This is a genomic window from Hyphomicrobium facile (assembly GCF_900116175.1).
Taxonomy (GTDB): domain Bacteria; phylum Pseudomonadota; class Alphaproteobacteria; order Rhizobiales; family Hyphomicrobiaceae; genus Hyphomicrobium_B; species Hyphomicrobium_B facile.
This window is the reverse complement of record NZ_FPCH01000003.1, coordinates 1-56,902: the sequence shown is the minus strand read 5'-3', so window position 1 is coordinate 56,902 and position 56,902 is coordinate 1. Positions and strand designations below refer to the sequence as shown.

Genomic DNA, 56,902 nt, shown 5'->3' with positions numbered 1-56,902 from the left:
ACAACTTTTCGAGCCCGGCGACACCCTGTTCGTCGACACCGGAACGACGACATTGCTGTTTGCGGAAGAGCTCGCGATGGCAAGCGGTCTGACCGTCATTACCAATTCCGCAGCGATCGCGGCGCTGGCGGCGCGCGGCACCTCCAACTCCACATTCCTGATCGGCGGCGAGTACCGCGCTGAAAGCACCGAGAACCTGGGCCCGATCGCCATTGAGCAGATCAACCAGTTTCATGCCATCCACGCCGTGCTTGCCGTCGGCTCGATCGAGACGGTGGGCATCCTCGATTTCGATTTGAGAGAAGCGGATGTCGCGCGCGCGATGATCACGCAATCGCGTTCCGTCACGGTGCTTGCCGATGCGTCGAAATTCGGCCGTGGCGGCCTCATCAAGGTCGCGCCGCTGGAAGCAGTGCATCGTGTCGTCACCGAATCCGAGCCGCCTCAGGCGATCGCCGATGCCCTCGAAGATGCGGGCGTTTCGGTGATCAAGGCCGGCTGAGAGCCAAGGACGAGAGCGCGCGCGCAACTACTCGTGCTTTGCCTTCCAGCTCTGGATTGCAGCCAGCGTATTTTTTACATGGTCTGATGGATCGAGCGATGTGTACTCATACGAGATCCGCCCATCCGGCGTGACGACGTACGATGTGCGGTTTGCGTACGGCAAGATGCCCATCATCACGGAATCGTAGGCCGTCATGATCCGCTGATCCTTATCAGCCGCGACCGGAAACTTGCTACGGCATTCCGATGTCGAAAACTTATTGAGCGTCGCGATGTCGTCGTTGCTGACGCCAATGACCGACGCGCCGAGGGCGTTGAATTTCACCATCGCCTCCGCGAATTCGTGCGCTTCGATGGTGCAGCCCGACGTGAAGGCCTGGGGATAGAAATAGACGACCACCGGTCCCTTTTTCAGCGCCTCGGCAAGCGAGAACGTGAATTCCTTGCCGCCTTGTGAGGCATGCGCTTTGAACATCGGCGCCTTATCGCCAGGCTTCAGCGCCGCCGAAGCCGGTTCGGTGCCGCAAGCGAAGAGCATGGCAACGACCAAGATATATCGGGTCAGCATGTTGGTTCCCCCTTTTGGCGGACCTTAGTTGAACTTGAATTTTATACCGCCGTAAGCAGTGATTGGCGGAGCCGGTACAATCGTGCGCGGATTCGTAAATGTTATGCTGCCGAGCGCCGCGCCGCTATCGTTGGTTTCCTCAACATCGAAAAAGGTTCCGTAAGCTCCGTAGTGCCGGTCAAAGAGATTGTCCACGAGCCCGTAGATCTGAATGTTGTTGGTCACATCGTAGGAGGTATGCAGGTTGACCTTTGCATAACCGCCAAGCGGCTCATTCTGATTGGATGCATCGCCAAAGAAGATCTGGTTGCTCGCAGCGATCAAATCAGCTCCCGCTCTCCAGCGTGGCGTCAAGCCATAGTCGAAACCAGCTTTGAACTTGTGGGCCGGCACGCCCGGAATGCGATCTCCGGGATGGACGAAGATATTTCCATCCGCATCGGCGGCAGGGTTGAAGGGTGAGGGAAGGGTTAGATCGTTCTGAAATGTAGCGTCGACAAAATTGTATCCCATATAGGTGAAAAGCCGTCCCGACCAATAGTTCACCTGTGCCTCGAGGCCCTGCCGCAGCGTTTCCCCGGCGTTGGCGAACGAACTGCGGCCGATGATGGATGATGCGACCTCGGTGATGTCGTCATTGTTCGTTGTGCGGAAATAGCCCAGACTCCAGCTCACCTTTTCGTGCGTCAGAATATTTGTGTTCTCGCCTCTGAAGCCCGCCTCCCACGTATTCGAGACGACCTGCTTCAACGGCGGATCCGAAGTCAAGAAGCTCGGCAGAAGACAGGGTTGGTTGGGATCTGCACAGGCGAGTTCTGCTGGAACCGGAGCGCGATTGGCTTCCGAATAGCCGGCGTAAACCGAAATCCCGTCGAAGAGCTTATATGTGCCACCCGCCACCGGATTGAAGTGCGTATAGGTGGGCGAACTGTTGAGGGCCGGGGCCAAACCGGTTTCATCATGGATCCGGAGGTCGGCGATATTAAATCGGCCGCCGACCGTTAGAGCCAATCGGTCCGTCGCGTCGAAGGTGTCGAGGAAGAAAATGCCGTAGTACGTGTTGGTCGTCGAAATATTGACGGGCCGAATGTCGGATAACGCGGTCGTTCCATTCGGGGTGCATCCGTCGGCCGGGTCTCCAGATGCTGTGAGATCGCATCCCTGCGCGAAAGGTCCGACAAATCCGCCGCCGCCGCTCACGATGAAATTCGGTTGGAAAAAGCCAAGCTCAGCGGAGGATCGAAACGAAACGTTGCCGTGATCGATGCTCGCTCCCACCAAGAATTGGTTGTGGCGATCAAAGAGTCTTTCCTTGTCCACCGCCTGAAGCGAAACGCCGAAGCTGTTTGCATCGATGGAAGTCCGGTCAATTTCGCCGAGACCCGTGAGGTCATTCGGCAATAGGATTGTATTGCCGTTGGTATCGCTCAGCAGGATGTTGGTGCCATCGAGGTTCTGAAAGCATGCGCCGGTCTGTGTGCTGGACGGCAAGATGGGACAAGGGCTCGCATTGGAAATGTTTCCGTCCACATGCTGCTGATTGAAGTGGCGATAGTAGGCGACGCCGGCGAGGTCCCAGGTGTCCGAAGCTTTCACCTTACCGTTGACGGACACCATCTCCATTTGGTTGGTTGTCGATTGCGGGGATGTAAAGATCTTGCTCCAGCGTTCATCCAACAACTCGATAGGCGACGCAGCAGCCGCGCCAAAGGTATTGTCGGCGCCGGTAAAGTTGATATGAAACTCGGAGCCATCGCCTCTCACTCCGAGATCGGCATACATCCGGCGAATATCCGACGTTCCGAAATCGCGGTATCCATCGTCGTGAATATCTTCGAGCGCGATGTAGGTCGCCCAGTTGCCAAATCGCATGCCGTCCTGAATGGAGCCCTGCGCCCGGCCGAAGGATCCGAAGCGCGCATCCGTCTCCAAACCCTGATAGGTGAATCCGTCTTTCATATCGATCGTCAGCGCGCCGCCGATTGCATTCAAACCGTAGACCGGGTTGCCGCTCAGGATCGCCATGTGGTTGATGGCGACGGCCGGAAGAAAGTCGTAATTGACCGTATCTCCGAAGGCTTCGTTGATGCGGACGCCATTCTGGTAGACGGCAAGTCCTTGCGGCACGCCATCAACTGGCGATGAAGTGAAGCCTCGGTAGTCGACGTTGTTCTGGAAGACGTTTCCTTGGACGTCACTGAGGATCACGCCGGGCACATAGTGCGCAAGGGCGTCTGGCACATAATCCGCCTTAAGCCGTGCGATCTCGCCCGCGGAAATGGTGCTGACGCTACCAGGCACTTTCTCGATCGGAATTTCGCTACCGCTGATCGGGGACATCTTGACGGTGCTCGGACCCGGAGCAACCTCATACGTCACGCCCTGCGATACGCCTTCAGTATCGGATTCGACAGCCGGTGGCGGCGCGACTGCCGGTGGGACAGCCGCCGGTGGCGCAACGGCAGCCGCGGCTGCAACCGGAGCCGGCTTTTTAACGGGCGGTTTGCTCACTTGCTCAACCGGGCTCGGCTTCGCCTTCTTTGGCGCTTTGGTCACGTGTTTGGATGGGCCCGGCTTCGGCTTCTTTTGCTGGATGACTTGGACTTCAGGAAGATTAGTGCTCGGCGTTGCGGCGCCCCCGGAAGGCGCCGGCGTGGATGGCGCGGATGTGGATGGAGCTGGCGTGGATGTCGAAGGTGCCGGCGCAGATGTCGGCGGCGCTGCCCCTCCCGCATCTTGCGCTATCGCCGGCCCCGTGATTTCCGCCGTCGCGCATAACGCGACTGCAGTCGCCAAAGCGAAAGCGGGATGCTTCATGCCGTCCCCCATACCGTCTGCTTTCATGTTCTTCCGAATAGGAGAACATCGCGCAGAAGCGCCTACCGATTCTGCTCTTTGCCTTCCCCAGTTTGTGGCAAACGAGAATCGACAATTCAGCTAGATCAGTTTGGCAAACACGACGAACCTGATGGCAGTGGAAATTTTTCCCGATTTCCGTTCGGGACAGATGCGGTTGCGGGGGAGCAACTGAATGCTCAGCGTAATGATTTGTTCGCATCTCGGTCGGATGCATATCCGATGCTGTATCGATTGCATTGCGCATCCTGAACGCGTTCCGATCCGCCGACATCGGACCTGACGCTCGGGTCGCCATTTGCGACATCGCTAATGACGCCGAGAAATCGAAGCACCTGCGCGTGTCGCATCACGATGCAAGTAAATTTGGTAAATCTTTTAGCTTCGGCCCAGAGTTCAGCTCAGAGAGAGATTGGCGATGTAAGCACCGGGACAATTTCAGATGCGCTCTGAAGAACCGCGATCTGCTCGTCATGCATTCACGATCTGGAGCAACGATATCGGCTCCGAAACGAACGAGGGGAGGGAACCGGCCTCTGATGTGCAAGTTGGATTGCGCGGCAGCCGCAGCCAGGTAGTGGTTCGAACATTGGCGAGGTGAGTGATGGTTTGCAGAGGCTTCCGAGTCCGGTGTCTCGACGCGCCTTGCCATCCGAACAAATCGCATTGATGCACGTAGGAGGTTTCCTATGATTGGCAATCGTATGAGCAACATCGCTTTGTTGGCTGCTTCCGCAATTATCTGTTCGGCTCCGCCCGCAACTGCAGCCCGGTACGATGGATATTGGAACATGGTCGCCGAGACGACCAACGGCCATTGCGGCTACATCGAGATTGGGCTTGAGATAACCGGCGGCCGAATTTACTCGACGAGTGGATCTTTCGCTTTCTACCCAATTCAATTGGGCGGCCGCGTTTCGGGCTCCGGGCAAGCCCGTATGAATGCAGTGGCTGGCCCGCGCATCGCCTATGGAACCGGACGGTTCGGCGAATTTAGCGCCGGCGGCACTTGGAGGGGCAGCGGTCCCTCGGGTCTGTGCTCCGGCGTTTGGAGCGCCGAGCGATCCTAATGCAGCGCGCCATTGCCGACTGTCGTAACCCGATCGGAAGTGTCGCGCGAGCGTGCGCGCGAAAATGAGCGCACCGACTCCGGGACCGGCCCGCCGGCTGAAGCCGAAAGGCTCTTCGCGATCGCATCGTAATGATAGTGCATCGCCGTTTTCACCGCGTAGGTGAAGAGTAACTGCGGCTCGAACTTGCGGGCTCGAAAGGCGCGGAGAAGCTGCGCACGGTAGCGGTGTGCCAAGCCTCTGTCTTCGACCCGAAGAACGAGACGGGTCGCGAGTACAAGGAACATCACATAGTTCTCAAAGCAGCTTTTTGCCCAGGCTAGCCGATGGTTCCGCCAGTACGGGAGTCGGTGCGCGGCGAACTTGAAGCCACCGTCGACGAATAGGGCATCAAGACGCTGGAAGTAGGCATCCGCGGAATAGGAATTTTCCGTCACTCTGGTCAAACCGTCTCGCAACATGCCTGGCGACATGCCGAGCGGAATGACGTTCGTGCCAAAATTCTCGCTGCCTGCCGCGTCATTCAATCGGCCCTCGGCTTTCAGGCGATCGAAGAGCGGCGTAGTCGGTATAGCGTGCAGCAAGCCGATAAGGGCGTTCGCGATCCTCGCTTCGGCCAGAAATCCCGGAAGAACATCGAAAGCCGCCGGCTTGTCGTTGTCGAATCCGACGATCATCCCGCACCAGACGTCAATCCCGCTGTCTTGAATGCGTTTGACGCGTTCAACGAGCGTGCCCGCTCTTTCACGCACGTTCTGAAGTTTCTTCGTTTCTCTGAGGGACGCCTCGTCCGGACTTTCAATGCCGATGAACACGCTTTGAAAGCCGGCCTTCCCCATCAGGCTCATCAGCTCGTCGTCTTCCGCAAGATCCAACGATGCCTCGGTGAAGAGGGTGAGCGCGTAGGCATGGTCTTCCTGCCATTTTGCGATCTCGCGTAACGTCGGCTTGATGGCCTTCTTATTGCCGATCAAGTTGTCGTCGACGACGAAGACGATTCTAATGCCTTCGCGATAGTAGGCGTCGAGTTCCGCCAGCACTTGCTGAGTGGATTTTAAACGCGGCTTTCGCCCGAAAGTGACGATGATGTCGCAAAACTCGCAGGTGAACGGACACCCACGTGAGATCTGCATGCTCCCGAACATGTAACGTTGTGATTTGAGGAGATCGAGCCGCGGCGGTGGCAAGGTCGTCATGTCGGTCTTGTCGTGTTGCTCGTAACGGCAAGCGTGCCGGCCTGCTTCCCACTCATTGATGAACTGCGGCCACGTTAAGTCAGCTTCGCCGACGAAGATGACATCCGCAAGATCCTCGAGTTCTTCCGGTTCGACAGTGGCCATCGGTCCGCCGACGACAGTGAAGGCACCGCGAGCCCGAACCTCCTTTAGAATTTCCCGCATTCGTGTTCCCTGGACAGTCATGCCCGTGACGCACACCATGTCGGCCCGTCCGAGACGAGCGAAGTCGATGTCTTCGATGTTCTCGTCGACAATGGTCACGTCATGGTGCTTTGGGACGAGAGCCGCGAGCAACGGCAGGCAGGCGACAGGGAGATTGGCTCGCTTGCCAAGAAGTCCCATACATCTTTCCATGCCCCAGAAAGATGTGTTGAAGCGCGGATTGACGATTACAATATCAGCCATCGCTCACCCTCAACTATAAAATCGCCGAGACTTAGTCTTTCGCTTCAAACGAGATCTTATCAAGGCCGCTGGGCGACCGTTATTTTGTCTTCTTCACATCGCGGTTGGTGAAGCGCGCATTGCCGAGGCCCGTTCCGATCGTCAGAACCGCCCAACTCTTGCGATCTTGCATATGGGGTAATTCGCTCAACCCCTGAACGACGGCATCGTTATGCATGACGATCATCGCTTCAGATCCGCCGATCTCTCCAATCTTTTCCTTAATGCCACCAGGAAGATGGAAGCTGCTGCTTTCCCAATTGCCGGGAAGATTCTGGCCGCCGCGATCAATAGAGCCATCCTCACGGATGATCCCCGGACAGCCAATCCCGATAACGGGCGCCAACGCGAGCTTCTCTTTGCCGTTCCAGCGAATTTGGTCTTCGAGCATCTTCACCAGTCGGGCGACCGCGCCCGACCGGTCAGTCTCGTCCTTCGCATGGCACCAGATCTCTGAGTTCGCTACTTTGCTTTTGATGAGGTCCCGCGATTTCCCGATGTTCAATTCCACCGTGCCGACGCGTATGTTGGTGCCGCCGATATCAACGGCGAGCATCGTATCGTGTCCCTTGAGCATCCAGGGCGGTAGCAAGTGGGCGGCGCCGATAAGACCGGCGTCGTCAGGGTCGTTGTGTATCATTTCGAGGTCGACCTTGATTTTCTCGGCCTTGAGAATGAGCCCTGTCCGGCCCGCCACAAGTTCTCCCAGTCTACTGCCGCGAAACCCGCCACCAATGACGATTGCTTCGGTATCTCGCCATTCCTTGGTCCGCAAAAAGCGCCGGATGACATGGGCGAATTGCTGAGAAAATTCTTCGACCGCACTTTGTACGACGCCGGCAGCTTCCGGATCACCCTTTTCCAATTCGTCGACCAGCTGCTTCTTCGACAGGTCTTCCGTGGCCGTCTTTCCAAACGGGTCTTCGCCAGCCTTCCGCAGCGCCTTACGCCATTTCTCGACGATGTCCCAAAATGCGCCCTTGCTCGCTTTGTCGCCGATGAACCCGTCGTCGTCGCGCACCTCGATATTGTAACTATCGACCGTCACGCTGGGCAAAGTAGCGGCCCCATGCGTGGGCAGTTCTAACGACGGGGATGGCTTGTCCATGACTGTCACTGCCGCCTGCTTTCCAAGTTGTCGCGTGAATGGATGTTTTGGCTCGTGCCCGCATAGGCGACGCTGCCATCCTCGCTATATGGCCGGGATTGCAACGCACATCCCTGGCAATCGGTTGCGCGGCTGAGCGAATCCGTTGCACGCCGGCGATTGACTAGTGAAAGACTGTGCGAGCGAGCATCAGCATCGCTCATGAGCGGCCCGGAGACCGGCATACGGACAAGGTTCGCTTTGACCGCCGGAGCTCGGGAAGAGTCCGTACCCAAAAGCGCTATAAATCCTGCCGACGGGGAGCGCTCACGCCGGCAGGTTCGCGGCCACCTTTGTATGGCGTTTCTACGCCATGATCAGCCTGAGAGTTTGGCCGCGAGAACATCCACCTGCTCGATTTTTGGTGCGACCGCGAGGAGCTCGTCAACTTTGGACATGAGCGCGGCAGCAATCGGACCGTTGAGGTGAGCTTGGCGGCCTTCTTCCGTCTCAAACGCGTCGAATATTCCAAATGTGCTTGGACCGAAACGCAGTGCAAACCAGACCGGCGTGTCCGGCTCGTTGACGGCGAGCGGAAGCGCACTCTCCAAAAACTGCTGAAGAGCAGTCTCTTTTCCGGGCTTTGCTTCGAGACGAACGTAGAGTGCAAGCTTGGCCATTGGGTCTTTCCTCCTGTTGCGACTGGGCGCTCGAGCCGCGAGGGCGGATACGCCAGTCGTGGCGCGTTGCTTCGTCAGCGGCGTTCGCTGATCGTCATGCAATACGAGGCGGAACCGCTGGGTTCCGCCTCGCTGATTTAGAAGTGTTGAAGCGCTAGACTTAGACCGTTTCCGGGACCTTCGTGACGTCCGAGAACTTTGACGCGATCGTTTTGCTGGCAACGCTCTCTTTGCCAACATAAGCAGTCCGGTACTGAGCAGCCGGATGCGTGCTCTCGACGTTGCCATCCTTCGTGCCGATGAGCTTTTCGCGCATCGTGCCTTCCTTGTACGACGTTTGCACGCGGCCGCGCTTGCGCAGTTCGGGCACAACAAAGTCGATGAAGTCGGTCGTCGTTCCGGGCGTCACCGCATAGGCGAGGTTGAAGCCATCGACTCCGCCTTCGTCGACCCAACGCTCCAGTTCGTCCGCAACCTTTTGCGGTCCACCAACGAGCACAGGTCCGAGGCCGCCGATGCAGCGGTTCTTGATGACGTCCCGAACCGTCCACGCCTTGTCGCTGCCGCTCGTGAGCGACTCGAGTGTCGTGCGAAGGCTGTCGTTGTCCATAGCCTTGAGTGGCTCGTCCGGATCAAGCTTGGAGAAGTCCATGCCCGTCCAGCCGCCAAAGAGCGCGAGCATGCCCTCCGGGCTCGCGTACGAAAGATATTCCTCGTACTTCCGCTGAGCAGCTTCGTCTGTCGGACCGGTGATGACGGTCAACAGCATGAAGATCTTCACTGAGTCGCGAGAACGGCCCTGTGCTTCGGTTTGATTGCGGATGTCGTCCGTCATCTTTCGCGCCTGCTGGACGTTCGTCGTCAGGATGAACATGCCCTCGGCATGCTTGGACGCGAATTGGCGGCCGCGGCCCGATGCGCCAGCCTGGAAAATCACCGGAGTGCGCTGCGGAGACGGTTCGCACAAGTGGAAGCCGGGGACCTTGAAGTATTTTCCTTGGTGCTGAATCGGATGGACCTTGCTGCCATCCGTAAAGACTCCCGTTTCCTTGTTGCGCTGAACGGCGCCGTCTTCCCACGAGCCTTCCCAGAGCTTGTACATCACCTCGAGGTATTCTTCGGCGATGTCGTAGCGCTCGTCGTGAGCGATTTGCTTATCCATACCGATATTGAGGGCGGCGCTGTTCAAATAAGAAGACACCACGTTCCAAGCGATGCGGCCCTTGGTCAGATGATCCAAGGTCGAAAGCCTGCGTGCGAGAAGGTACGGCGGTTCGAACGTCACGGCTGCAGTAACGCCGAAGCCGACGTGGCTGGTAACCGCCGCCATTGCCGAGATCGCAGCGAACGGGTCGTTGACAGGAACCTGAGCGGCATCCTTGAGGGCCATTTCCGCCGAGTTGCGATAGACGTCATAGACACCGACGACGTCAGCGATAAACAGAGTGTCGAAGCATCCTCGTTCAAGCTCCCGCGCCATGTTCGTCCAGTAATCAAGATCATTGTATTTCGAAGCTTGACTGGATGGGTGACGCCACGTGCCCGCCGATTGGTGGCTAACGCACGTCATATCGAAAGCGTTGAGGATGATCCTCGGTTTCATTGCGTTTCCTCGTTCGTATTTTTCACGGTTACAATCACTTCTCGTCGGGCTCGCCGGTTTTAAAGCGGACATTTTTCAGGTTTATCTTTCCCGCTCTCCGATAGGGTCCCGGCCGTGAATTGCGGTGCGAATGCAATTCGTGAGCCTCGACATCGCTGATCAATCAGAACCTTCCTGAGAAACCTGGGCGCAGGCTTTCCTGTTGCTTCGTAAGTTTTTTGAAGCCGCGAGTTACCTTGACCGCGCGTTCCAAAAAGCAAACCAACGAAGCCCCCGATACCAATTGTTCGTTACGTACCTATCGGTCACTTGGGAGTGTACCGACCGGTCCACATAATCGGATTTTGCGGGGAAACGCAAGCGCAACTCGTTATTCCAATCAATTGCCGATCTCATTGTCTCAGCGCGGCTAAAAAATTCCGATGCGTGATGAAGGCGCAATCTTTGCCCGCCGCGCCGCCGTAATGGGCTGACAATGATCAGGATTCCCCGATCAAGCGAATGGGTCGAGCGCCGTCTCCCACACACCCGTTCAAAACTGTACCTATCGGTCGGTTTTCAATTTAGTTGTACCATTCGGTCGGTCTGTTTAGGTTCTGCGCTGTCGATTCGAATGGGGGAAGTGATGAAAATTCAGAAGAAGACACGAAAAGCGGCTCTTTTCGCGCCGGCTTTTTTGGGTCTCATTGGTGTTTCGGGGGCGTCGGCTGCAGATCTTGGCGGCAATTGCTGTGCCGATCTCGAAGAGCGCATTGCCGAGCTCGAGGCGTCCGCGGCTGTTAAAGGCAACAGAAAAGTTTCGCTGACGGTGTCAGGCTGGGTTGCTGAGCAAGTCGTTTACTGGGACGACGGCGTTGAATCCAACACGTACGTCTCCGGGCTTGGAACCGCATTCGCGAGCAACGTGAATTTCACGGGAACGGCTAAGATCAACAAGGATTGGTCGGCCGGCTACGTACTGCATCTCGAAGCTATCGATAGCGACGTTTACACGACAAACCAGAACACGCCTGTAGGTCCTGCTGCGTTGACCGGCACTAAGAACAGCGTGCAGGTGCTCTATTCATACTGGTTCCTGAAGAGCGAGCAGCTCGGCAAGTTCAGCGTCGGCAAGGTTTCACCGGCTGACGACAACGCGATCGTATCGCTCGATAGCTCGGGAACGCTGGCGGCGGCTTATTGGGTCGCCTATGACGTGTTTGGCTTCAACGTTCGCGGCAACTTTGCTCCGGGTCAATCGATGATCTGGGGTAACGCATCTTCGTGCCGGGGATACGGCGGCGGTCCGGGCGATTGCGATGGCCTTCCACGGAATGCGGTCAGGTACGATACGCCCGCGTATAAAGGTTTCTCTGCCACCGCGTCGTGGGGTGAAGATGACGATTGGGCGCTTGCGGGTTGGTACGCAAATACCCTCGGCAATTTCAAGATTGCGGGCGCTTTGACATATGCTGAGACAACGGACTCGAACCTCGGCGCGCCGCCCGACGGAAAGTTGAAGTACACGCAGGCTGGCCTCTACGTTCAGCATCTTCCCTCGGGCTGGTTTGGTACAGCGGGCTGGGGGCATCTGACTGAGCAGGGCGGGCTGGTCGATAATCCGGCGACAGATACTTGGTATATGAAGAGTGGTGTCCGTCTGAAGCTCAATCCGCTCGGGGCGACGATTCCCTATGGCGAATACCTCGGAGCCAACAACAGCGCGATGATCGTCAGTGATGGCGGTTCGCCCGGCGACGCTTCCGACGATACATCCCAGGTCATCAAGGGGTCATCGACACGCTTCTGGGGCTTCGGCGCAGTTCAGGAAATAGATGCCGCCGCTATGTCGGTTTGGCTTCGCTATAGAAACCACGAAGTGGATGTTCCCGGTGTCAACACGAAAGACATGTCCACGATCGTGTTTGGCAGCATGATAAATTTCTAGCTTCTTCGTGTCCTGCTTCCTCCACTTAGCCCGGAGCTCCAAAAGCTTCGGGCTTTTTTGTGTCCGCGGGCACTTAATTCGTGACCGCATTCGCCGCTCGGGTTGCCCGAAAAAAATTTCCACGCAGAGATTGATGCCCTTCTTTCATGCGCGTTGATGGATTTGAGCTCGGGACTTGAGGCGCGTTAATTTTAAAGCGAGCAAAGTATGCGGACGAACTTGCAGCTCATCGCTGATCCCACTTGCGTGTTTTGAATTTTTACATAATGATGGACCGATCGATACAAACAGGTGGTCCGGTCAATGGACCCTAAAAAAAAATATCTAGGGAAACGCCTGATGTTGACCATTGTGGGGATCAACGGCAGTCCGACGCGCCAATCTAAGACTGGCATCTTGATTGACGCCGTGGCTGATGCCGTCGCGACGGCGCTGCCAACGGACAGCTATAAAATAGCCCTATCCGACGTTGGCCATGAGGTCATGTGCGGACTGACGCGCCCTGACGTCTCCGTCAAAGGCGAAGAACTCCTCCAGCTCGTTGAGCGTGCTGACCTGCTGATCATCGGGACGCCGGTGTATCGAGCAGCCTACACGGGATTGCTCAAGCACTTCTTTGATCTTGTGGATCGGGACGCCATGCGTAACCGCAAGGCGATCCTGTGTGCAACTGGCGGTACACCAATGCACGCCCTAGTGATCGAGCATCAGATGCGGCCCCTCATGGGCTTTTTTGCAATCCAGACCGTGACGACCGGTCTCTACGGCCTCAGCGATGATTTCGCAAGTGGCGCGGTTTCAAGCCCCGCCCTTAGAGAGCGCATCGAAAGAGCGGCAGATGAAGCCGTCGGCCTGCTTGTGCCTTCACGTGTGCCCGTTCGTCAGTTGGTCGAATAGCCTGCCCCAGCAATTCCCTCCTTCGTTGAACCGTATGCTCTGTAAAAATCGGGAACGCTCCCGCTAAGGCATCGAAAGGCAGCAGTCATGGGCGCCAAGAACGCTAGTCCTATGAAGTTTGCGCATTGGGTTTCCAGTGCCAGCGGTGGCCTTGTTGTCAGCAAGGTCCCGCAGCGCACCGACTGGGGTCTCGAATACAACATTAGACTCGCCAAGATCGCGGAAGAAGTTGGCTTCGAGTATGCCCTTACGCAGATCCGCTTCATGGGAAGCTACGGCGCTGAATATCAACATGACGCGCTGATATTTTCGACAGCGCTGCTCGCTCATACCGAAACGCTCAACATCATTACCGGCATACTTCCGGGAATGTTTCATCCCGGTGTCGTCGCCAAGCATGGCGCTACCGCCGATCAAATCTTCAATGGCCGCTGGGCGATCAACGTTGTCAGCGGTTGGTGTCGAGCCGAATACGATGCTCTTGGCGTGCCGTGGGTCGAGCACGATGAGCGTTACGTCCGTTCGCAGGAATTCATCGAGATTCTTCGCGGGGCGTGGACCGAGGACGATTTCAGTTACGCCGGCAAGTATTGGAAGATCGACGGCTACACACTGAAGCCGAAGCCGCTCGTCATTCCCGGTCGTCCGACGCCGGAGATTTTCCAAGGCGGAAATTCGCTCGCGGCCCAAAGAATGGCGGCGTCGGTTTCGGATTGGTATTGCATGAATGGCAATACACCCGAGGGCTTCAAAGAGCAGATCAATTACGTCACGAAGCTTGCAACGGCAAAAGGCCGGACAGTCAAATTCGTTGCCAATGCCTTCGTGATTGCTCGCGAGACGGAAGCGGAAGCTCAGGCAGAACTCGAGCGTATCGTGCGCGGCGCCGATACGGAGGCCGTCGAGAATTTCCGCATAGCGGTCAAGGAGGCCGGGCAGGCGAGCAAGGAAGGCAAGGGGATGTGGGTGAAGTCCACGAGCCGCGATCTGATCCAATACAACGATGGCTTCAACACGAACTTGGTCGGAACGCCCGAGCAGATCGCGCTCCGCATATACGAACTCCGCAAAATCGGCGTGGACATGGTTCTTTGCGGGTTCTTGCACTTCCATGAGGAGACGCGCTTTTTCGGTGAGCGGGTCATTCCGCTCGTCCGCGAACTCGAGCGCGCCGCCCCGATGAAAAGGCAAGCGATCGCATAACACTAAAAAAGGCGAAGGGGGGATGGCTCGGTAACAGAGCGGTCCTTCCGCGAAGAAACGAGAGTTTAGACGCTGGCTAAACCGGTTTCTAAGCGATCCGGGGAAGGAAGCGAAGTTATGAACTTCATGTTCACGAACCACGACGCTGAAGAGATAAGCCCTGCGGAAGACATCATTGAAGAAGCGAGGGCTGGGCGCTGCTTCATTCTCGTCGACGACGAAGGTCGCGAGAACGAAGGCGATATAGTCATTCCAGCGCAATTCGCGACCGCCGATGCCATAAACTTCATGGCCCGGCACGCACGTGGGCTGATCTGTCTCGCACTAACGCCTCAGCGTGTTGCGCACCTGAAACTCAGTGCCATGGCGCAATCGGTGCAAACAGGGTTGCAGACCGCCTTCACTCTTTCGATCGAAGCCAAGACCGGAGTGACGACAGGAATTTCCGCCGCCGACCGGGCGCGAACCATCGCAGTCGCAATCAATCCGGAATGCACGTCGAACGATATCGTCACTCCGGGCCATATTTTCCCGTTGATTTCACGGGAAGGCGGTACGCTCGTTCGCGCGGGGCATACCGAGGCTGCTGTTGATGTGGCGAGGATCGCGGGCCTCAATCCATCAGGCGTCATCTGCGAAATCATGAACGATGACGGCACGATGGCGCGCCTGCCGGATCTGCTGAAATTCGCGAGTGCGCATCGCATCAAGCTCGGAACGATTGCTGATCTGATCGCCTACCGGCTTCGCCATGAGCGGCTTGTCACGCGTGTTGCGACGTCTGCGATTCATCACCCGAGCTTCGGTGAATGGCAGTTGGCCATTTACCAGGACACAGTCGACGGCTCCGAGCACGCGGTGTTGATCAAGGGAAATATCACGAAGCCTGGCGCAATCCCAGTTTGCCTGCACAGGTCGGATCTTGTGAGCGACGTGATCCTCTCTCGCGAGGGAGAAGGCTTGAATAGCGCCATGTTCAAGATCATGCGGCGGGGACGGGGCGTCATCGTTCTTTTGAACGATGGCCGCCGCGGCGCGCTTTCCGAGCGCATTCGCAACAGCAGCCCCCATTCCCGGCCGGGCCCGCAACTTCGCGAGTACGGCGTCGGTGCGCAAATCCTCGTCGATCTTGGGATCAAAGACATGATCCTGCTGTCGAGCCGCGATCAGACACTCGTCGGCATCGAAGGTTATGGGCTGACGATTGTCGGGAAAGAGCAGTTGTGAAGTTGCGAAGGCGCGAGCCGGTGGGGCCGCGACCTTCATTGCCTGAAATGAGGAGAGACTGACTTATGCAGATGGGGTCTATTCGGAGCGCGATCAACAGCATCGGTGCTGCGTTGGGGGGGAAGCCCTCGACTGTCGATGCCAATGCCTTTCGAACAGTCATGCGCCAGCTCGCCGGTTGCGTGACCGTGATCACAACGGAAGAGAACGGCACGCTCTACGGATTTACCGCGACCGCGGTCTGCAGTGTTTGCGCCGAGCCGCCGACCATCCTCATCGCCGTAAACAAGACGGCGCGGACTCATCCGCATATCGATAGAAAAGGCGCATTTGCAGTCAATATCCTGGCTGATGGCCAAAAGAACATCGCTGAACATTTCGCCACGAAGGGCGAAAATCAATTCGCGTCCGTCGAGCATCGCTTGAGCGAAAGAGGCGTGCCCCTCATCAAGGGCGCCGCAGCCCAGCTCGAATGTGAAATTCAACAGAGAATTCCGATCGGCACGCACACTGTATTTGTCGGTCAGGTCATCGGAACGGATGTCGAGACCCTCGCGCCGCTGGTCTATCACGACGCCCGCTACGGGATGATTTCGCATATTTGACGGTTGCGGCGGCCGGGTAAATTCATTCGGCCGCGAATAGCCGGCGGACGCAGCCCGCAAGTGGGAAGCGAGAGCACGCGATGAGCCTCAATGCCTTGAGTGCAGAAGGCGACGTGCGATCTGCGGAGCTTAAATCCGCAGGTGCATCGTCGTGGTCGTTGGACAAATTGCAAGATGTGCCGGAGCATCTGCGTGGCGCCTACGTCGTCGTCGGCAATTTCGACGGTGTCCATAGAGGCCACCGTGAAATCATAAAACGTGCGTCGAAGATGGCGCGGGTCGACGGACGCCGTGTGGTGGCGATCACGTTCGATCCGCATCCTCGTGTCGTTCTGGCGCCGCACGAGCCATTCGTCCAACTGACGGGCCCCGCCGAGAAAGCCCGTTTGCTGAAGGAAGCGGGTGTCGATGATGTCATCACTCTCAAGTTCGATGCCGGAATGGCGTCGCTGCAACCGGAAGCGTTCGTCCAGCAAGTGCTGACGCGAGGTTTCGAGCCCGAGCGGATCATCGCCAGCAGAAATTTTCGCTTCGGTAAAAAGCGCATAGGAGGTGTAACCCAACTTGCCGAACTGGGTCCTTGCGCCGGCATGACTGTTGAGGTGATCCCCCCGCTGGTCCTGATGGAGAGCGACGAGACCATTACGTCGACGGCGGTAAGGTCAAGGCTGGCTCTGGGTGACGTCAAGGCGGCCAACAATCTTCTGGGTCGCAGATGGACGATGGAAGGCATCGTCGTCCACGGCGACAAGCGTGGTCGTCAGCTCGGCTTTCCGACAGCCAATCTCGATCCGTTCCACGATGCGCGCATCGGCTTCGGCATCTACGCCGTCCGGGTTCTGATCGATGGGAAAATCGCGAACGGGGTAGCGTGCTACGGAACGCGGCCTCAGTTTGACGATGGAGCGCCGCGCCTCGAGGTCCACATTCTCGATTTCAGCGGCGATATATACGGAGCGCAATTGCTCGTCGAGTTCGTGGCGTTTCAGAGATCCGAACGAACCTTCGTCAATGTCTCTGCCCTGACGAAGCAGATCGATGCCGACTGCCTGTCCGCCCGGCGCCTGCTGAGCAGCGACTTTCAAGAACCCGCGATAGAGAGTGTGCTCGACCGCCGTGCGTGCGCCATTGCGAGCGCTGACGGACACTGAGTCCTGAACGGCAATTTACGGCGCATAACGTTTTAGCAAAGAGCGAAACGGCAGTCTTTCTCTGCCTCGTCAGGCGGACGTCATCTTTTAATCAACGGTCCTGCATTTGAGCTTGCATTGTACCGACTGATACATACATTGAGCGCCCAGGTCGTATATTTCAGGAGGCGGGGGTGTCGCTAAATCGAAACACCGAAGCTACGGCAGGTCCATCGGGTGACGATTGTCCCTGCAAGGACGGGATGAAGCCGCATCTCGAGCTTGATCGGCGCAAGCTGATATTTTCCGCCGCCGCGGCGACCGCTGCCGCGCCATTGGCAGCTGCGCCGGCGCTCGCCGAGAAGAAGACGGCACCTCCTGGTGCGGTCCTTTACGACGTTCCCGACGATCCTACGAAAGAGATGGGTCGCGGTGTGCACGAAGATAACGGCTACGGCACACGCTCCCAATTCGAAACCGAGGTGCGTGTCAAAGCCGATCGTCCGCTGGATGCCACTTCGTGGACATATACGCCGCTCGCCGCAACGATCGGAAATCTTACGCCCTCCGGGCTGCACTTCGAGCGCCATCACGGCGGCATTCCAACCATAGATCCAGCGCGCCACGAGCTCTACGTTCACGGTCTTGTCGATATCGCGAAGAAATTCACGATCGCCGAGATCAAGAGTTTGCCGTCCGTTACGCGGCGATGCTTTATCGAGTGCTCCGGCAATACGTTGGACGAGTGGTCGAAGCCGACAGGAAAAAACGTCCAAGTTACGCACGGATTATTGAGCACGACCGAGTGGACGGGCGTTCCGTTTGCGACGTTGGCTCGTCACGTGGGCTTGCAGGAGAATGCGGCCTGGGTCTTGGCCGAAGGCGCCGACGCCGCGGTGATGACCCGCAGCATTCCGATCGGCAAGCTGATGTCGGATGCGCTCATAGCTTACGGACAGAACGGCGAAGCGCTTCGGCCCGAGCAGGGCTACCCGCTCCGCCTCATATTGCCAGGCTTCGAAGGCAATACGCAGATCAAGTGGCTGCGTCGCCTGCAAGTGAGCGACCGCCCGTTCATGACGCATGAGGAAACGGCCGCCTATACCGATCTCTTGAAGGACGGGCGCGCGAAACTGTTCACTCTCGAGATGGATGCAAAGTCCGTCATCACGTTTCCGTCCGGCGAAATGATGCTGCCGAAGCCCGGTCATTATCTGATCAAGGGTTTCGCATGGTCTGGACGCGGCCGCGTTTATGCGGTCGACGTGTCACTCGACGGCGGCAAGACGTGGGCGCCGGCCAGGCTCGACAATGTGCCGGAGCCCATGAGTACGGTACGCTTCAGCTACCCTTGGCACTGGGATGGCAAGCCGGCCATTTTACAAAGCCGGTGTATCGACGAAGCCGGCAACGTTCAGCCGACGCGCTCGGAGCTTATCAGCGTGCGAGGCGTGAACTCCGTCTACCACTACAACGCCATTCAGAGCTGGGCCGTCGCTTCAGACGGTAGTGTGTCCAATGTCCACGTTTAGAGGCCTTTGCACGGCAATACTCTTCTGCTTGTGGCCCGCGTTGTCCCACGCCGGCAATACCGACGCGAGTGTCGGCACGCCGGTCTCGTCAGAGGAACTGGCAAAGTTCTTTGCCATTCAGCCTGACGGCGCAACTCTGCCCCCTGGACAAGGCACGGCCGCTGCTGGCCGTGAAATCTATGCGCAACGGTGCGCTCATTGTCATGGTGAGCATCTCGAGGGGATAAAAGAAGCTGGCGGCCCCGTGCTCGCAGGCGGACGGGGAAGCTTGGCCACGGACAGGCCCCTCAAATCTGTCGAGAGTTACTGGCCCCATGCCAGTACGCTGTTCGACTATATCTGGCGCACCATGCCGTTCGACCAACCGGGCTCCCTCACGCCCGACGAGGTGTACGCGCTGTCGGCCTACATCCTGTCAGTCGGGAAGATCATCGATGACAAGCAGGTCTTGGACGCCAAGACGCTTCGGAAAGTCGTCATGCCAAACGCCAAAGGCTTCTTCGACGGATCTGGCCCCGAGCTCGATATGTATCGGATCAACCAGTCGGCGTCGCCGGCGAAGTGAAATCGCAGCCTCAAGCGTGCCGCGTCTCCAGGAGGCGAAACAACAATGCGGATAAGCGCCTTAAAAGCCGTCGAACCGGGCGTCCTACGCGTCGTTGCCACTGTGTTACCAATAGAATTGGAGGGCGAGGAGGTTCTCCTTGATGCTTACGCGTATCAAGGCGACGACGCCGCCGAACAGCTCGTCGTTCTGGTTCATCGTACCGCCGAAGCGTCAGAAGCAACCATCCCTCTGGTGCGCATCCATTCGGGTTGCGTAACGGGGGATATTTTTCATTCGCTGCGCTGTGATTGCCACCAGCAACTGCAGATGGCTTTGCGGGCCATTTGTGCAGCGCCGTTCGGAGCACTTGCGTACGCGCCCTACCAGGAAGGGCGCGGTATTGGATTGTTCAAGAAGCTGCAGGCCTACGCGCTTCAAGATCAAGGGATCGACACGATCGACGCCAATATCGAGATTGGCGCTCCAGTCGACGCTCGCGATTATACATTGGCAGGCCGAGCACTGTTGGAGCTCGGCATGAATACGGTTCGATTGTTGTCGAACAACCCGCTCAAGCAGCAGGCGCTACGGGCTCTCGGCATTTCTGTCATCGAACGCGTGCCGCTGGTCGTCGATCCGAACCCGCACAACCGTCGTTACCTTGAAACAAAGCGGTTGCGTATGGCGCACGACTGCTGACGCGCAGCTCCTTGTATGCCGGCCCTCTGTGGCTCATTGAGCTGCGCCGTCAATTCCTGTGAGGCAGTGTCGACTAAATAAGAGCTGTCGCCGCTGAGCCAGAGCGGCGGCCCCCTTCAAGGAGCTTGCCGCCCTTTGGATTCTGCGATCGACAACGCCATGTCTGCGAACACGTCGGCGATCTCGCGTGATGATTTTCGGCCTGAGGGCTTCAGCCAAAGGAAACTGTAGAAGTACATCCCTAGGATGCCCTTTATCGCAACCGTTGGCAGAGAACGGAAAAGTCCTTTCTTCTCTCCCTCCCGGAACGTCGTCGTCCAGATGTCCTGATACGCTTGATGGAGTTCGGATACGATCCGATGCCGTTGACCGGTGAGGCAATCGGCTTCACGGAAGCAGACTGTCATTTCCGGCAGGTTGGCGAAGATAGTGTGCATCAGATTGCGGCTAAGGATATAAATCCGCTTTCTTGGATCGGGCTCGGAGGCAAGCGAGTCTCTACCCGCAACAACCAGATCTTCGATATATCGAACCGCGATGTTGAACAGCAAATCTTCCTTGCTGCTTATATGATAATAAAGCGCGCCCCTGCCTAATCCGACCGCTTCCCCGATTTCTGCGACACCCACGGCGCGATAGCCTCGCGTCGCAAACAAGTCCGCCGCAATCTTCTGAATTCGCTCGTATTGCTGACCCCCGGCGACGGTCGGCTTTCCATTTCGCATATTTCTATCGCTATCCGCAGACCAATGTGTGTGTGGACTAGTCGGTACACTAGTGCTAAGGTCAAGGTCTGATGATTGTCGCTTTCGTCCCGCCCGGGTCGGCGATTTCAAATCTGAGCGTGACAAGAAGGCCTCCAAAACTGTTCGTCGGCTTAATCCAAATGACCGTCGTACTTTACGATAACAGCATACAATTGGGAACTTGGCGACGCCCGAAATGACGCTGCTTTTGAGTCAACCACACTCCGTCGCCCTAGCGACAGCATCGCATTTTTTTTGCGAGTGCGAAAAAGAAAAATCCGAGAAAATCAGCATACAGGCTAGTTGCGATATCGGACAGGCCACGCCCCAAATATCGAGCTCTTCGCTTCGGGTTTTCCAAATCATTTTTGGAGACCAAATTCATTCGCGAAATCTCGCAGGTTCCATAGACCGGTTGTGCGGCCGCTTGTGGCGGCTTGCCAAGCGCGGAGTTTGGCCGTGCATCCTCAGAACTGCGGGCGCCACAGCCTGTGTTTCGTTGAAATCCGTGCTGCCGCTCGAACTCTCGAGTGGGCGCGGTGCGCATGCAAGTTCAGTCGCGCAGAATAAAAACAAGCCCAAAAGGAACTAGCGCAATGGGGACATCCGCCACGAGTGTTTGGGAAGACACGCTGAACGGAAAACCGACCGTCGGGTCGCGGGCGCGACGCTCGCGCCGGACCTCGCAAGAGGACATCACGCGTTTTTCTGAAATGACGGGTGACTACAATCCATTGCACTACGACCAGAAACTCGCGGAGGCATCTGCCTTCGGTCGCGTAATCGTCCAAGGGGGTGTCACCTCAGGTCTTCTCAATGCGATCGTCGCTGAAGACCTTCCAGGGCCTGGCACTGTTTTTCTTGGCGTGAACTGGCGGTTCGTTCGCGCTGTCGGCGTGGATGAGATGATCACGGCGGAGGTCGAGGTCACATCCGTGCGTGATGACAAACCCATCTGCGAGCTGATCACGACGATCTATGGCGAAGACGGGAGCGTATGCCTTTCAGGCTCGGCGGTCGTTTATGTGTCGCCGTTGCGCAGACATATGACCGCCAAGCAGGTTGCGGTGGAGTAGAGGGAAACTCATGACGGTGACTTCGCATTCGAGCCAGCGCGCGCTCGACGAATCGCGCTGGAAAATGCTCGCGATTCTGAGCTTAGCAATCGTGCTTTCGATGACGACATGGTTTTCCGCGACTGCGATCGTGTCCGAACTTCGCGCGGTCTGGTCGCTTGATGCCGGTGCCGCTGCGTGGCTGACGAATGCCGTGCAAATTGGATTCGTCGTTGGAGCGCTCGGCGCAAGCTTTTTCAATCTTCCCGACGTCGTTTCCGCGCGCACCCTGATGTCGGCTTCTGCAGCGCTCGCTGCGGCGGCGAATCTCGCGCTGCTCGCCGCTCCGAACGCCGAGGTTGCGATTGCATTGCGCTTCATAACGGGAATGGCGCTCGCGGGAGTTTATCCGCCGGCCCTGAAACTCATCTCGACCTGGTTTGTCCGAGGGCGGGGCTTGGCCCTTGGTTGTGTGATCGCGGCGTTGACGCTTGGCTCGGCCTTTCCGCATCTCTTGCGCGCGATAACGACGGATTTGAATTGGAAATTGGTCGTCAGCGCGACGTCGATCATGACGGTCGGCGGCGCACTGCTGATGGCGCGGTACGCCGTCGAGGGACCCAACCCGTTTGCGCGCGCGACATTCGACCCTCGCCAGATCGGACGGGTCCTGCGCGACAAACCGGTGATGCTCGCCAACATTGGCTACTTCGGCCACATGTGGGAGCTGTACGCAATGTGGGGATGGTTCTTGGCCTTCGCCCAGGCGGCATTGCAGGAACGAGGATTGAGCACGTCCAGCGCTTCCCTGATTACGTTCGCGGTGATCGGATCGGGCATCATCGGGTGCGTTGTCGGTGGCGCCATGGCCGATCGAATCGGGCGCACGGCAACGACATCGATCATGATGGCGTTGTCCGGACTCTGCGCGCTGCTCATCGGCTTCTCATTCGATGCGCCGCTTTGGGTTTTCCTGCTCATCTCGGTGGTATGGGGAGTGACTGTGATCGGCGATTCCGCGCAGTTCTCCGCGATCGTAACGGAGGTCGGGGAGTCATCGTTCGTGGGTACGGCGCTGGCACTGCAGCTAGGTCTAGGCTTCGCGCTGACCGTTATTGCAATCCGTGTCGTGCCGATGCTCGCCGACTATTTGGGCGGATGGCAATGGGCCTTCCTCGTGCTTGTACCCGGGCCCGTGATCGGCACGATAGCGATGTTTCGTCTGAGACATCTGCCCGAGGCCGTAAAGATCGGCCACGGGTTGAGATAGCCACCTCGTGCCCACCCGATGATGCGGCGTCAAACGCTATCCGCGTTTGACGCCCGCCTCGCATTTGAGCGGAAACTCTTTGGCAGCCACTTCGGAGAGTGCTGGAGAATGATCGTCGCGCCAACCGAAAGGAAAAGAAGTCCTATACCCGTCAGCATCGCGAACGCGTTGGTCGAGAAGCGCCCATAGTACCAGCCGAGTGCAAAGACCAGCGGCAACAAGAACACGACGGATTGGCCGCTGAGTGTAGGCGGAAGATATTTCTGCGCCCGATTCCAAGAACTCAGGGAAAGCAGCGAAGCGCCGATAGCCAGAAACAATCCCCATCCCAGCAATGGTAATGTGGATGGTCCTAGAGGTTGCGAATAAAGTGTGAATTCCTCGCTCATCGGCGACGCTGGAAGAATGGCGAGAAGCGGCGGCAACGCGATCGCGCCGCCAATGAGCGTCAGTAACGTCCAATCTTCGACGGATACTGCGGAAAAGCGAATAAGGGCGCGCTTATTGAGCACCTGATAAGCGCTCCACATCGCGAGCGCGACCAATGCCGCGGCCAGACCGATGAGTCCCTTCATTCCCTTATCGGTGAATGAAAAGGCTCCCGCTTGAACTTGGCCCCAGACGATCGTCGCGACGCCCGCGCCCCCCAGAAGCGCTGGCCATGCCACCACATGCCATTTGAATTCGCGATACAGCGCATTGTTCACAAGCAGCGTCACGACGGAAATCATCGCGATGATCGCAACAGTGATGACCTCGGACGTATATTTGATCGCCGTGGCGAGAAAAAAATAATAGCCGGTAAATCCCAAAAAACCGAGAGCCGATGCTAAAAGCCATTCGCCCCGCGTTCGCTCGTTGAAAATCCGTCGCAAGCCCCCGCGTGCGAGCAGGATGAGCATCGCGATCAACGTTGAAAACGAAAATCTAACGATGGCCAAGTCGGCCGTGCCGTAGGGCGCGACGAAGTCTGTTCTGACGTACAGCGACGACCAGAACATGCAGGCGATGAACGCATAAAGCAGCCCCCATCGAAGTCGTGATGCGTTGCCCAAAATCCCACCTGGCACTCGGCCAAATTCAAATCGCTTGATTTCTGTACGGAGCTGTATCAGTATGTACCGGTCGATACAAACAAAATGACAATAGTAATCGACGAGGGGAAGCCCGATGAAAGACCGATTGCCGTGTGCCGACGGTCGCGAGTGAACGCGAAGCGATGTCCTCTATCAGTTGGCAACCTCGTCGTGGGCTTCGTCCACGCGACGCCAATCGCTCGCAACGCTCTTCTTCCTAAAGACGATCGGCACAAGCGATGAGGTGAGCGGTCTCGCTCGCTGCACTCCCTCAAATAAGAAGTCCGCTTGTTGTTGGCATTGCCAACGGCAGGAAACAAAAAAGGAGGAAATGCGTGTCAGCTACTACAATGTCGGCCGCCGTTGCACCTTATCGACCGAGCGAGGCCGTACGCGGCTTCGTCTGGATCTACGGTCTGTCGATCGTCTCATGCTATCTGGTCAACCTCTGGGTCACGGCAAACCCCATCGGCCCGTGGCGCGGAGATGATATCGCAAAGTCGTTCTGGCTTGATAACGTCAGCTGGCAGATTTTCTCTGCCTGGTGGGCCTGTTTCTTCGTCGTTTGCAACTTTTGGCCGTTCAACTCCATCCAGGACAAGACGGTCCGAGGCGCAGCACTCGTCATCGCCTCATGGGTTCTCGGATGGTGGAGTGCGAAGCTCATCTTTTTGATCGGGCCCGGCGCAGACGGCATTTTCCCGCTCGTCGGAACGACGTGGTTCCTTCTCGCCTTCTTCTGCTTTGCGGGTGGAAATTTCCTCGTCGCGAAGCTGCCGCCCCACCGCCAGGCGCTCATTCATCTGCTGCTTTTCGCCGGTCTTACCTACCTGATCACGCACTCCGCGGTGAAGTGGATTCCCGCATGGTGGTTTCCCTTCCTGCTTGTCGGACTGGGAACGGGTACGCTGACATTCCTCACGCGCGGCCTGCCTCAGCCCGGACGTGCGGTCGTGATAATGGCAATTCTATTCGCGACGGCCTGTCTATCGTTCCAGATTTCTGCGGCTGCCGGACTCTGGGATTTTGATAAATCGCCGATTTCGCCGTTTTGGAGCATGGGGCACTTCACGGACGACAGCTTCTGGCTGCTCTGCTTCATGACGGCGACATCGATCAACTACGCGATGCCGATCATCACACACAACTGGCCCTTCTCGAAGATACCGATGCCGTGGGGCGGCATACTCGCGTGCGCGACATATCTCGTGATCGACGTAATCGTCGCGAGCTTGCTGACCAAACTCATCGGGCCAGTATTTTCAAGCATGGAGGAGCTTCTCACGTACGCCTACATGGGCGTGAACTGGTCGCTCGTTATTCCGCTCGTATTCGGAATTGGACTCCAGCAACCGTATCTGTGGGCGGGACAAAAGACGCCCGGCGAATGGGATGACGTTGCTTGAGCTTCTTCCACTCAAGCTGCGATTGGGCGCCCGGCGATTGCCACCGCCGGGCGCCTCTTTTCTGAACGCGGTCATCCCGCGCATTAGTTCGCCAGTTGATCACGCAAAATCGGTCGAGAGAGTCGTTTCCTGCCAGGAGGCGATTTCCGACTTCATGCTCTCGATCTTGTCGCCGACGAGTTTTAGTGCGTCGCCCCCAAGGAAAAGGCGTGTCGGAGGATTCTCGGATTCAACGAGGGTAAGCAGCGCTTGCGCTGCTTTGGCCGGATCGCCGGGCTGCTGTCCGCTCTTGGTTTGGCGGGCCGTCCGGATGGGATCCATGATGGCGTCATAGTCGGAGATGGTGCGCGGGGCGCGTTCCATGGATCGTCCTGCCCAATCAGTGCGGAATTGGCCAGGCGCTAGCGCCGTCACGAAGATGCCAAGCGGCCGGAGTTCCTTACCAAGCGCTTCGGAAATGCCCTCAAGGGCGAACTTGCTGCCGCAGTAATAGGCAATGCCAGGCATCGTGATGAAGCCTCCCATCGACGTGACGTTGATGATGCGGCCGGAACGGCGTTCGCGCATTCCGGGGAGGACGGCTTTGATCATAGCCACCGGCGCGAAGACGTTGGTCTCGAACTGCCTGCGAAGGTCGTCAATGGAAGATTCTTCCAGAATGCCCTCCTGACCGTATCCCGCGTTGTTGACCAGCACATCGATGGCCCCGTACTTGCGCGCGATTTCGGATACCGTCGAAGCAACGTCATCGAAGCGCGTGACGTCGAGGATGACCGCGTGCGCTCGCCCCGGAGCCAGAGCCTCGAAGGCCGCCGCCGCTTCCGGTTTGCGCACCGTGCCGATGACTGTGTGATCTGCCCCAAGCGCGCCCTCCGCAAAGGCTTTGCCGAGTCCCGAGCTAACGCCGGTGATGAGAAATGTTTTGTTTTTCATGGGATCGCCTTCCTGCAAATATCATATCATGATATGATAAGTATATCATGATATAGAATTCGACCGGAGAGTTGACAAGATGATCAGCGATAAGCCGTCGCTACGAGAGCAAAATCGGCGCGCGGCGCGTGAAGCGGTTCTCGATGCTGCCGAACGGCTTCTCGAAAGCAGCGATACCGCTGATTTCAGCATGCGGTCCTTGGCGGCGGAGGCGGGTGTCGGCTTCGCCACGCCTTTCAATCATTTCGGAAGCAAGGCCGCGATCATGCAGGCGCTTTCGATGCGGTGGATCGGGAGGATGGAAAACACGTTCGGCGAGGCAACGCCAAGGGGCGACGCGGTCGACCGTGTCTTGAAGATGGGGCGTATCGCAGTAAGCGTTCTGCGTGAGCAAGCCGACGTTTCAAAGCGGATTGTCGGTTCGCTCGGAACCGCGACGGGAGAACCCGGCGCAGTGATGGTGCAATCAACGAGACTTTGGGCAACGGCGCTCGGTGACCTCAGGGGGGTTGCCGCTATCCACCAATCGTTGGCGAAGACTGTTCTGCCTCGGCAACTGGCCTATAGTTTTCGGGGCTGCATCTCGTTTTGGGTGGCGGGAGAGACCGCAGACGACGAACTCGAGGGTTCCTTTGAGGAGGCGGCCGCTTCGCTGATGCTCGGATTTTTGGAAGAGGACCGGCGCGGCAAGGTGGTGCTCCTGCTGAAGAAAGCGGCTCGGCGCTGATGTCTTTTACCCGCCATTTGGCAGTCGATCCCAATCGCCCGCAACCCAATGCATGGCCGGCAAGGAACGTCCCACGCCGACCATACTTGCACATGGACATCTTCCAGGCTCAGCGGCCGGGCAAACGCCGCGGCGATCGCTACATACCGGCTGCGGTCGGGCGGACGATCACCTCGTTGACATCGACGCCTTCGGGTTGCTCGAGGGCGTAACGGATCGCTCGGCCGATGGCGTCGGGGGTCAGCGATTTCTTCCGCCAGCCCTGGAGGGCGGCTGCCGTTTGTGCGTCGCTGATGTCGTTCCCGAGTTCGGTCTCGACGACACCAGGCGAAATGATCGTGGCGCGGATGTCGTCGTGCTCTTGACGGAGTCCTTCCGTGATCGCCCAAACGGCATATTTGGTCGCGCAATAGACAGCACCGGTGGGAACGACCATATGCGCGCCGATAGACGCGACATTGACGATATGTCCCGACCGCTGCGCGACGAAGCGTGGGAGCACAGCGGCGATTCCGTTCAGAACGCCGTGAATGTTTACGTCGATCATCTTCTTCCATTCGTCGCGCTTCAACGCGGCAAGCGGCGACAATGGCATCACGCCGGCGTTGTTCACTAACGCGTCGATGCGCCCGAGTTTTTCTTCAGCCGCGTCGACAAAGGCGCTGAAGTCGGCAGCGTCCGTTACGTCCAGCTCGCGCCAAGCGACGTTCGAACCTAGCTCCCCGGCCAACGCCTTCAGGCGCTCACCCCGCCGCGCACCGATGAACAGGCGAGCCCCGGCCTTGGCGAGTTCGCGAACGGTCGCTTCGCCGATGCCGCTCGATGCACCGGTTATCAGTACGGCCTTGTCTTTCACTCCAATCATTCACTCTTCCTTCCGGTTGGAATTGCCGGACGGAAGATGAAGCGGAGGCTGCCTCAGGCGTTAGAGCGATACCACGCAGACTTTGCACGATTCTCCAAATGTGCGAGCACTGCTTGCGCTGGCCCTAGGGTTGATGGGAAACAAAGTTCAATGGAAAGGATCAACACCCTCGCTGCACTCATCAAGCGGCATGCCCCGGAATCCGGGATGGCGCCTACGGCCGTTCCTCGACTGTCGCTCATTCGGGCAGATCGGCCGACGGTGCCGGTCCCGGCGGTTTACGAGGCCTCGCTTTGCCTGATCGCCCAGGGCTCGAAGCGCGTGTCCCTCGCGGACCATAGTGTGATCTACGACGCTGCGAGATATCTTCTTGTGTCTGTCGACTTGCCGCTGGTGGGACACGTCATCGACGCGAGCCCGGACGCGCCATACCTCTGCTGCAAAATTGACCTTGATCTGCCGGCGCTCGCCGACTTGATCATTGCTGAGAATGCTCCGGTCCGATCGTCAAACCTGAGTGTCCTCGCTGTGTATCCGAGCGATCCGGACTTGGTGGATGCAGCTTGCCGGTTCGTTTCGCTTCTTGAGCGGCCCGAAAGCGTGCCGACGCTCGCGCCACTGATCGAGCGCGAAATCCTTTATCGGCTGCTGACCGGCCCGCACGGCCCCCTGCTGCGCCACATGGCGGCCGCAGACAGCCACTTGGGACAAGTGAGCCGCGCAATTGGGATGATCCGTGGCGGCTATCAGCAGCGGTTGCGGATTGACGACATTGCCGCCGCGGCGGGCATGAGCACGTCTTCGCTTCACGCGCATTTCAAGGCGATCACCCGAATGACGCCTGTGGAATACCAGAAGCACCTTCGACTCCAGGAGGCGCGACGGCTGATGCTGACGGAAGGCGTGAGCGCCGGATCGGCAGGCTTCGCAGTCGGCTACGAAAGTCAGTCGCAATTCAGCAGGGAGTACCGGCGTCTCTTCGGTGTCCCGCCACGGCGTGACATAGCGCGCTTGCAGGCGGCAGCGGACTTCGTGCCAACGGTTTAGCCAACGACACTACGGTGAAGCTGCACGACCCGATTTATTCGATGTTTTGGCGATGGCGCACCCGGCAGGATTCGAACCTGCGACCTTCGCCTTCGGAGGGCGACACTCTATCCAGCTGAGCTACGGGTGCTTCGGCGAGACTGATAGCCCATTCGTCGACGCGCCGCAAATGCAGACGCCTGCGGCGCGGTAACTGCTCGAAAATAAAGGTGAGACGAGGCGCCTCACCTTATTTTTTGCGGTTTAGTCATGAGCCTGCGCCCGCCTTCCCCGGGGAAGCCCCGGGCGCGCTGGTGCTCAATAGCGGCAGGGCTTGGCGACGACGACGCATTTCGCGAGCAGGATCGCGCCCTTTTTGCAGTCCCACTGCTTGCCCTGTGCATTCCAGAAGTCGGCGTAGCGGGGACCATAGAGGTTGCGCACCGTGCTCTTCCAGTTCTCGCGGGCCTCGATCCGGGCCTTCTCCGAACCGGTCCCCAGAATGCCGGTTGCGGTCGCAACGCCTTCGACGGGCGCGCGGCAGCGAGGCAGCGCTTGGGCGTCGACGGCCCCAAAAGCGGAAGTTATCGCTGCAACGGCGGCGACGCCGGCCATGAATTTGACGGTTGTGCGCATGACAAATAGTCTCCCCAAAGTGACGGTTTGCAACTTCCCCAGCCGGCACCCTACATAGGTGTTGGCGGACATCAGCCACGGGGCAGAGGGCGCTGTCAACGGACCGGCCGGCCCGGATTGGCAGATTGGTCCGCCAGCGTGCGATAATGGCCGCGATTTCGTCGAGGAACGTGCCTTCCCGCGGTTTTGAGAATAGCCGCGATTGTCTCCCGTCGCCCCGTGCCTAACCGCCCGAGACATGGCCAAAAGAGCAAAGATGCAGCAGAACAAAATTGAGCAGTCTTCAGTTGTTGGCGCGGCGGAACTGGTCCCGATCGTCAAGGGAAGCCACGTCTATCTCGTTGACGGTTCAGGCTATATTTTCCGAGCCTTCCACGCACTTCCCCCGCTGACGCGCCCTTCCGACGGGCTGCCCGTAGGTGCGGTGCACGGCTTCTGTGCGATGCTCTGGAAGCTTTTGCGCGAGTCGAAAGCGTCCGAAGCGCCAACCCACATTGCCGTCATTTTCGATGCCGGCCGGGAGACGTTCCGGAACGACATCTATCCCAAGTACAAGGCGCACCGCCCGCCGCCGCCGGAAGAGCTGCTTCCGCAATTCCCCCTTATCCGGGACGCAGTAAAAGCCTTCAACGTCGCCTGCATTGAGCTCGACCGCTACGAGGCCGACGATCTGATCGCGACGTACGCCAGAGAGGCCGTGAACGCTGGCGGCGATGTTACGATTGTGTCCTCCGACAAGGACCTTATGCAACTCGTGCGCCCCGGCGTCACGATGTTCGACGGCATGAAAGCCAAGCGCATCGGCCGCGATGAGGTGATCGAGAAGTTCGGCGTCCCGCCCGAAAAAGTCATCGACGTACAGGCGCTCTCGGGCGACTCCGTCGACAACGTTCCGGGCGTCCCCGGCATCGGCATCAAGACGGCGGCCGAACTCATTTCGACGTATGGCGATCTCGATACGCTCTTGGCGCGCGCCGGCGAAATCAAGCAGCCGAAACGGCGCGAAAAGCTCATCGAGTTCGCCGAGCAGGCGCGCATCTCGCGTCAGCTCGTGCTCTTGAAAGAAGACGTGCCGCTCGAGATCGCAATCGATGCGCTGGGCGTTCGCGATCCCGAGGTCGATGCACTTCTCGGCTTCCTGCGCGCGATGGAATTCAGCACGCTTACGAAGCGGATCGCCGAAGGCTTGGGAGCAGAAGCCCCGCCGCCGCTCGCGATCTCGGTTGGCGCGAGCCTCAAATCCAAAGCGCAATCGACATCGGATAAAATCGAGGCGCTCGCCGAAGAGGAGGCATTCGAGGGTGCCACTCCGGCAGCGGCCGTCGCCGCTGGAACGGCGATCGCGCGCGCCAAGGCGATCGACCGCAGTAAATACGAAACGATCACGACGCGAACGCGCCTGGAGGAATGGGTCAGGAAGGCAGGTCAAACAGGCTACGTCGCATTCGACACCGAAACGACGGACCTCGACGCGACGCGCGCCGACCTCGTCGGCATTTCGCTCGCCGTTGCACCGGGTGAAGCGTGCTACGTGCCGCTCGGCCACACGGGGCCAAGCAACGATCTCTTTGGCGGCGCCGACAATCGGCCGCCGCAGCTTCCGATCACTGAAGCATTGGACGTCCTGCGGCCGCTGCTCGAAGATCCCTCCGTCCTGAAGATTGGTCAGAACATCAAGTATGATGCGCTGGTGATGAAGCGCTATGGCATCGACGTCACGCCGTTCGACGACACGATGCTAATTTCCTACGCGCTCGACGGCGGACGCAATGCGCACGGCATGGATGTGCTGGCCGAGCGCCACCTCGGCCACGCCTGCATGACGTTTGCGCAGGCAATGGGACAAGCGCCGGGCGCCAAGAAGTCCGAGAAGACCTTCGCGGCGATGCCGCTCGACAAGGCGACCGAATACGCGGCCGAAGATGCAGACGTGACGCTGAGGCTCTGGAAAGTCCTGAAGCCTCGTCTTGCGGCGGAACACGTGACGACTGTCTACGAGATGCTGGAGCGGCCGCTCGTTCCCGTCATCGTCGCGATGGAGCACGCGGGCATCAAGGTCGATCGCGATATCCTCGCGCGGCTGTCGAGTGCGTTCGCGCAGCGCGCCGTCAGGCTCGAGGAAGAGATCAACGGCCTGGTCGGCCACAAGTTCAACCTCGGCTCGCCGAAGCAACTCGGAGAGCTTCTGTTCGATCGCCTGAAGCTGCCCGGCGGCAAGAAGACGAAGTCCGGCCAATGGGAAACTCGCGCCAACCTGCTTGACGAACTCGCGGCGAACGAGGAGCTCGACGGCGATGCGCGCCGCCTCATCAATACGATGCTCGAATGGCGCCAGATCTCGAAGCTTCGCTCGACGTACACCGACGCATTGCCCGAGTTCATCGATCCCTCGACGGGCCGCATCCATACGAGCTACGCGCTGGCCTCGACGACGACCGGCCGTCTCGCTTCGTCCGATCCCAATCTGCAGAACATCCCGATCCGCACGAAAGAGGGCCGCGAAATTCGCACAGCCTTCATCGCCGACAAGGGCATGAAGCTCGTCTCGGCCGACTATTCGCAGATCGAGCTGCGCGTTCTCGCTCACGTCGCCGATATTCCGCAGCTGAAGAAAGCCTTCGCCGACGGCCTCGACATTCACGCGATGACGGCGTCGGAAATGTTCGGCGTGCCGGTCAAGGATATGCCGGGCGAAGTGCGCCGACGCGCCAAGGCGATCAACTTCGGCATCATCTACGGCATCTCGCCGTTTGGCCTCGCAAACCAGCTGAGCATCAGCCGCGAGGAAGCGAGCGATTACATCAAGACATACTTCCAGCGCTTCCCCGGCATCCGCGATTACATGGAAGCGACGAAGAAGCACGCGCATGCACACGGCCACGTCGAGACGATCTTCGGGCGGAAAATTCACTATCCCGAGATCAACACGAAGAACCCGTCTATGCGCGGTTTCCTCGAGCGCGCCGCGATCAACGCGCCGATACAAGGCTCAGCGGCAGACATCATCCGCCGCGCCATGATCCGCATGCCGGGCGCGATCGAAAAGGCGAAGCTGGACTCAGCCCGCATGCTTCTGCAGGTTCACGACGAACTCGTTTTCGAAGTGGCTGAAGCTGATGCGCAAAAGCTCATCGACGTCGCGCGCCGGGTGATGGAGACGGCGGGCGAACCAGCCGTCAAGCTATCGGTGCCGATCCACGTCGATGCGAAAGCCGCCTACAACTGGGACGAGGCGCACTAGAGCATCGTGCACAAAAGTGGGCACCGGTTTTGTGCAAAAGCGATGCGACAACAAAAACCTAGAGCGTCGGTCGTGTTTCTATCCGTGCCGACGCTCTAATTATTCGCCGGCGGCGGACGACGGCGGATGTTTGCCGTTGACGCCGTTGAGCGCGCCATTCGGCTTCGTGCGCCAATCGGGAGCAACGTCCGGAGCATCCTTCAGCACCCGGTACGGCTTCGGCATGCGGGTCGACTGATTGCCGGTCAGCCGCTTGTAATTGATCGTCCGGATGAACTCGCGAATGCGCGGCTGAATCTCGGTGCGCCAGCGCGTGCCGTTGAACACGCCGTAATGGCCGACGCCCTGCTGCACGTAATGCACTTTCTCGTCATGGGGAATGCCGACGCAGAGATCGTGCGCGGCTTCCGTTTGGCCGAGGCCGCAAATGTCGTCGCGCTCGCCTTCGACGGTCATGAGAGCGGTGTTGCGGATTGCCGAGCAATCGACCAGCTCGTTCCTGTGCATCAGCTTCTTATCGGGAAGCAGGTGGTCCTGGAATACCGTCTGCACGGTCTGCAGATAGAACTCCGCAGTGAGGTCCATGACCGCGAGGTATTCCTCGTAGAACGCCTGATGCTGGTTGACGCTGTCGCAGTCGCCTTTGACGAGATTGTTGAACAGGTCGACGTGAGCGTTCATGTGCCGCTCGAGGTTCATCGTCATGAAGCCCGTGAGCTGCATGAATCCCGGATAAACCGGCCGCATGAATCCCGCATGTGGAAATGGCACGGTCGAGATCACATTGGATTCGAACCACGAGATTGATCTATCTGCCGCGAGATCGTTGACCTTCGTCGGATTACGGCGCGTGTCGATGGGGCCGCCCATCAACACAAGCGACGCCGGCTGACAGGTTTCATTCCGTGAGGCCATCAGCGCGGCCGCGACGAGCGCGGGCACGGCCGGCTGGCATACCGCGATGACGTGCGTGTTCGTGCCGATGAAACGCATGAAGTCGATCAGGTAATCGACGAAATCATCGAAATCGAATCGGCCCGCCGCGATCGGCACGTTGCGCGCGTCGGCCCAGTCTGTGATGTAGACGTCGTGCTCGGGAAGCATGGATTCAACCGTGCCCCTGAGCAGCGTCGCGTAGTGCCCCGACATCGGTGCGATGATCAGAACTTTCGGATCGTAACGCTTGCCGGTCTCGGCCTGGCCGCGATCGAAATGAATAAGATTGCAGAACGGCTTGGCGAGAACGACCTCTTCGCGGATCGGAACCGTGAGCCCCGCGAGTTGCACGCTTTTGATGCCGAACTCGGGCTTCCCATAACGGCGCGTGATGTTCTCGAACACCTCGCACGCGGCGATCATGTTCTTACCCGCCGTCGTGTAACTCATCGGGTTGAGAGGCCAGCCTAGCGTCTGACGCAGAGCCTGGACGCCGAATCGGACAGGGGACATGAACGCATGGGCCATTTCATAGGCGTAGTAGTTCATATCTGTCGCAAGTCCTTGTGTTGATAAGGATTTCCCGCCGACTGCCAACTCACCGGACAGCTTGTTGTTGCTGCACTGCGTCAGTATAGAACGATTGGTCATAGTCACAATCTAGAAAACGTTTGCGTGCCTAATGATAAGGCACACCTGTGCATTAAAGGTACACTGCCGAACAGCGTCTCCGCCCGGCACTTTCCTGCTGCATCGCGTCAATCACGATGACGCGCGCTCGCCACTGTTAGTTCCGGGAAGACAATAAGAGAGATAGCTGCGAGAACGCGGGCCGGCATGCCATCACAACGATCCCCCTCATCGGCAACTTCTTCCCGTCCGTGGTTGCGGCGCTTTGTTGATGTTGCGCCCGGAGAGATATCGGCACTGCTCGCGTCGTTCGCGATGTTCTTCGCGCTGCTGTCTGCCTACTACATCATCCGTCCGGTTCGCGACGAAATGGGCGTGTCGCTCGGCAAGGATTCCCTCCGCGAACTCTTCACGGTCGTCTTCGTCGTGATGCTCGTCCTCGTGCCGCTGTTTGGATTTGTCGCGACACGCTTTCCGCGCCGTTACGTGCTTCCGTCAATTTACAGCTTCTTCTCGGTGAACCTCGTCATCTTCTGGCTCGTGCTCAAAGCGTCGCCTGGCGATCAATGGGTAGCCGGATCGTTCTTCGTCTGGGCAAGCGTCTTCAATCTCTTCGTCGTATCGCTCTTCTGGAGTCTGATGTCGGAGCTCTGGTCGCACGAGGAAGCGACGCGGCTCTACGGCTTCATTTCGGCAGGCGGCACCGCTGGTGCTCTCGCGGGGCCATTGTTCACCCAAGGGCTGGTCAGAGTATTGCCACCCGTCGATCTCTTGGCTGTCTCGGCGGCGCTGCTGATCGCTTCGATGTTGGCGAGCTTGCAATTGCGCCGCCTGAGACCCGCGGAAGCGAAGACGGCGTCCGAGCCCGCAGGCGGCGGCATACTCGACGGCGCGATCAAGGTCTTCACGACGCCGATGTTCGCGCGCATCGCGCTTTTCATCTTCATCACGAACATCATCGGGACGTTTTTTTACCTGGAGCAGGCGCGCCTCGTCGCGGCATCGATAGACAACAGCGCCGACCGCGTGCTGTTCTTTTCCGGCCGTGACCTTGCCGTCAGCGTCGTGACGTTCCTGATCGAAGTCTTCGGAACGGCGCGCGTTCTGCGCCGCTTCGGCGTAACGGGAGCGTTGCTCGCTTTGCCGCTGACAGGCGCGCTGGGCGTGCTTTTGCTGACGTTCGACGCAGCGCTGTGGATTGTCGCCGCCGTCATGGTCGCTGAACGGATCGTTTCGTTCGCGCTCGCCAATCCCGCGATAAAGGTGATCTACACGCTCGCCACGCCAGCCGATAAATACAAGGTGCAGAACTTCATCGACACGGTCGTATTTCGCGGCGGCGATGCGACGTCGGGGTGGCTCTTTTCGATCGTCGGAGGCGGGCTCGGATTTGCCGCAGGAGCAACCGGAGCAATCGCCATTCCGCTGGTGGTCGCTTGGCTCTGGACCGCCGAGCGCCTCGGCGCCAATCACAAGCAGCGCGCCGCCGAACTTTCCGTTAGTGACTAAAGCCCGTTAACTCGCGGGGGAGCACTGCGGTTGAAGGCAGCGCGCAGTCCGTCGTGATTAGCGTCCGCCGCCGCGACGAGGAGGGCCGCCGCTTGAGCGTGCCGTGCCTGCAGGTTCCGCGCCGCCGCCACCGGGACGACCGTCTTTGTGACGGAAATTGATGCGGCCCTTGGTCAAATCATAAGGGGTCATCTCGACCGTCACACGGTCGCCGGCGAGAATGCGGATGCGGTTCTTCTTCATGCGCCCCGAGGTGTAGGCAATGACTTCATGCCCATTGTCGAGCTTCACGCGACAGCGGGCGTCAGGCAGAACTTCATCCACCACACCCTCGAACTCGAGCATCTCTTCTTTCGCCATTCGATCTCCCGAACTTCCTTTTTTGATAACCGGATAAGAAAAGCGGGGAGCAGCCGAGCTGCTCCCCGCATGAGTGGAGTGGCCTCGAAAACCTTAGAGCGGACGGAGGTTTACGGCAGCGATCTTACCGTTACGTCCACGCTCGGTTTCAAAGTAGATCTTTTGGCCTTCGCGGAGCGACTGAAGACCTGCTCTCTCAACTGCAGAGATGTGAACAAAAACATCGTTCCCACCTTCTTCAGGCTGAATAAAGCCGTAACCCTTCTGACCGTTGAACCACTTCACAGTCCCGTTCGACATCAATTGCCTCCAAAGCAAACATGCATTCCCCGGCAGAATGTCCGGAGATAATCAAATCGCGCGATGGAGACGTCTTAGGGCAGGCGGTAGCGCTGTCGAAGAGTAAGCCAAGGCGTGTTCGATGGCGACTTTATGCCTTGCTCCTTCAAGAAAGGCAAGATCGTCGCAGGCGGCACGGGGGCCGTCAGGATGCGCCACAGAGCCCTGAAATGCATGCCGTTTCAGCATCCCGCGGACAACGCCCGATTGAAATTGAGGCGGGCCGCACGGCCCGCCTCGAAGATTCAGGTGCGGCCGCTCGGACGGTTAAGAGCGACGAAGCGGGCGCCGACGTCGACATGGATATGGTCCATATCGTTGTAAGTCATGATGCCACCGTTCTTATAATTGGCGATCAGCCAGCGGACGACTTCGGCTTTGCGGCCCGGGACGCGGAAATCGATCGCCTGTCCCGAAGCGTGCTTCGAGGGATAGTTCGTCCCCGCGATCTTCGCGCCCGGCCGGCAGGTCGAGACGATTTGGACGTTGTTGAATTGGCCCCGGATACGCGCGAGGAGGTTGCGTGCTTCCGATGTCAGGCAAGCGGTGTTGTCACCGGATACGCGGCGGGCGGCCGTCGCGTGGCTTTTGGCGCGGTAGCCTTTGCCGCTGTTGTACGATTTGGCCTCGGCCAGGCTCGGCGCGACGAACGCGGCAAGTGCCAGAGAAAGCACAGCAATAGTCGATCCCTTACTCATGGGAAGTCCCTCGTGTTCAATGATGGGAAAAGGTCGAAACGCACCGCCCGCTGCTTCCCCGTGAAGCTGCTATGGCGAGCCATAAGGCCCGCGCTGCGGAGCATTGGATTGGACAGGGGACCGCGAGCGCCAGCCCCCCGGTGCGCCTCACGACCGTGATCTCAAAGAGACCGGAGGTGCCCTGTCACGGAAGACGAGTGCACCGTTTTGTGTGGCGTGTACTGAAAGCCTTACCCGATGGGCCAAAATAAGGCGAGTTGTAATGGCATAGCGTCCGTTGCTTCTCGCGAACAGCCTTCAGTCGAAATCTGTAAATTGAGCAACAGGCATGGAATAGTTGACGCAAGCAGAGTAGCAAGAAGGGCGCGGGGCACATCGCGCAAAAGGGGACAGCAGGGAAGGGGACACAACCATGAATGCCTTGAGAAGTCTTTTGGTGGGCTTCGTCGCCGGGATGATTGCGGCGCTCATCGCCCAAGAAGGGATCAGCTGGCTATTCGTGCAATATTGGACCGGCTGGAACGCGATGCCCTGGAGCACGGACCCTGTGCCGAGCCTGCTTGTGCCGTCGATCGAGCTACCCTGGATCATTGGCAACACGTTGACCGGCGGCCTCTGGGGCGCACTGTTTGGCTTGATCCTTGGCTGGAAGCCTCAGGGCATGATGACCATTCGCGGCGCCATCCTCGGCCTCTTCGGACCGGGCCTCATCAGCGCGTTTATCGTGATGCCGCATCTCGCGCAGCGGCAGTCGCCGCTGCTCGAAGGCAACATCAGTGAGATCGTGCCGATACTGTGCATCGCCGCCGGATTCGGCGCGGTGGCGGCTTGGCTTTACGGCCTCTTCAGCTGGGGTCGTCTGCCTTAACGGCGAGAGGGCCTGGGTCGCCTAACGGGCCCGCATCTCAAGATCGGAACGCGGCGGGGCGGCACCTTCGAGGTCCCGGCCCCGCCTTTCCGCTATATTGGAACCCTCACGCGTTTCCTCGAAAGTAACCCCGTCGCCGCCTCGCATCGGCAACTCGAGTGGGCTGGCAACCGCCGTGTCGAATACCTAAGTTCCGGAGGCGGCAAATCGAGAGCGCCCGGCCGACAAGAAATCCCGCGCCTCGAAGGAAACTACCCGAAGGAACTGTCGTGAAAGCGTATCTGATCGGAATTTTCCTGGCGCTCGCCGCAGTCGCCCCAGCCTCGCAAGCATTGGCGAAGCACACCAGGGCGAAGCCGAAGCCGCAGCCTTGGTACGCGAAGCCCGTCGAGCGCGACTGCACGCCGATCAATGGCCGCTATGGCTATTACGGCAATCCCTGGTGCGACACCGGGTCTACCCGCCCGCCGGATATGCGATTTCGCGATCGCTACCGGAACGGATACCGGTAAGCAGCACCGCTGCCGGGCCACGCCGCGCTGCCGCTAATCGGCGGCCTTCGCCTGCGCGCGTGCTTTCAGGCGGTCCAGCAGCCAGACGCGAACGGCACTCGAGAGCCCCGCCTCCCCGCGTCCCCTGTCGATGGAATTGATCAAGCTCGCGAGCGTCATGCCGTCTTCGGCGGCAGCTTCCTTGAGAGCAATCCAGAACGCCTTCTCGAGTGAAACCGACGTTCTGTGTCCCTGAATCGAGAACGAGCGCTTCTCGGGCCTCATTTACGAGGCGGTGTTGGGATCGATATCGTCGGCGTCTTCGTCGGCGCGATTGTCTTCCCGTCGTGCCCTGTCGAGCTCGGCCTGAGACTTGCGATGTTGCGCGTCGACAAGCCCCCGCTCCGACTTCGATTGCCCGTATTTGAGCCGGTTTTCATGCGCCTCTCGTTCCCGGTCGGCGCGCTCGCGGGCTTTACGGACCTTGTTGAGATTGATGATCTCGGCGGTCATAAAATGCACTCCGCAAAGGATGCAAATCGCATCCTGAGTTTCAGCCATTTTATCTGCAGCAACGCAAATCCGTCAAACGGCGACGCAGCACTTGATGTTGAAAGTGCCGTTCGGTCGCAATGCCACGGTCGCGCATGTCAGTCCGCGAACGTCGCAAAGTTGCGAGGATCAGCGCGAGACCGGCGAGATCACTCGGGCCCGATCATCTTTTCCGGCCGCACGATCTCATCGAACTCCTTGTCCGTCACATAGCCGCCGCCCACGGCTTCGTCGCGAAGCGTCGTGCCCTTCTTGTGCGCGGTTTTCGCGATTTTAGCGGCGTTGTCGTAACCGATCTTCGGAGCCAAGGCCGTGACGAGCATCAACGACCGCTCGAGACCGGCGCGGATGTTGTCTTCCCTCGGCTCGATACCGGCGACGCAATGTTCGGTGAACGATACAGCGGCATCGCTCATCAAGCGAACCGATTGCAGGAAGTTGTAGGCCATTACGGGATTGTAAACATTCAGCTCGAAATGCCCTTGGCTGCCGGCGAACGAGATGGCGGCGTTGTTGCCGAAAATCTGAATGCAAACCTGCGTCAGCGCCTCGCACTGCGTCGGGTTAACCTTGCCCGGCATGATCGACGAACCCGGTTCGTTTTCGGGGAGCGATAGTTCGCCGAGGCCGGAACGAGGGCCGGAACCCAGCAACCGGATGTCGTTCGCGATCTTGAACAGCGATGCGGCGACGGTGTTGATCGCGCCGTGCGAAAACACCATCGCATCGTGCGCGGCGAGAGCCTCGAACTTGTTGGGCGCCGATTTGAACGGCAGGTGCGTGATTGAAGCGATGCGCTCCGCTACGAGCTCCGCGAAGCCCTTCGGCGCGTTGAGGCCGGTGCCGACTGCAGTTCCGCCCTGCGCGAGCTCCATCAACTTCGGGAGCGTTTGTTCGATGCGCGCAATGCCGTTCTCAACCTGCTGGGTATAACCCGAGAACTCTTGGCCGAGCGTCAACGGCGTCGCGTCCTGCGTGTGCGTGCGGCCGATCTTGATGATGCGCGACCAAGCCTGCGCCTTGTCGTTCAATGCGTTGCGCAGCTGCTGCAGCGCCGGAATGAGCCGGTGCACGACCTCTTCCGAGCACGCGATGTGCATCGCCGTCGGATAGGTGTCGTTGGACGACTGGCTCATGTTGACGTGATCGTTTGGATGCACGGGCTTTTTCGAGCCCATCTCGCCGCCCAGCATTTCGATAGCGCGGTTCGAGATGACTTCGTTCGCATTCATGTTCGATTGCGTACCCGAGCCCGTCTGCCAGACGACGAGCGGGAAATGATCGTCGAGTTTCCCCTCGATGACTTCCTGCGCAGCTTTGACGATCGTCTCGCCGATCTTCGGATCGAGCCTGCCGAGCGCCATGTTCGTCTCGGCCGCAGCGCGCTTCACGACGCCGAGCGCGCGAACGATCGGAGCGGGCTGCTTCTCCCAGCCGATCTTGAAATTGCCGAGGCTGCGCTGTGCCTGCGCACCCCAATAACGATCGGCCGCAACTTCGATCGGGCCAAAGGTGTCGGTTTCGGTGCGCGTCTTGCTCATGGTGTCGGTCCCGTGATTGATCGGATGTCCAAATTTTCGTGCTTCGTCGCGCATACGAGCCCGTTTGTCGAGCGGGTAATCGGTCATGCCGGCGTATCGGCCAGCCGAGCGTAGCGCCGCGCCGGGACCCTTGGTGGTAAGCCAGCAATTTTTAGGCGGGCGGCCTATCAGCCTTTGACGGCGCGTAACGTGGCAACATGATCTCGAACCGGCGCGCTTATCGGGGAGGCTAGAGCTGCTTGTTGTCCGCGGCGCTTGGCGATGAGGCGCGACCCGAGGCTTCGAATGGGGCTTTCGTAAAAATAGTAAGATGCGGCAGCCAAGCAAAAGGCGGGTAGCCACCAGATACGCCAATCGTAGAGGGGCGAGGGAAAGATACGGGTGCCGGTGTTCGCCGATAGGAACAGCATATGCCAGACGTAGAGTGAATAGGAGATGAGACCGATTGCTGTCATCGCCTTGGAGTTGAGAAACTGAAAGGCAATGCCTGATCTGCTCTGAGCGACGCCGCAATAGATGAGGGCAGCGAAGCCCAAAGTCTGGGCGAGGATGAGCAACGAAGCGCTCCAAGCGTTGGTCGGCGTTATGAAGCAACTAGCGAATAAGACGAGCGATGTACTCCCGAGAGATAATAAACCTAACCGCGAAGCAGGCTGCCGCGAGCGCATCCAGAATACCAGAGCGCAACCCACTGCCAAACTGTCACCGTTATGGATAAGGCTTTTCTCTCCCAGAAGGCGCACGCAAACAATTCCGGTCTGACAGCTGACGCTGCGCGCGATGACAGCGACGAGTATCGTACCACATAGAATAGCCAACGCACGTCGGGGGCGATCTGCAAGCCCGAGAAAAGCAATCGCGCTAGGCCAAAGCAAGTAGAACTGCTCTTCGACAGCAAGGCTCCAGAGATGGATTGAGGGACTGTCGCCCCGCCCCAAGACGTTTCTGGTGAAGGTCAGGCTCCCAAGCCAACTTGACGCTTGGTCGTGGACCAGCCCGAAGAATTGAAAACCGGCGATCGTCAACAAAAATGCCACGTATATGGGGAGAATGCGGAAGCTTCGCCTAATGTAAAATTCGGAAAGGCTGACTGATCCGAAGCGTCCATGCTCCTTCAGTAAAAGGTGTGTGATCAGAAACCCGCTGATGACAAAGAATAGCCGCACGCCAAATTGGCCATGCGAGGTCAAAAAGTCGGTGGAGGAGCTAGGCGGGAAGCTTTCGGTATACGGCAGGTGACTCGCTAATACGAGCAAGATCGCGACCGCGCGCAGACCATCGAGTGTCGGAAGTCGTTCCCCCATGCAACCAATCTAACAAATTCAGCATGCGGAGCAATGATTCTTCCTTCGAAAGTGGGCACAGCAAAAGTCCAATGCTTGGCCTGCCTTTCAAGCAAGGCGGTGGTCTTGGACAGCCATCGAGCGCCAGCATCCCGGGAGGGCTGGGTCTCGCGTCTCTCAAGTGGGGCTCACCGAGGATGACGGCAGTGAGCCCATCTCCGACGGCTCTTGTCATACCGGCCGGATCGCAGCGTCGAGCCCACACCCACCGTCATCCCGGCAAAGGCTGGGATCCAGGCAAAGCGCAGCGCAAATACAGTTGTGGTGCGCCTCAGAGCGAACCGCGTCTGCCCCGTGCAGCTTGTCTGGGCGCCGGCCTTCGCCGGCATGACGGAAAGGGCAGTTATGTCGCCTCCAACTCAGGGTCTATAATCTCCTGTCGCAAGTAGCTTGAGGAGGAGGAGACGCTATGCCGAAATATCTCGTGCAGGGTTCCTACACCGATCAGGGTCTGAAGGGCCTGCTAAAGGAGGGCGGCTCGAAACGACGTGCAATGGTAGAACGGCTCGCCAAGGATATGGGCGGCAAACTCGAAGCATTTTACTTCGCTTTTGGCGGCGATGACTTCGTCATTATTCTCGATCTGCCGAGCAACATGGAGATGGCAGCCACCGCCATCGTCGCCCAGGCCAGCGGCACGTTGAAGTCTCGGGTCACGGTCCTCATGACGCCGGAAGATGTGGACCAAGCGGTGAAAAGAAAAGTCGAATTCCACCCGCCGGCGTAAAGGGGCGACGTTCTTCATGGAACGTCCGCTAAGGATCAGGAAGCGACTTGGCTCACGTGATCGTGACGCCCGCTCTTTGGCGTGAAAGCAGAGATCGGCCAACGAGCGATCACGACAGCTTTCGGCCAAAAGCTGACGTGTGCAGGTGTAAATCCGAACGTCGGCGCGAAGCTTAAACCCGCTCGACCTTCCCGATTATGTTGGGCGCGCGCCCCCCACACGCTCTGCACGACACATGTCTCGCGGCACGAGGTCATGCAGGAGTCTTCTCGAAGACGCGCAACAAAGCCCCGCAGACAGCGCGTCAGTAAGCCATGCGCGAACGATTGGACCGTGCACCAACAATGCCGTGAACTCGTGGCCAAGCTCCAATAGTCTGATCCGGAGTAGATTCGATTCGGGGCGGTCATCTGAGGGGGCGGTTATGCGGTTCAAACTGACACTAGCGATCATCGCGAGTTTTGCGGTGGCGCCGGCCGTCGCTGCCGACAGGCAGTTGCCAGGACAAGCCGCGCCAGCGCGCGGTGTCTACCTCGGCGTTTTCGGCGGTGGGGGCTTCAGCACCGCAACTGACGTCACCCAGCTCGGCACGGCCTTTTTTCCCGAGATCGCGGGAGGTCCGTTAGCGGTCAATGCTAGGGGTCGGACCGACAGCGGCGGTGTCGGGTTCGTCGGCGGGCAGATCGGTTATGAATTTTCGCACGGCTCGGTGTTGCCTGCCTTCGAGATCGAAGGTCTGGATCTCGACGCCGGGACCCGCCGCGCGACGCTGCAAAACCCCACTGACCGGCTTCCCGAGCATACGTTCGACGATACGTTCCCGATGAACAGCTCCGTTGTTCTGGCGAATCTGGTTCTCAGTTTTCCGACGTCCTATCCGGGCGTGACGCCCTATTTCGGCGGCGGCATCGGCGGCGCCCGCGTCGCCATCGACGGCGCGAATTCCCTCCAGACCAACCCAGCAGAAGGTGGCATCAACCACTTCAACTCCGGCCCCGACTCATCTGCCTGGACCTTCGCGGCACAAGCCAAGGCCGGTGTTCGCGTCGCCCTTAGCAGCAACGCCTACGTGTTCGGCGAGTATCGCTACCTGTACGTCGGCTCCGTCGATCAGATTTTCGGGCCGACCGTGTATGACACCCATGTTCCCACCTCTGCCTGGACGGATCGCTTCGGCGAAACGTCCTACCATCTGGGAACCGCAGGCATCGGGTTCAATTTCTAGTTCGTGCGTCACCAGCGGCGAGGTCTCGTTGCGCCATGCTGGCGTCGGTGCCGGGCCAGAAGTAGCAGCCGCGTGAGAATTACCCGGGTAACGTCACGACGAGAGGACCGTTACGCGTCGCGACGACGGTGTGCTCGTATTGTACGGTCGGCGCTCTGGGGCTGCTGAAGAGCGTCCACGCGTCGCCGGCTTCGCCACCATCTTCCGCCCACTCGGCGCCAAGCGAAAGAAACGGCTCCACGGTGAAGACGAGACCTTCATTCATGATCCGCCGCTCCGATTGAACCGGCCAGGTTGCGATCTCCGTCGGCTCCTCGTGCAACGAATGCCCAATGCCGTGGCTGGCAAGATTTTGAACGAGCGTATAGCGGTTTCGGCGAGCGAACGCGCCGATCGCTTTTCCGATGCCGCCGAGCGGCTTATTCGCGCCGATCTGCCTGATGCCGGTCCACATGGCTCGTCGCCCATCGCGACAAAGCCGCTCGATCGCTTTGGAGGTCGGCGGCACGGCGAACGACGCGCCCGTGTCGGCGAAAACACGATTCTTTTGCGCGGAAACGTCGATGTTGACCAAGTCACCCGCAGCAATCCGCCGGTTCCCCGGAATTCCGTGCGCGATCTCTTCGTTGACGCTGATGCAGGTGGCGCCCGGGAAACCGTAGCAAAGCTCGGGAGCAGACGTGGCCCCTGCCTTTTCCAGAAGAGCTCGGCCCAACTCATCGAGCTCGCGCGTCGTCATTCCTGGCTCGATGGCCTTTCCCATTGCTGCCAGTGTGTCGGCGACAATGCGGCCGATCTCCTTGAGCCGATCGAGCTCGTCATCGCTTGAGATTGTCATTCGCTATCCCGTCAGTTTGTATGATTTCATACTCACGGGATGAGCTGTTCGCAAACGCCTGAACGGCGGGCGAACGCCGGTGGCCGCCTACTTCTTCCGGAACTGATCCAGGCTCAGGATCTTGGCGCCACCTTCGGGTGCAGCCTCAGTCGCAGCCTCGCTATGGTCGCCGTCTTTCGCAGCTTCCTCACCGGCGCGCGACGCGGGTTCCGGATTGGGCGGTACCGAAGAAGGACCCGACTTCACGGCAACCAAAGCCGGCGCTGCGTTCGGAACGTCCTTATCGCCGCGGGCCTTGCGCGGCGCTCTCGGTTTTTTGGTTTGCGTGCGCGGCGTTTCCGTTACGTCGACGACGTCGTAGGTCGCATCCGCGCTGATCGCACGCGGCGCGGGCGGCGCATCGCGATCGCTCGCTTCCTCGTCGAACTGCAGCCCGTAGCGAACGCTCGGGTCGATGAAAACCTTGATGGCGGCGAAGGGAACGACGAGTCTTTCGGGAATGCCGTCAAAGGTGAGCTTGACCTCGAACCGGTCCTCCGAAACGATCAGATCCCAGAACCGGTGCTGGAGCACGATCGTCATTTCGGTCGGATATTTTTCCTTGAGCCGCTTCGACAGGATCACGCCCTGCGCCTGCGTAAGGAACGAGATGTAGAAATGGTGCTCGTCGGGCAACCCGGTCTTGACGACCTGCTGCAGTACCGCGCGCACAACGCCTCGCATCGCCTCCTGTTGTAGCTTTGCGTAATCTATGGACGGCCCCGATGCCATGCCTCAGCCTTCAATTCGCGAACACTTCGTTCTGACCTCTGAAATCAGATTTGCCGTCCCGTCAAGTCCCGTCCCCTCAAGTCCGAGTGCCAGGGACATTCTAGGGACATTCTAAAGGGACGCAGTAAAAGTGGAGGGCTTCTGTTGCCCGGTGCCCTCCGGACCGCGCCTTATCCTGCTACGGATAAGGGCTTCAAGTTCAGGCTATTCGCACTGCATTACGCAGCGAGAGCGGCCTCAGCATAGTTGTCATTGGCAACTATTCTGTAAGACCCGATAACGGTGGTATCATGCCGGGCAAAAGCTAAGTCCTTTACGCCTTCGTCGATCCTATTTCGCCCCCATCAGATGCCGCCTCAGCCCGCTCGACGAGCAGTGAAAGGTGGCATGTGGTGGAGGCGCCGGGTACCGCCCCCGGGTCCGATCGGCTTATTACGACCGCGTTTATCGCCATAGCTGGCCGAAGCCAGCACGACGAATATAGGGTGCAATGCTTTCGAAAAAAAGCGTTTCCGCGCCTATGTGCTCGCCACGACGAAGAAATCTGTGATCGGCGGAGCGACGATTGGACAGAGCGATTGGTGAACGAGACCCCCGATTTTGGCCCCGGTTCTGGCGCTGGGCGCCGTGATTTGATCATGGCGCCCCGGCAGGCGGGAGAACTTCACCCCAAGAAATTATAGAGTGAGCGTATCGTCGCAAGATAAGGTCCCGCTCATGATCCGGGGCCTGGGTTGCTTTCAGGGTCGAGCCTAAAATCGAGTGCAAGGTCACGTGCAAAGTCGAGCTCAGATTTGGAAATGGGTGGCGACCGGTGTCTGCCTAGCCGTCGCGATCGTCGTACTGGCGACAGTTTCGGGATACGGCGCCGCCGCAGTCTTCGATATCTGGAGCCAGATCAAGGAGCCTCGCGCCTTCGCGGCCGGTGAACCCGAAGCCCTGATGACGGGACGCGTCGCCATATCGCTCTTCGCTTTTCAGGCAGTGACGGTCGTCTCTGTATTTCTGGCCAATGCTCGCCGCAGGCGCGTCGCGGGCGTGCCCTTTTTGAATTTCGAAATGCCGCCTGGGGGCATCAAGACGCTCGCGCTCTCCGTCGTCGTGCTGATGGCGCTCGCGATGGTCTTCGCCTCCTTTGTTTTCGTTTTCAATCCGGACGCACTGCAGCACGACCTCCAGCCCTTCGCCGAGATGATGAAATCGCGGACGTGGTGGCTCATTCTCCTCGCGGCCGGTATCGGAGCGCCGCTCGCCGAGGAATGCCTGTTCCGGGGTTTGCTCTTCGGAGCCCTCAGGCCTTCGCCGTTGGGATTTACCGGCGCGGCGGTCATCACCGCGGTGACGTGGGCCCTGCTGCATGCCAATTATTCGCTCTATGGCTTGGCTGCGATAACGCTGATCGGACTTTATCTTGCGTGGCTTCGCGAGCGCACCGGGTCGCTATTGACACCGATCGTCTGTCATGGCGCCTACAACTCGATGATCATCCTCTTGATGGCTTTCTCGGCCGGGGGATCGTTCGTCTAGGTGGGCGGAAAGCTCGCCGGAATCGATCAGCGGGCTAGAATCGATTAGTGCTCATCGAATGCAACAATACCTCGACCTGCTGCGCCGCGTGCGAACCGAAGGCGCGAAGAAAACCGACCGCACCGGCACCGGCACCCTTTCGGTCTTCGGCCACCAGATGCGCTTCGACCTTTCGGAGGGGTTCCCCCTCGTCACGACGAAGAAGCTGCACCTGCGGTCGATCATCGTCGAGCTGCTGTGGTTTCTGTCGGGAGCGACGAATACCCAGTATCTGAAGGAGCATGGCGTCAGCATCTGGGACGAATGGGCGGACGCGGAAGGCAATCTCGGTCCGGTCTACGGCAAGCAGTGGCGCAGCTGGGAAGCCCCCGATGGCGCGACCATCGATCAAATCGCAATCGCCGTCGCCGATCTGACGCGCAATCCGGATTCGCGCCGCATCATCGTGACGGCTTGGAACCCGGGCGACCTGTCGAAAATGGCGTTGGCCCCCTGCCATTGCCTTTTCCAGTTCTATGTCACCGACGGTAAGCTCTCGTGTCAGCTCTATCAGCGCTCGGCGGACGTGTTCCTCGGCGTTCCGTTCAACATCGCGAGCTACGCGCTGCTGACGATGATGATGGCGCAAGTGACGGGACTGAAGCCGGGAGATTTCGTCCACACGTTCGGCGACGCGCACCTCTATCTCAATCACCTCGAGCAGGCGGATCTGCAGCTGTCCCGCACGCCGCGCGCGCTGCCTCAGATGAAGATAAACCCCGCGGTGTCATCGATCTTCGACTTCAAATACGAGGACTTCGAGCTGGTAGGCTACGATCCTCACCCGCACATCAAGGCGCCGGTGGCGGTGTAGAACACAGATTTTCAGCCTGCTGAAGGCTGGACCCGGAGGTGGCCGTCCTCTAAACCTCATTTCAAGGATAATGGGGCTGGGGAGGCGCTGGGGATGGGGAAGCTGAGCACGGTAGCATGCGCGGTTTTATGTGCTGCTCAATTCCCGGGATGTGCGACCATTACAAGAGGTACGACGCAAACAGTCGCGATCGACACTCCCGGTGCCCCCGGGGCGACGTGCATGCTGTCCTCGCCGGGAATCGGCTCCAAAAGTATCGTGACACCTGCGAACCTAGTGTTGGACAAGAGCCAACAAAATATTTCGGTGACGTGTAAGAAAAAATGTTATCAGGACGCGGTGGGCATTATTCCCTCCTATACTGAGACCATGACAGCCGGAAATGTTTTGGTTGGCGGCGTCGTCGGACTAGGAGTCGATGCCATTAGCGGCGCAATGAACAAATACGTCGACAGCAACCAGTTCACGATGATCCCTATTCAGGGATGCAAGCCAGAAATTTGAGCGCATTGAAAGTTTCACTTATCGTCGCCGTCTCCGAGAACGGCGTTATCGGCCGCGACGGCGGCTTGCCGTGGCGGCTCTCATCCGACCTCAAGACGTTCCGTCGCCTCACGATGGACAAGCCCATCATCATGGGCCGCAAAACATTCCAATCGATCGGCAAGCCGCTCGATGGCCGCGATAACATCGTCGTCACGCGAGACCCCTCATTCGAGGTGGCCGGTGTCTCGACGTGCGAGACGGTGAGCGAAGCGCTGACCCTTGGACGCGTTCTCGCGACGACGCGCGGTGCCGAAGAGATCATGGTTATCGGCGGTGCGGCGATCTACGACGCGGCATTTCCGGTCGCAGATCGGATCTACTTGACCCGCGTCCATGCGGTAGTTGACGGTGACCGTCATTTCGCGCCGCTCGACGCTGCCCAGTGGCAAAAAGTCAGCGAGGAGGCGCTACCAAATGGCCCTCGCGACGACCACGCGTCGACGCTAATCGTTTACGATCGCCTGAAAACATCGGCATAAGAAGCGACACGCCGCACTTGAAGGCTCGCGCGGAGCCACCAAATTGCAATTAGCCAAAAAAAGCGGAATTTGCGATCGATCGGGCCCTGCCCTATAAGCTCCGCGAAATCTCTTTTAACGACGTGGCTCAACCCTTTGTGGTGCATGTCTAACAATCGGCGACAGCGATCTGTTGCCGGCGTATTCAAAGCGGGGGTCGCGATTTCACTTTTCAACTCAAATTCGATGAGGCCCTGAGTTATGCCCTGGACGAGTCAAGGCGGTGGCGGCAACCCCGGTGGGAATGGCGGCGGCCGCAAGGGCGGTGGTGGCCCGTGGGGCCAAGGACCCTGGGGGCCTTCTGGCGGCGGCGGTGGTGGTGGTAAAGAACCGCCCGATCTCGATGAGATTCTGCGCCGTGGCCAGGATCGCGTGCGCCAAGTGATGCGCGGCGGCGGTGGCAACGGCAACGGTAGCGGCGACTTCGGCGGCGGCGTACCGAAACCCTTCCTTTTCCTGATCGCGATGCTGCTGCTTGCAGGCGTCTCGTTCTACGGCTTCTTCTTCCGCGTCAATCCGGACGAGCAGGGCATCGTCATGCGGTTCGGCAAGTTTGACCGGTGGGAGCCGGCGGGCCTGCATTTCCGCTGGCCTTATCCGATCGAGGAAGTTCGCCTGCCGAAGGTTACGCAGCAGCGTACGATCGAAGTCGGCGCCGGCCGCAGTGTTATCGGCGGCCAGGATAGCGGCTTGATGCTGACGGGAGACGGCAGCGTCGTCGACGTTCGCTTCGTCGTTTTCTGGCGCATCAGCCCTGAATCGGATCCGGTAACCGGAGAGACGGGCGTCGAGCAGTACATGTTCAACATCGCCCAGCCCGAGACGACCGTTCGTGAGGTCGCCGAGAGCGCCATGCGTGAAGTTGTCGGTCAGTCGGCCCTTCAGCCGCTTCTGACTGGCGGCCGTCAAAAAACGCAGGAAGACGTGCGTAATCTGATGCAGAAGACGCTCGATTACTATCGTGCCGGCATCAAGATCGATCAGATCCAGCTCAAAGAGGTCGACCCGCCGCAGGAAGTCATCAGTTCATTCCGCGAAGTCGCCGCTGCCGGTCAGGAGAAGGAAACCCTGGTCAAGCAGGCTCAGACTTATCAGGACCAGGTGACCCCGCGTGCCCGCGGCGATGCCGACCGCATCGTTGCCGCCGCCGAAGGCTACCGCGATCAGACGATCGCCGAGGCGACGGGTCAGGCCGCCCGCTTCACCAAGGTCTACGACGAATACAAGAAGGCGCCGGACGTTACGCGCGAACGGCTTTATCTCGAAATGCAGGAACGCGTTCTGTCCGGGGCTGACAAGATCATCCTCGATCAAAAGAGCGGCGGCCAGGGCGTAGTCCCGTACCTGCCGCTGGAGCAGCTCCAGAAGCGCGACCAGCAACAGCCCGACGGAGCGAAATAATATGCGAGCGTTCTTCGCTTTTATCCTGACCGTTCTCGGTCTCGCAGCGCTGGGGCTCTACGCCTCCGCCTTCATCGTGCACCAGAACGAGCAGGCGCTCGTGCTTCGCTTCGGTAATCCGCAGCAGGCCATCACGACGCCTGGCCTGAAGTGGAAGGTGCCGTTCATCGATACCGTCGAGAAGTTCGACAAGCGCATCCTTGATCTCGATACGACCGAGCAGGAAGTGACGGCGTCCGATCAGCAGCGATTGATCGTCGACGCTTACGCCCGCTATCGCATCACCGACCAGCTCAAGTTCTATCAGAACGTGCGCACCGAGGATCGCGTTCGCGAGGTCGTAGGCCCGCTGATCGAATCTGAAATCCGCCGTGTTCTTGGTTCTGCAACTCTGCAGGAAGTCGTCAAGGACAAGCGCGAAAGCCTGATGAAGCTGATCGCCGCGCAGGTGAACAAGGAAGGCCGCGACTACGGTCTTGAAGTCGTCGACGTCCGCATCAAACGCGCTGACCTTCCGAAGGAAAACCTCGTCAAGGTCTATGACCGGATGCGGGCCGACCGTGTTCGCGAGGCGACGGAGCTGCGCGCCCAGGGCGAAGCGGAAAGCAACCGCATCCGCGCCAACGCCGACAAGGACGTGACGATCATCAAGGCGACGGCGACGCAGAAGTCCGATGAAATCCGCGGCGACGGCGAAGCCGAGCGCAGCAGGATCTTCGCGGACGCCTTCGGCAAGGACCCGGAATTCTTCCGCTTCTATCGGTCGATGCAGGCCTATACGACGGCTATCAAGCCCGACGACACCCGCTTGCTGCTGACGCCTGACAGCGAGTTCTTCCGGTACTTCCAGGACCCTAACGGCAAGGAGCCGGCGTCGCGGGCTCCTGCCGACCAGCGATGAACGATCTCCTCGCAGGGCTGGGCTTCGCACTCGTCCTCGAGGGCCTCCTCTGGGCCGCCGCGCCTCAAAAGGCGCGGCGGGCCCTTGAAGAAATTTCAAGTTTCAGCAATGGCCGCATCCAGGCCTGCGCCGTCGCCGCAGTGGCGCTCGGCGTTTTTGTCGTTTGGCTGGCCCGGGGATGAGCCAGCGATGAGCCCAGGGACGCGCCGAGGGACGCACCCAGGGACGCACCAGGGATAGGGCTGAAACGACCAACTTATCCCCCCGCCTTGACGGTATGCTAAAGTTGCCATGTTGACGCTTGGATGTTGCGCCAATAACGCCTGTTAATCCGGTACCTGGCCGAACGGCCCCCCACCCGGCCGAACGAGCGTACGACACGATCAGCCCCTGGAGTTTTCGCGATGATGAAGAAACGTTCGGCGCTTCTTGTCAGTGTTGGCTTCGTCGCGCTGTGGGGCTCAGCTGGTGCAGGACCGGCTCTAGCAGCAGAATTCGCGAACGGACCGGCGTCCGTCGCACCCCTCGCCAAGCGTCTCGAGGATGCGGTCGTCAACATCGCGACGTCTCAAACCGTCAAAGGCCCGGCCGGCAACCCGCTGCCGAAGGTTCCGAAGGGTGCACCCTTCGAAGACTTTTTCGATGACTTCTTCAACAAGCGCGGCGGCGTTCCCCACGGCGACCGCAAGGTCTCGTCGCTCGGCTCGGGCTTCGTGATCGACGGCAAGGAAGGCCTGATCGTCACCAACAACCACGTCATCGAAGGTGCCGAGGAGATCGACATCAACTTCCATGACGGCTCCAAGCTCGTCGTCGAGAAGATCATCGGCCGCGACACCAAGGCCGACCTCGCGCTTTTGAAGGTCACGCCGAAGAAGCCGCTTGCGGACGTGAAATTCGGCCCATCCTCGCAAATCGACGTCGGCGATTGGGTCATGGCCATCGGCAACCCGTTCGGCCTCGGCGGATCGGTTTCGCTCGGCATCATCTCGGCGAAAAGCCGCGACATCAATTCCGGGCCCTATGACGACTACCTGCAGACCGACGCGGCGATCAACAAGGGCAACTCCGGCGGCCCGCTGTTCAACATGAATGGCGAAGTCATCGGCGTGAACACGGCGATCATCTCGCCGACCGGCGGATCGATCGGCATCGGCTTTGCGGTCCCGTCCGACACCGTCGCGAAAGTCATCGACCAGCTGAAGCAGTACGGCGAAGTACGGCGCGGCTGGCTCGGCGTCAAAATCCAAACCGTGACCGACGACATCGCCGAAACGCTGGGATTGCCTCAAAACACAGGCGCTCTCGTTGCGGCCGTAACGCCCGGCAGCCCGGCTTCGAAAGCGGGGCTCGAAGCGGGCGACGTCATTTTGCGGTTCGACGGCAAGGACGTGACGACGATGCGCGGCCTGCCGAAGATGGTCGCCCAGGCTGAGGTCGGCCAAGCCGTCGACCTCGAGCTTCTCCGCAAAGGTCAGAAGCAGAACGCGCAAGTGACCGTCGGCCGTCTCGAAGACGACGACGATAACGCCAGCGACCTCAAAAACGACCTCGGCAAAGACGCTGATCCAAAGGGCTCGACCATCATCGGGCTGACGCTCTCGCCCCTGAGCGACGACCTTCGCAAGAAGTACAATCTGGACGACAAGATCAAAGGCGTCGTCGTTGAGCAGGTCGATCCGCAAAGCCCCGCCGCGAGCAAAGGCCTGAAGCCGGGCGATGTCATCGTCGAAGCGGGGCAGGACAGCGTCTCCGAACCCGACGACGTCGCGAAAAGCGTCGAAAAGGTCAAGAAGGCCGGCCGCAAGGCCGTGCTGCTTCGTGTCGAGGACAGCAAGGGCGATCTCCGCTTCGTCGCAGTGCCGTTGTCGTAACCCGCGTGCTATCGGAACCAGAAATTCTCGGCAGGAGGTAATTCGTGTCCAAAGGTCACGGCATTCTCGATACGATTTTCGACCAGCTATCGCCCGTGCATCCCGATGGACACAAGTTCGTCGGCATCGCCGCCGCGGTAACGCTGCTGTTCTTCTTCCTTTATCCGCCGCTCGGATGGATCTGCGCGGGCATTACCGCATGGGTCATCTATTTCTTCCGTGATCCGCAGCGCGTCACCCCGCTGAGACCGGGCCTCGTCGTCTCCGCCGCCGACGGCAAGATCTCCGGCATCGAGAAAGTCGTGCCGCCCGCCGAGATGGGCCTCGGCACGGAGCCGCGCACCCGTATTTCGACATTCCTCTCGGTGTTCGACGTTCACATCAACCGCGCGCCGATCGCCGGCCGCGTCGTCCGCTCCATCTACGTGCCGGGCACATTTCTGAACGCCGCTCTCGACAAGGCGAGCGAGGACAACGAACGCCGGCTTATCGTCATCGAGACCCCAGCCGAAGGCGACGTCGGCGTGGTGCAAATCGCAGGACTTGTGGCCCGCCGCATCGTGACCTTTTGCGAGGTCGGTGACACACTCGGAACCGGCCAGCGCTTCGGTTTGATCCGTTTTGGGTCGCGCGTGGACGTTTATCTGCCCCCCGGCAAAAACGCTCTCGTCAGCGTTGGTCAGCGTGCTGTTGCAGGCGAGACGGTTTTGGCAGATCTTCAATCGATCGAGCCGGAACGCGAAGCGCGTAACGCCTGAGGCCGTGGCGCCGCGCTGTTGAAACTTGAGGCATGGACCATAAGGAGCCTGCCATGGATGCGGACGAGCCATTCATCGAGACCGAAACGCGCCGTCGCAGGCGCCGGTCTCTGTTCCGTCACCGGCGCGTGCCAGTGCGGATGCTGGTGCCGAATTTCTTTACGCTCCTCGGTCTGTGCGCCGGCCTGACATCGATCCGCATGGGGATCGAAGGCCGGTACGATCTGGCGCTGGCGGCGATTGTCTTCGCCGCCTGTCTCGACGGGATCGATGGCCGCATCGCCCGGCTCCTGAAGGCTTCATCCCGTTTCGGCGCCGAGCTCGACAGCCTCGCCGATTTTGTGAACTTCGGCGTCGCTCCGGCTTTTCTGCTTTTCAATTGGGGTCTCGGTGACCTGAAAAGCGCAGGCTGGATCTGCGTGATGATCTTCGCGCTTGCCTCCGCCCTTCGCCTCGCACGCTTCAATGCGGCGCTCGACGATGAGAAGCCGAAGTGGCAATCGAACTACTTCATGGGCATGCCGACGCCCGCAGCGGCAATTGTCCTGCTGCTGCCGGTCTATCTCGATCAGCTCGGCCTCGCCGACATCAAAACGCAGTGGGCGTTGAAGGTCGTGCTCGTCTACACGGTGTTCATCGCCTTCATGATGGTGTCGTCGATCCCGACATACTCCGGCAAGCTGGTCGGCGAGCGCGTGGGACGGGAATGGGTGCTGCCGATATTCGTCGTCGCCATCGGCATCGTCGCGTTCCTGTTCACCTACCCCTACGAAACGCTGACTGTGTTGACGCTGATTTATCTCGGCTTCATCCCCGTGAGCTGGCGGAACTTCCGCGACAGGAGCGAGGGCGAGAGCGCAGCCGCCGCCGCTGCGCAGGCGGCTTCTCCTCAACCGAGCGAAACGCCCGCGCCACAGCAAGGTACGGGGCGCATCTTTACCTTCCGCCCGACCGATCCGGCGAAATAAATGCGCTGGCGGCCGGCTTGCGGAACGCAAGTCGCCAGCGCGAGATGACAACGACAAGGCTGGCGGCCGGCTCGCGGAACGCGAGTCGACCGAACATACCGTCATCCCGGCGAAGGCCGGGATCCAGGCAATGCGCAGCATGTCGGTGCTCGCGGCCCGCGCGGAGCAAACCCGCCACCCCCGTATTGCCGAAGCCTGTCTGGCGACCTTCGTCGGCATGACGGTGGGTAGGGACGTCCCCGGCTCATGCCGCGACTTCCCCCTTGTCATCCCGGCCGAAGCGCAGCGCAGAGCCGGGACCCAGGGCCACAAGAGAGATGGGTCCCGGGTCTCGCAAGATGGGCTCGCCCGGGACGACAACTTTGCCTGCCGAGGCACGCGGCGGAGCCCGCTTATTCCATCATCCCGGCGAAATAAATGCGCTGGCGGCCGGCTCGCGGAACGCGAGTCGCCAGCGCCCCAGATGACAACGACGCTGGCGGCCCGCTCGCGGAACGCGGCTAGCCACCACGCCCGTCACTTCGTCTCTTCGGGCTGGCGATGATAGATGTCGTCGGTGCGCATGATGTCGTCCTCGCCGAGGTACGAGCCGATCTGCACTTCGATGATTTCGACGGGAACCTTGCCGGGATTTTGCAGCCGGTGCCATTGCGTCGCGAATATGTAGACGCTCTCGTTCTCGCGCACGAGCTGCTCCTTCTCGCCGATCGACACCTGCGCCGTCCCCTGCACGACGATCCAATGCTCCGACCGGTGATGATGCATTTGCATGGAGAGCATGCCGCCGGGCTTCACGTGCAACAGCTTCACCTGAAACCGCGGCCCGATGTTGAGCGTCTCGAAGTAACCCCACGGCCGGTAGTTTCTGAGGTGCTGCTCCTGCTCCTTGCGGTTCGATTGCTTCAGCCGCTGCACGATCTTGGAAACATCCTGCGTGCGGCTCTTGTCGGCGACGAGCAGCGCGTCCGGCGTGTTGACGATGATGAGATCGTTGACGCCGATCGTGGATACCAGCGCGCGCTCGGAATGCACGTAGCAATCCGACGTATCCTCGAGCACCGCTTCGCCCTTGATGAAGTTGCCCTTGTCGTCGCGAGGCGCGATGTCCCACAGCGACGACCACGAGCCGACGTCGTTCCAGCCGACGTCCATCGGCAGGATCGCCGCCGCCCGCGTCTTCTCCATCACCGCGTAGTCGATTGAGATGTTGGGCGACGCCGCGAAGCCGGCGCGGTCGAGGCGCAGGAAGCCGAGGTCTTCCGTCGCCCCCGCCAGCGCCGCCCGCGCCGCCGCGAGGATTTTCGGCTCCAGCCGCTCGATCTCGGCGAGATACGTCTTGGCGTTGAGCGCGAAGATGCCGCTGTTCCAGAAATAGCCGCCATCGGCGAGATAGCGCTCGGCCGTGGCGCGGTCGGGCTTTTCGGCGAAGCTCTCGACGGCGAACGCATGACCGTCGAAACCCGCGAGCGCCGCGCCGCGCTTGATGTAACCGTAACCCGTATGCGGTTCCGTCGGCTTGATGCCGAAGAGGACGAGCTTGCCCGTCGCCGCGACCTCCGCCGCGCGCCGGATGTTCTTAGCGAACGCCGCGCCGTCTTCGATGACGTGATCGGACGGCATGACCGCGAGAACGGCGTCCGGATTGTCGGCAAGCGCAATCAGCGCCGCGACCGCGATGGCCGGCGCCGTGTTGCGCGCGATGGGCTCGAGCACGATGGCGCGCGGCTCGAGGCCGGCGCGTTCCAACTCCTCGCGCACCAGAAACCGGTGATCGTTGTTGCACAGCAGGATCGGTCGCTCGAAACCCTCAGGCGCCGGCAGCCGCCCGAGCGCCGCGCCGAGGAACGACGCGCTTTGACCGTTGAAGAAACGAATGAACTGCTTCGGATACATCGCCCGCGACAGCGGCCACAGCCGCGTCCCCGAGCCG

Annotated in this window: 54 protein-coding genes, 1 tRNA gene and 1 other RNA gene (1 of these 56 cut by a window edge); 32 read left to right on the top strand and 24 right to left on the bottom strand. The window is 59.4% G+C overall.

Annotated elements, in window-relative coordinates; genetic code table 11:
- A protein-coding gene (locus BM399_RS13340) for a DeoR/GlpR family DNA-binding transcription regulator (protein ID WP_092868287.1) crosses the window boundary here: on the top strand, positions 1-502 show its 3' portion. It extends 278 nt beyond the left edge of the window; the window shows 502 of its 780 coding nt (coding positions 279-780); its start codon lies beyond the left edge, outside the window; it ends in the stop codon at positions 500-502.
- A 27-nt stretch (positions 503-529) separates the two neighbouring features.
- On the opposite strand, the gene BM399_RS13335 is transcribed toward BM399_RS13340, so the two are convergent.
- Together BM399_RS13335 and BM399_RS13330 are read right to left on the bottom strand one after the other, a co-directional pair.
- The gene (locus BM399_RS13335) at positions 530-1,072 is read right to left on the bottom strand and encodes a peroxiredoxin (RefSeq protein ID WP_092868286.1); all 543 of its coding nucleotides are present in this window, start codon (positions 1,070-1,072) and stop codon (positions 530-532) included.
- A gap of 24 nt (positions 1,073-1,096) precedes the next feature.
- Entirely contained in the window at positions 1,097-3,916 is a 2,820-nt protein-coding gene (locus tag BM399_RS13330) for a TonB-dependent receptor (RefSeq protein WP_244531250.1), read from the bottom strand.
- A gap of 701 nt (positions 3,917-4,617) precedes the next feature.
- On the opposite strand from BM399_RS13330, the gene BM399_RS13325 reads away from it, so the two are divergent.
- The gene (locus BM399_RS13325) at positions 4,618-4,998 is read left to right on the top strand and encodes a hypothetical protein (protein ID WP_092868285.1); all 381 of its coding nucleotides are present in this window, start codon (positions 4,618-4,620) and stop codon (positions 4,996-4,998) included.
- Here the strand turns inward: BM399_RS13325 and BM399_RS13320 are convergent.
- From BM399_RS13320 to BM399_RS13305, 4 genes are all read right to left on the bottom strand, one after another.
- On the bottom strand, positions 4,995-6,641 hold the full coding sequence (locus tag BM399_RS13320) for a B12-binding domain-containing radical SAM protein (protein WP_092868284.1): 1,647 nt from the start codon (positions 6,639-6,641) through the stop codon (positions 4,995-4,997). The genes BM399_RS13325 and BM399_RS13320 overlap by 4 nt on opposite strands.
- Positions 6,642-6,720: 79 nt before the next feature.
- The gene (locus BM399_RS13315; protein ID WP_092868283.1) at positions 6,721-7,788 is read right to left on the bottom strand and encodes an ROK family protein; all 1,068 of its coding nucleotides are present in this window, start codon (positions 7,786-7,788) and stop codon (positions 6,721-6,723) included.
- Positions 7,789-8,144: 356 nt separating this feature from the next.
- Positions 8,145-8,447, bottom strand: a complete 303-nt coding sequence (locus tag BM399_RS13310; RefSeq protein WP_092868282.1) for a putative quinol monooxygenase — start codon at positions 8,445-8,447, stop codon at positions 8,145-8,147.
- A gap of 160 nt (positions 8,448-8,607) precedes the next feature.
- Complete coding sequence (locus BM399_RS13305) at positions 8,608-10,050, bottom strand: LLM class flavin-dependent oxidoreductase (RefSeq protein ID WP_092868281.1); 1,443 nt, start codon at positions 10,048-10,050, stop codon at positions 8,608-8,610.
- Positions 10,051-10,675: 625 nt separating this feature from the next.
- On the opposite strand from BM399_RS13305, the gene BM399_RS13300 reads away from it, so the two are divergent.
- The 9 genes from BM399_RS13300 to BM399_RS13260 all read left to right on the top strand — a co-directional run bounded on the left by BM399_RS13300 (position 10,676) and on the right by BM399_RS13260 (position 19,817).
- Positions 10,676-11,977: a porin gene (locus BM399_RS13300; RefSeq protein WP_177228161.1), complete on the top strand. Its 1,302-nt coding sequence runs from the start codon at positions 10,676-10,678 to the stop codon at positions 11,975-11,977.
- 303 nt (positions 11,978-12,280) lie between these two features.
- Positions 12,281-12,874: an NAD(P)H-dependent oxidoreductase gene (locus BM399_RS13295; protein WP_092868279.1), complete on the top strand. Its 594-nt coding sequence runs from the start codon at positions 12,281-12,283 to the stop codon at positions 12,872-12,874.
- Positions 12,875-12,985: 111 nt separating this feature from the next.
- Positions 12,986-14,077, top strand: a complete 1,092-nt coding sequence (gene sfnG, locus BM399_RS13290; protein WP_092869084.1) for a dimethylsulfone monooxygenase SfnG — start codon at positions 12,986-12,988, stop codon at positions 14,075-14,077.
- Between the two features lie 117 nt (positions 14,078-14,194).
- Positions 14,195-15,304, top strand: coding sequence for a 3,4-dihydroxy-2-butanone-4-phosphate synthase (gene ribB / locus BM399_RS13285; protein ID WP_092868278.1), 1,110 nt, complete (start codon positions 14,195-14,197; stop codon positions 15,302-15,304).
- A 65-nt stretch (positions 15,305-15,369) separates the two neighbouring features.
- Positions 15,370-15,909, top strand: coding sequence for a flavin reductase family protein (locus BM399_RS13280; RefSeq protein WP_092868277.1), 540 nt, complete (start codon positions 15,370-15,372; stop codon positions 15,907-15,909).
- 80 nt (positions 15,910-15,989) lie between these two features.
- Positions 15,990-17,060, top strand: coding sequence for a bifunctional riboflavin kinase/FAD synthetase (locus BM399_RS13275; RefSeq protein ID WP_092868276.1), 1,071 nt, complete (start codon positions 15,990-15,992; stop codon positions 17,058-17,060).
- Positions 17,061-17,302: 242 nt separating this feature from the next.
- A complete protein-coding gene (gene soxC / locus BM399_RS13270) occupies positions 17,303-18,571 on the top strand; it encodes a sulfite dehydrogenase (RefSeq protein ID WP_092868275.1) in 1,269 nt (422 codons plus the stop codon).
- The gene (locus BM399_RS13265) at positions 18,558-19,136 is read left to right on the top strand and encodes a c-type cytochrome (protein WP_092868274.1); all 579 of its coding nucleotides are present in this window, start codon (positions 18,558-18,560) and stop codon (positions 19,134-19,136) included. The genes soxC and BM399_RS13265 overlap by 14 nt, the downstream gene beginning before the upstream one ends.
- Positions 19,137-19,181: 45 nt before the next feature.
- Complete coding sequence (locus BM399_RS13260) at positions 19,182-19,817, top strand: GTP cyclohydrolase II (protein ID WP_092868273.1); 636 nt, start codon at positions 19,182-19,184, stop codon at positions 19,815-19,817.
- Positions 19,818-19,933: 116 nt separating this feature from the next.
- Here BM399_RS13260 and BM399_RS13255 read toward each other — a convergent pair whose 3' ends face one another.
- Entirely contained in the window at positions 19,934-20,542 is a 609-nt protein-coding gene (locus BM399_RS13255) for a TetR/AcrR family transcriptional regulator (RefSeq protein WP_244531248.1), read from the bottom strand.
- Between the two features lie 617 nt (positions 20,543-21,159).
- Between BM399_RS13255 and BM399_RS13245 the strand changes: the two genes are divergently transcribed.
- The gene (locus BM399_RS13245; RefSeq protein WP_092868271.1) at positions 21,160-21,639 is read left to right on the top strand and encodes a MaoC family dehydratase; all 480 of its coding nucleotides are present in this window, start codon (positions 21,160-21,162) and stop codon (positions 21,637-21,639) included.
- 10 nt (positions 21,640-21,649) lie between these two features.
- On the top strand, positions 21,650-22,888 hold the full coding sequence (locus tag BM399_RS13240; protein ID WP_092868270.1) for an MFS transporter: 1,239 nt from the start codon (positions 21,650-21,652) through the stop codon (positions 22,886-22,888).
- A gap of 29 nt (positions 22,889-22,917) precedes the next feature.
- Here BM399_RS13240 and BM399_RS13235 read toward each other — a convergent pair whose 3' ends face one another.
- Complete coding sequence (locus BM399_RS13235) at positions 22,918-23,958, bottom strand: DMT family transporter (RefSeq protein WP_143117822.1); 1,041 nt, start codon at positions 23,956-23,958, stop codon at positions 22,918-22,920.
- Between the two features lie 341 nt (positions 23,959-24,299).
- On the opposite strand from BM399_RS13235, the gene BM399_RS13230 reads away from it, so the two are divergent.
- Positions 24,300-25,370, top strand: coding sequence for a hypothetical protein (locus BM399_RS13230; RefSeq protein WP_244531247.1), 1,071 nt, complete (start codon positions 24,300-24,302; stop codon positions 25,368-25,370).
- 99 nt (positions 25,371-25,469) lie between these two features.
- Here the strand turns inward: BM399_RS13230 and BM399_RS13225 are convergent, their stop codons facing one another.
- Positions 25,470-26,303, bottom strand: a complete 834-nt coding sequence (locus BM399_RS13225; RefSeq protein WP_092868267.1) for an oxidoreductase — start codon at positions 26,301-26,303, stop codon at positions 25,470-25,472.
- A 79-nt stretch (positions 26,304-26,382) separates the two neighbouring features.
- Here BM399_RS13225 and BM399_RS13220 point away from each other — a divergent pair, with 79 nt between their 5' ends.
- Positions 26,383-27,030 carry a TetR/AcrR family transcriptional regulator gene (locus tag BM399_RS13220; RefSeq protein WP_092868266.1) on the top strand — a complete coding sequence of 216 codons (648 nt, stop codon included), beginning with the start codon at positions 26,383-26,385 and terminating at the stop codon, positions 27,028-27,030.
- A gap of 139 nt (positions 27,031-27,169) precedes the next feature.
- On the opposite strand, the gene BM399_RS13215 is transcribed toward BM399_RS13220, so the two are convergent.
- Positions 27,170-27,895, bottom strand: a complete 726-nt coding sequence (locus tag BM399_RS13215) for an SDR family oxidoreductase (RefSeq protein WP_092868265.1) — start codon at positions 27,893-27,895, stop codon at positions 27,170-27,172.
- Between the two features lie 150 nt (positions 27,896-28,045).
- On the opposite strand from BM399_RS13215, the gene BM399_RS13210 reads away from it, so the two are divergent.
- Positions 28,046-28,942 carry an AraC family transcriptional regulator gene (locus BM399_RS13210; RefSeq protein ID WP_092868264.1) on the top strand — a complete coding sequence of 299 codons (897 nt, stop codon included), beginning with the start codon at positions 28,046-28,048 and terminating at the stop codon, positions 28,940-28,942.
- Positions 28,943-28,995: 53 nt separating this feature from the next.
- On the opposite strand, the gene BM399_RS13205 is transcribed toward BM399_RS13210, so the two are convergent.
- Both BM399_RS13205 and BM399_RS13200 read right to left on the bottom strand, forming a co-directional pair.
- Positions 28,996-29,072 (bottom strand) — tRNA-Arg (locus tag BM399_RS13205).
- A gap of 167 nt (positions 29,073-29,239) precedes the next feature.
- The gene (locus BM399_RS13200; protein ID WP_092868263.1) at positions 29,240-29,557 is read right to left on the bottom strand and encodes a hypothetical protein; all 318 of its coding nucleotides are present in this window, start codon (positions 29,555-29,557) and stop codon (positions 29,240-29,242) included.
- Positions 29,558-29,813: 256 nt separating this feature from the next.
- On the opposite strand from BM399_RS13200, the gene polA reads away from it, so the two are divergent.
- Entirely contained in the window at positions 29,814-32,798 is a 2,985-nt protein-coding gene (polA, locus tag BM399_RS13195; protein ID WP_244531246.1) for a DNA polymerase I, read from the top strand.
- A 99-nt stretch (positions 32,799-32,897) separates the two neighbouring features.
- On the opposite strand, the gene BM399_RS13190 is transcribed toward polA, so the two are convergent.
- The gene (locus BM399_RS13190) at positions 32,898-34,283 is read right to left on the bottom strand and encodes a polyhydroxyalkanoate depolymerase (protein ID WP_092868261.1); all 1,386 of its coding nucleotides are present in this window, start codon (positions 34,281-34,283) and stop codon (positions 32,898-32,900) included.
- 288 nt (positions 34,284-34,571) lie between these two features.
- Here BM399_RS13190 and BM399_RS13185 point away from each other — a divergent pair, with 288 nt between their 5' ends.
- Positions 34,572-35,873, top strand: a complete 1,302-nt coding sequence (locus BM399_RS13185; protein WP_092868260.1) for an NTP/NDP exchange transporter — start codon at positions 34,572-34,574, stop codon at positions 35,871-35,873.
- A gap of 57 nt (positions 35,874-35,930) precedes the next feature.
- Here the strand turns inward: BM399_RS13185 and infA are convergent, their stop codons facing one another.
- From infA to BM399_RS13170, 3 genes are all read right to left on the bottom strand, one after another.
- Entirely contained in the window at positions 35,931-36,233 is a 303-nt protein-coding gene (infA, locus tag BM399_RS13180; protein WP_092868259.1) for a translation initiation factor IF-1, read from the bottom strand.
- Positions 36,234-36,326: 93 nt separating this feature from the next.
- A complete protein-coding gene (locus tag BM399_RS13175) occupies positions 36,327-36,533 on the bottom strand; it encodes a cold-shock protein (RefSeq protein ID WP_013214405.1) in 207 nt (68 codons plus the stop codon).
- A 284-nt stretch (positions 36,534-36,817) separates the two neighbouring features.
- A complete protein-coding gene (locus BM399_RS13170; RefSeq protein WP_092868258.1) occupies positions 36,818-37,270 on the bottom strand; it encodes a YcbK family protein in 453 nt (150 codons plus the stop codon).
- Positions 37,271-37,682: 412 nt separating this feature from the next.
- Here BM399_RS13170 and BM399_RS13165 point away from each other — a divergent pair, with 412 nt between their 5' ends.
- Together BM399_RS13165 and BM399_RS13160 are read left to right on the top strand one after the other, a co-directional pair.
- Positions 37,683-38,138, top strand: coding sequence for a hypothetical protein (locus BM399_RS13165; RefSeq protein WP_092868257.1), 456 nt, complete (start codon positions 37,683-37,685; stop codon positions 38,136-38,138).
- Between the two features lie 269 nt (positions 38,139-38,407).
- Positions 38,408-38,650: a hypothetical protein gene (locus BM399_RS13160; RefSeq protein ID WP_092868256.1), complete on the top strand. Its 243-nt coding sequence runs from the start codon at positions 38,408-38,410 to the stop codon at positions 38,648-38,650.
- A 33-nt stretch (positions 38,651-38,683) separates the two neighbouring features.
- Here the strand turns inward: BM399_RS13160 and BM399_RS13155 are convergent, their stop codons facing one another.
- The 4 genes from BM399_RS13155 to BM399_RS13140 form a co-directional block, all read right to left on the bottom strand.
- A complete protein-coding gene (locus BM399_RS13155) occupies positions 38,684-38,914 on the bottom strand; it encodes a ribbon-helix-helix domain-containing protein (protein WP_092868255.1) in 231 nt (76 codons plus the stop codon).
- Entirely contained in the window at positions 38,915-39,142 is a 228-nt protein-coding gene (locus tag BM399_RS13150; protein ID WP_092869082.1) for a DUF4169 family protein, read from the bottom strand. It abuts the gene before it with no gap.
- A gap of 188 nt (positions 39,143-39,330) precedes the next feature.
- The gene (gene fumC / locus BM399_RS13145; protein WP_342028757.1) at positions 39,331-40,776 is read right to left on the bottom strand and encodes a class II fumarate hydratase; all 1,446 of its coding nucleotides are present in this window, start codon (positions 40,774-40,776) and stop codon (positions 39,331-39,333) included.
- A gap of 113 nt (positions 40,777-40,889) precedes the next feature.
- Complete coding sequence (locus BM399_RS13140) at positions 40,890-42,026, bottom strand: acyltransferase family protein (RefSeq protein ID WP_092868254.1); 1,137 nt, start codon at positions 42,024-42,026, stop codon at positions 40,890-40,892.
- Between the two features lie 448 nt (positions 42,027-42,474).
- Here BM399_RS13140 and BM399_RS13135 point away from each other — a divergent pair, with 448 nt between their 5' ends.
- Entirely contained in the window at positions 42,475-42,792 is a 318-nt protein-coding gene (locus BM399_RS13135) for a GYD domain-containing protein (protein ID WP_092868253.1), read from the top strand.
- Between the two features lie 424 nt (positions 42,793-43,216).
- Entirely contained in the window at positions 43,217-44,017 is an 801-nt protein-coding gene (locus BM399_RS13130; protein ID WP_092868252.1) for an outer membrane protein, read from the top strand.
- A gap of 79 nt (positions 44,018-44,096) precedes the next feature.
- Here BM399_RS13130 and map read toward each other — a convergent pair whose 3' ends face one another.
- The 3 genes from map to ssrA form a co-directional block, all read right to left on the bottom strand.
- Entirely contained in the window at positions 44,097-44,855 is a 759-nt protein-coding gene (gene map / locus BM399_RS13125) for a type I methionyl aminopeptidase (protein ID WP_092868251.1), read from the bottom strand.
- A gap of 87 nt (positions 44,856-44,942) precedes the next feature.
- The gene (locus tag BM399_RS13120) at positions 44,943-45,626 is read right to left on the bottom strand and encodes an SspB family protein (RefSeq protein WP_092868250.1); all 684 of its coding nucleotides are present in this window, start codon (positions 45,624-45,626) and stop codon (positions 44,943-44,945) included.
- Between the two features lie 129 nt (positions 45,627-45,755).
- Positions 45,756-46,136: a transfer-messenger RNA gene (gene ssrA, locus BM399_RS13115) on the bottom strand.
- Between the two features lie 264 nt (positions 46,137-46,400).
- On the opposite strand from ssrA, the gene BM399_RS13110 reads away from it, so the two are divergent.
- The 10 genes from BM399_RS13110 (at position 46,401) to pssA (ending at position 54,972) form a co-directional block, all read left to right on the top strand.
- Positions 46,401-47,153: a CPBP family intramembrane glutamic endopeptidase gene (locus BM399_RS13110; protein WP_092868249.1), complete on the top strand. Its 753-nt coding sequence runs from the start codon at positions 46,401-46,403 to the stop codon at positions 47,151-47,153.
- Positions 47,154-47,211: 58 nt separating this feature from the next.
- Positions 47,212-48,006: a thymidylate synthase gene (locus tag BM399_RS13105; protein WP_092868248.1), complete on the top strand. Its 795-nt coding sequence runs from the start codon at positions 47,212-47,214 to the stop codon at positions 48,004-48,006.
- Between the two features lie 93 nt (positions 48,007-48,099).
- Complete coding sequence (locus BM399_RS13100; protein ID WP_092868247.1) at positions 48,100-48,510, top strand: hypothetical protein; 411 nt, start codon at positions 48,100-48,102, stop codon at positions 48,508-48,510.
- 5 nt (positions 48,511-48,515) lie between these two features.
- The gene (locus BM399_RS13095) at positions 48,516-49,031 is read left to right on the top strand and encodes a dihydrofolate reductase (RefSeq protein WP_425284078.1); all 516 of its coding nucleotides are present in this window, start codon (positions 48,516-48,518) and stop codon (positions 49,029-49,031) included.
- Positions 49,032-49,271: 240 nt separating this feature from the next.
- A complete protein-coding gene (gene hflK, locus BM399_RS13090; protein ID WP_092868245.1) occupies positions 49,272-50,471 on the top strand; it encodes an FtsH protease activity modulator HflK in 1,200 nt (399 codons plus the stop codon).
- 1 nt (position 50,472) lies between these two features.
- A complete protein-coding gene (gene hflC / locus BM399_RS13085) occupies positions 50,473-51,372 on the top strand; it encodes a protease modulator HflC (RefSeq protein ID WP_092868244.1) in 900 nt (299 codons plus the stop codon).
- Positions 51,369-51,554, top strand: a complete 186-nt coding sequence (locus tag BM399_RS13080) for a DUF2065 domain-containing protein (protein ID WP_092868243.1) — start codon at positions 51,369-51,371, stop codon at positions 51,552-51,554. Before hflC ends, BM399_RS13080 begins: the two co-directional genes overlap by 4 nt.
- A 222-nt stretch (positions 51,555-51,776) precedes the next feature.
- Complete coding sequence (locus BM399_RS13075; protein WP_092868242.1) at positions 51,777-53,246, top strand: Do family serine endopeptidase; 1,470 nt, start codon at positions 51,777-51,779, stop codon at positions 53,244-53,246.
- A gap of 44 nt (positions 53,247-53,290) precedes the next feature.
- Positions 53,291-54,004, top strand: a complete 714-nt coding sequence (locus tag BM399_RS13070) for a phosphatidylserine decarboxylase (protein ID WP_092868241.1) — start codon at positions 53,291-53,293, stop codon at positions 54,002-54,004.
- 53 nt (positions 54,005-54,057) lie between these two features.
- A complete protein-coding gene (gene pssA / locus BM399_RS13065; protein WP_092868240.1) occupies positions 54,058-54,972 on the top strand; it encodes a CDP-diacylglycerol--serine O-phosphatidyltransferase in 915 nt (304 codons plus the stop codon).
- A gap of 516 nt (positions 54,973-55,488) precedes the next feature.
- Here the strand turns inward: pssA and BM399_RS13060 are convergent.
- Positions 55,489-56,902: mannose-1-phosphate guanylyltransferase/mannose-6-phosphate isomerase (locus tag BM399_RS13060; protein WP_244531244.1), on the bottom strand; the 1,414-nt coding region annotated here is incomplete at its 5' end.

Excerpts from the sequence above, each read along its gene's own strand:
- BM399_RS13335 (WP_092868286.1), bottom strand. The coding sequence starts at position 1,072 with ATGCTGACCCGATATATCTTGGTCGTTGCCATGCTCTTCGCTTGCGGC.
- BM399_RS13330 (WP_244531250.1), bottom strand. The coding sequence starts at position 3,916 with ATGAAAGCAGACGGTATGGGGGACGGCATGAAGCATCCCGCTTTCGCT.
- BM399_RS13325 (WP_092868285.1), top strand. The coding sequence starts at position 4,618 with ATGATTGGCAATCGTATGAGCAACATCGCTTTGTTGGCTGCTTCCGCA.
- BM399_RS13320 (WP_092868284.1), bottom strand. The coding sequence starts at position 6,641 with ATGGCTGATATTGTAATCGTCAATCCGCGCTTCAACACATCTTTCTGG.
- BM399_RS13315 (WP_092868283.1), bottom strand. The coding sequence starts at position 7,788 with ATGGACAAGCCATCCCCGTCGTTAGAACTGCCCACGCATGGGGCCGCT.
- BM399_RS13310 (WP_092868282.1), bottom strand. The coding sequence starts at position 8,447 with ATGGCCAAGCTTGCACTCTACGTTCGTCTCGAAGCAAAGCCCGGAAAA.
- BM399_RS13305 (WP_092868281.1), bottom strand. The coding sequence starts at position 10,050 with ATGAAACCGAGGATCATCCTCAACGCTTTCGATATGACGTGCGTTAGC.
- BM399_RS13300 (WP_177228161.1), top strand. The coding sequence starts at position 10,676 with ATGAAAATTCAGAAGAAGACACGAAAAGCGGCTCTTTTCGCGCCGGCT.
- BM399_RS13295 (WP_092868279.1), top strand. The coding sequence starts at position 12,281 with ATGGACCCTAAAAAAAAATATCTAGGGAAACGCCTGATGTTGACCATT.
- sfnG (WP_092869084.1), top strand. The coding sequence starts at position 12,986 with ATGAAGTTTGCGCATTGGGTTTCCAGTGCCAGCGGTGGCCTTGTTGTC.
- ribB (WP_092868278.1), top strand. The coding sequence starts at position 14,195 with ATGAACTTCATGTTCACGAACCACGACGCTGAAGAGATAAGCCCTGCG.
- BM399_RS13280 (WP_092868277.1), top strand. The coding sequence starts at position 15,370 with ATGCAGATGGGGTCTATTCGGAGCGCGATCAACAGCATCGGTGCTGCG.
- BM399_RS13275 (WP_092868276.1), top strand. The coding sequence starts at position 15,990 with ATGAGCCTCAATGCCTTGAGTGCAGAAGGCGACGTGCGATCTGCGGAG.
- soxC (WP_092868275.1), top strand. The coding sequence starts at position 17,303 with ATGAAGCCGCATCTCGAGCTTGATCGGCGCAAGCTGATATTTTCCGCC.
- BM399_RS13265 (WP_092868274.1), top strand. The coding sequence starts at position 18,558 with ATGTCCACGTTTAGAGGCCTTTGCACGGCAATACTCTTCTGCTTGTGG.
- BM399_RS13260 (WP_092868273.1), top strand. The coding sequence starts at position 19,182 with ATGCGGATAAGCGCCTTAAAAGCCGTCGAACCGGGCGTCCTACGCGTC.
- BM399_RS13255 (WP_244531248.1), bottom strand. The coding sequence starts at position 20,542 with ATGCGAAATGGAAAGCCGACCGTCGCCGGGGGTCAGCAATACGAGCGA.
- BM399_RS13245 (WP_092868271.1), top strand. The coding sequence starts at position 21,160 with ATGGGGACATCCGCCACGAGTGTTTGGGAAGACACGCTGAACGGAAAA.
- BM399_RS13240 (WP_092868270.1), top strand. The coding sequence starts at position 21,650 with ATGACGGTGACTTCGCATTCGAGCCAGCGCGCGCTCGACGAATCGCGC.
- BM399_RS13225 (WP_092868267.1), bottom strand. The coding sequence starts at position 26,303 with ATGAAAAACAAAACATTTCTCATCACCGGCGTTAGCTCGGGACTCGGC.
- BM399_RS13220 (WP_092868266.1), top strand. The coding sequence starts at position 26,383 with ATGATCAGCGATAAGCCGTCGCTACGAGAGCAAAATCGGCGCGCGGCG.
- BM399_RS13215 (WP_092868265.1), bottom strand. The coding sequence starts at position 27,895 with ATGATTGGAGTGAAAGACAAGGCCGTACTGATAACCGGTGCATCGAGC.
- BM399_RS13210 (WP_092868264.1), top strand. The coding sequence starts at position 28,046 with ATGGAAAGGATCAACACCCTCGCTGCACTCATCAAGCGGCATGCCCCG.
- BM399_RS13200 (WP_092868263.1), bottom strand. The coding sequence starts at position 29,557 with ATGCGCACAACCGTCAAATTCATGGCCGGCGTCGCCGCCGTTGCAGCG.
- polA (WP_244531246.1), top strand. The coding sequence starts at position 29,814 with ATGCAGCAGAACAAAATTGAGCAGTCTTCAGTTGTTGGCGCGGCGGAA.
- BM399_RS13190 (WP_092868261.1), bottom strand. The coding sequence starts at position 34,283 with ATGAACTACTACGCCTATGAAATGGCCCATGCGTTCATGTCCCCTGTC.
- BM399_RS13185 (WP_092868260.1), top strand. The coding sequence starts at position 34,572 with ATGCCATCACAACGATCCCCCTCATCGGCAACTTCTTCCCGTCCGTGG.
- infA (WP_092868259.1), bottom strand. The coding sequence starts at position 36,233 with ATGGCGAAAGAAGAGATGCTCGAGTTCGAGGGTGTGGTGGATGAAGTT.
- BM399_RS13175 (WP_013214405.1), bottom strand. The coding sequence starts at position 36,533 with ATGTCGAACGGGACTGTGAAGTGGTTCAACGGTCAGAAGGGTTACGGC.
- BM399_RS13170 (WP_092868258.1), bottom strand. The coding sequence starts at position 37,270 with ATGAGTAAGGGATCGACTATTGCTGTGCTTTCTCTGGCACTTGCCGCG.
- BM399_RS13165 (WP_092868257.1), top strand. The coding sequence starts at position 37,683 with ATGAATGCCTTGAGAAGTCTTTTGGTGGGCTTCGTCGCCGGGATGATT.
- BM399_RS13155 (WP_092868255.1), bottom strand. The coding sequence starts at position 38,914 with ATGAGGCCCGAGAAGCGCTCGTTCTCGATTCAGGGACACAGAACGTCG.
- BM399_RS13150 (WP_092869082.1), bottom strand. The coding sequence starts at position 39,142 with ATGACCGCCGAGATCATCAATCTCAACAAGGTCCGTAAAGCCCGCGAG.
- fumC (WP_342028757.1), bottom strand. The coding sequence starts at position 40,776 with ATGCGCGACGAAGCACGAAAATTTGGACATCCGATCAATCACGGGACC.
- BM399_RS13140 (WP_092868254.1), bottom strand. The coding sequence starts at position 42,026 with ATGGGGGAACGACTTCCGACACTCGATGGTCTGCGCGCGGTCGCGATC.
- BM399_RS13135 (WP_092868253.1), top strand. The coding sequence starts at position 42,475 with ATGCCGAAATATCTCGTGCAGGGTTCCTACACCGATCAGGGTCTGAAG.
- BM399_RS13130 (WP_092868252.1), top strand. The coding sequence starts at position 43,217 with ATGCGGTTCAAACTGACACTAGCGATCATCGCGAGTTTTGCGGTGGCG.
- map (WP_092868251.1), bottom strand. The coding sequence starts at position 44,855 with ATGACAATCTCAAGCGATGACGAGCTCGATCGGCTCAAGGAGATCGGC.
- BM399_RS13120 (WP_092868250.1), bottom strand. The coding sequence starts at position 45,626 with ATGGCATCGGGGCCGTCCATAGATTACGCAAAGCTACAACAGGAGGCG.
- BM399_RS13105 (WP_092868248.1), top strand. The coding sequence starts at position 47,212 with ATGCAACAATACCTCGACCTGCTGCGCCGCGTGCGAACCGAAGGCGCG.
- BM399_RS13100 (WP_092868247.1), top strand. The coding sequence starts at position 48,100 with ATGGGGAAGCTGAGCACGGTAGCATGCGCGGTTTTATGTGCTGCTCAA.
- hflK (WP_092868245.1), top strand. The coding sequence starts at position 49,272 with ATGCCCTGGACGAGTCAAGGCGGTGGCGGCAACCCCGGTGGGAATGGC.
- hflC (WP_092868244.1), top strand. The coding sequence starts at position 50,473 with ATGCGAGCGTTCTTCGCTTTTATCCTGACCGTTCTCGGTCTCGCAGCG.
- BM399_RS13080 (WP_092868243.1), top strand. The coding sequence starts at position 51,369 with ATGAACGATCTCCTCGCAGGGCTGGGCTTCGCACTCGTCCTCGAGGGC.
- BM399_RS13075 (WP_092868242.1), top strand. The coding sequence starts at position 51,777 with ATGATGAAGAAACGTTCGGCGCTTCTTGTCAGTGTTGGCTTCGTCGCG.
- pssA (WP_092868240.1), top strand. The coding sequence starts at position 54,058 with ATGGATGCGGACGAGCCATTCATCGAGACCGAAACGCGCCGTCGCAGG.